The sequence below is a fragment of the Psychrobacillus syltrankelensis genome (assembly GCF_055454035.1).
Window position 1 is genome coordinate 3,441,661 of the sequence record NZ_CM144227.1, and the last position, 57,671, is coordinate 3,499,331.

Annotated in this window: 56 protein-coding genes; 40 read left to right on the forward strand and 16 right to left on the reverse strand. The window is 35.6% G+C overall.

Annotation, left to right across the window (positions count from 1 at the left end; translation table 11 throughout):
- Positions 1 to 77 precede the first annotated feature (77 nt).
- Together ACTSKG_RS16845 and ACTSKG_RS16850 are read left to right on the forward strand one after the other, a co-directional pair.
- A complete protein-coding gene (locus ACTSKG_RS16845) occupies positions 78 to 1,880 on the forward strand; it encodes a M3 family oligoendopeptidase (RefSeq protein ID WP_464755701.1) in 1,803 nt (600 codons plus the stop codon).
- Positions 1,881 to 1,886: 6 nt separating this feature from the next.
- Entirely contained in the window at positions 1,887 to 2,435 is a 549-nt protein-coding gene (locus ACTSKG_RS16850) for a GNAT family N-acetyltransferase (protein WP_464755702.1), read from the forward strand.
- A gap of 89 nt (positions 2,436 to 2,524) precedes the next feature.
- Here the strand turns inward: ACTSKG_RS16850 and ACTSKG_RS16855 are convergent, their stop codons facing one another.
- The 4 genes from ACTSKG_RS16855 to ACTSKG_RS16870 form a co-directional block, all read right to left on the reverse strand.
- Entirely contained in the window at positions 2,525 to 3,097 is a 573-nt protein-coding gene (locus ACTSKG_RS16855; protein WP_464755703.1) for a beta-class carbonic anhydrase, read from the reverse strand.
- A gap of 72 nt (positions 3,098 to 3,169) precedes the next feature.
- Entirely contained in the window at positions 3,170 to 4,177 is a 1,008-nt protein-coding gene (gene mreBH / locus ACTSKG_RS16860) for a rod-share determining protein MreBH (protein ID WP_464755704.1), read from the reverse strand.
- 446 nt (positions 4,178 to 4,623) lie between these two features.
- A complete protein-coding gene (locus ACTSKG_RS16865; RefSeq protein ID WP_464755705.1) occupies positions 4,624 to 4,758 on the reverse strand; it encodes a hypothetical protein in 135 nt (44 codons plus the stop codon).
- A gap of 92 nt (positions 4,759 to 4,850) precedes the next feature.
- Positions 4,851 to 6,083 carry an aminopeptidase gene (locus ACTSKG_RS16870; protein ID WP_464755706.1) on the reverse strand — a complete coding sequence of 411 codons (1,233 nt, stop codon included), beginning with the start codon at positions 6,081 to 6,083 and terminating at the stop codon, positions 4,851 to 4,853.
- 190 nt (positions 6,084 to 6,273) lie between these two features.
- Here ACTSKG_RS16870 and motA point away from each other — a divergent pair, with 190 nt between their 5' ends.
- The 5 genes from motA (at position 6,274) to ACTSKG_RS16895 (ending at position 10,628) form a co-directional block, all read left to right on the forward strand.
- Positions 6,274 to 7,077, forward strand: a complete 804-nt coding sequence (gene motA, locus ACTSKG_RS16875; RefSeq protein ID WP_464755707.1) for a flagellar motor stator protein MotA — start codon at positions 6,274 to 6,276, stop codon at positions 7,075 to 7,077.
- Positions 7,061 to 7,831 carry a flagellar motor protein MotB gene (motB, locus tag ACTSKG_RS16880; RefSeq protein WP_464755708.1) on the forward strand — a complete coding sequence of 257 codons (771 nt, stop codon included), beginning with the start codon at positions 7,061 to 7,063 and terminating at the stop codon, positions 7,829 to 7,831. The genes motA and motB overlap by 17 nt, the downstream gene beginning before the upstream one ends.
- A 106-nt stretch (positions 7,832 to 7,937) precedes the next feature.
- The gene (locus tag ACTSKG_RS16885; protein ID WP_464755709.1) at positions 7,938 to 9,038 is read left to right on the forward strand and encodes a carbohydrate kinase; all 1,101 of its coding nucleotides are present in this window, start codon (positions 7,938 to 7,940) and stop codon (positions 9,036 to 9,038) included.
- Positions 9,035 to 9,946, forward strand: a complete 912-nt coding sequence (locus ACTSKG_RS16890) for a pseudouridine-5'-phosphate glycosidase (RefSeq protein WP_464755710.1) — start codon at positions 9,035 to 9,037, stop codon at positions 9,944 to 9,946. The genes ACTSKG_RS16885 and ACTSKG_RS16890 overlap by 4 nt, the downstream gene beginning before the upstream one ends.
- A 277-nt stretch (positions 9,947 to 10,223) precedes the next feature.
- Positions 10,224 to 10,628, forward strand: coding sequence for a hypothetical protein (locus ACTSKG_RS16895; RefSeq protein WP_464755711.1), 405 nt, complete (start codon positions 10,224 to 10,226; stop codon positions 10,626 to 10,628).
- A 47-nt stretch (positions 10,629 to 10,675) separates the two neighbouring features.
- Here ACTSKG_RS16895 and ACTSKG_RS16900 read toward each other — a convergent pair whose 3' ends face one another.
- Positions 10,676 to 10,897, reverse strand: coding sequence for a DUF1128 domain-containing protein (locus ACTSKG_RS16900; RefSeq protein WP_387584965.1), 222 nt, complete (start codon positions 10,895 to 10,897; stop codon positions 10,676 to 10,678).
- A gap of 205 nt (positions 10,898 to 11,102) precedes the next feature.
- The gene (locus ACTSKG_RS16905) at positions 11,103 to 12,458 is read right to left on the reverse strand and encodes an alanine/glycine:cation symporter family protein (protein WP_464755712.1); all 1,356 of its coding nucleotides are present in this window, start codon (positions 12,456 to 12,458) and stop codon (positions 11,103 to 11,105) included.
- Positions 12,459 to 12,661: 203 nt separating this feature from the next.
- Between ACTSKG_RS16905 and ACTSKG_RS16910 the strand changes: the two genes are divergently transcribed.
- Both ACTSKG_RS16910 and ACTSKG_RS16915 read left to right on the forward strand, forming a co-directional pair.
- A complete protein-coding gene (locus ACTSKG_RS16910) occupies positions 12,662 to 13,036 on the forward strand; it encodes a YtxH domain-containing protein (RefSeq protein WP_464755713.1) in 375 nt (124 codons plus the stop codon).
- 21 nt (positions 13,037 to 13,057) lie between these two features.
- Positions 13,058 to 14,029, forward strand: a complete 972-nt coding sequence (locus tag ACTSKG_RS16915) for a YihY/virulence factor BrkB family protein (RefSeq protein ID WP_464755714.1) — start codon at positions 13,058 to 13,060, stop codon at positions 14,027 to 14,029.
- Between the two features lie 12 nt (positions 14,030 to 14,041).
- Here ACTSKG_RS16915 and ACTSKG_RS16920 read toward each other — a convergent pair whose 3' ends face one another.
- From ACTSKG_RS16920 to ACTSKG_RS16930, 3 genes are all read right to left on the reverse strand, one after another.
- Entirely contained in the window at positions 14,042 to 15,955 is a 1,914-nt protein-coding gene (locus ACTSKG_RS16920; protein WP_464755715.1) for a heavy metal translocating P-type ATPase, read from the reverse strand.
- Positions 15,956 to 16,100: 145 nt separating this feature from the next.
- Positions 16,101 to 17,630, reverse strand: a complete 1,530-nt coding sequence (locus tag ACTSKG_RS16925) for a fumarate hydratase (protein ID WP_464755716.1) — start codon at positions 17,628 to 17,630, stop codon at positions 16,101 to 16,103.
- A gap of 714 nt (positions 17,631 to 18,344) precedes the next feature.
- Positions 18,345 to 18,530, reverse strand: a complete 186-nt coding sequence (locus ACTSKG_RS16930) for an SE1561 family protein (protein WP_151701083.1) — start codon at positions 18,528 to 18,530, stop codon at positions 18,345 to 18,347.
- A gap of 396 nt (positions 18,531 to 18,926) precedes the next feature.
- On the opposite strand from ACTSKG_RS16930, the gene ACTSKG_RS16935 reads away from it, so the two are divergent.
- The 8 genes from ACTSKG_RS16935 (at position 18,927) to ACTSKG_RS16970 (ending at position 24,969) form a co-directional block, all read left to right on the forward strand.
- Positions 18,927 to 20,111 (forward strand): MFS transporter, encoded by a 1,185-nt coding sequence (locus ACTSKG_RS16935; protein WP_464755717.1) that lies wholly within the window; start codon positions 18,927 to 18,929, stop codon positions 20,109 to 20,111.
- 166 nt (positions 20,112 to 20,277) lie between these two features.
- Positions 20,278 to 20,715: a hypothetical protein gene (locus ACTSKG_RS16940; RefSeq protein WP_464755718.1), complete on the forward strand. Its 438-nt coding sequence runs from the start codon at positions 20,278 to 20,280 to the stop codon at positions 20,713 to 20,715.
- 273 nt (positions 20,716 to 20,988) lie between these two features.
- Positions 20,989 to 22,329, forward strand: a complete 1,341-nt coding sequence (locus ACTSKG_RS16945) for an amidohydrolase family protein (protein WP_464755719.1) — start codon at positions 20,989 to 20,991, stop codon at positions 22,327 to 22,329.
- A gap of 21 nt (positions 22,330 to 22,350) precedes the next feature.
- Entirely contained in the window at positions 22,351 to 22,881 is a 531-nt protein-coding gene (locus ACTSKG_RS16950; RefSeq protein ID WP_464755720.1) for a D-glycero-alpha-D-manno-heptose-1,7-bisphosphate 7-phosphatase, read from the forward strand.
- 30 nt (positions 22,882 to 22,911) lie between these two features.
- Positions 22,912 to 23,343 carry a GNAT family N-acetyltransferase gene (locus ACTSKG_RS16955; RefSeq protein WP_464755721.1) on the forward strand — a complete coding sequence of 144 codons (432 nt, stop codon included), beginning with the start codon at positions 22,912 to 22,914 and terminating at the stop codon, positions 23,341 to 23,343.
- A 115-nt stretch (positions 23,344 to 23,458) separates the two neighbouring features.
- Positions 23,459 to 23,917, forward strand: coding sequence for a GNAT family N-acetyltransferase (locus ACTSKG_RS16960; protein WP_464755722.1), 459 nt, complete (start codon positions 23,459 to 23,461; stop codon positions 23,915 to 23,917).
- A gap of 181 nt (positions 23,918 to 24,098) precedes the next feature.
- On the forward strand, positions 24,099 to 24,575 hold the full coding sequence (locus tag ACTSKG_RS16965) for a hypothetical protein (RefSeq protein WP_464755723.1): 477 nt from the start codon (positions 24,099 to 24,101) through the stop codon (positions 24,573 to 24,575).
- A 160-nt stretch (positions 24,576 to 24,735) separates the two neighbouring features.
- Positions 24,736 to 24,969 (forward strand): hypothetical protein, encoded by a 234-nt coding sequence (locus ACTSKG_RS16970; protein ID WP_464755724.1) that lies wholly within the window; start codon positions 24,736 to 24,738, stop codon positions 24,967 to 24,969.
- 177 nt (positions 24,970 to 25,146) lie between these two features.
- On the opposite strand, the gene ACTSKG_RS16975 is transcribed toward ACTSKG_RS16970, so the two are convergent.
- Complete coding sequence (locus ACTSKG_RS16975; protein ID WP_464755725.1) at positions 25,147 to 26,286, reverse strand: zinc-dependent alcohol dehydrogenase; 1,140 nt, start codon at positions 26,284 to 26,286, stop codon at positions 25,147 to 25,149.
- A 189-nt stretch (positions 26,287 to 26,475) separates the two neighbouring features.
- On the opposite strand from ACTSKG_RS16975, the gene ACTSKG_RS16980 reads away from it, so the two are divergent.
- The gene (locus tag ACTSKG_RS16980; protein WP_464755726.1) at positions 26,476 to 26,967 is read left to right on the forward strand and encodes a YflT domain-containing protein; all 492 of its coding nucleotides are present in this window, start codon (positions 26,476 to 26,478) and stop codon (positions 26,965 to 26,967) included.
- A 95-nt stretch (positions 26,968 to 27,062) separates the two neighbouring features.
- Here ACTSKG_RS16980 and rlmD read toward each other — a convergent pair whose 3' ends face one another.
- Genes rlmD through ACTSKG_RS16995 form a run of 3 tightly spaced genes read right to left on the reverse strand, consistent with a single transcriptional unit; the run spans position 27,063 to position 30,240 of the window.
- Positions 27,063 to 28,439 carry a 23S rRNA (uracil(1939)-C(5))-methyltransferase RlmD gene (gene rlmD / locus ACTSKG_RS16985; RefSeq protein WP_464755727.1) on the reverse strand — a complete coding sequence of 459 codons (1,377 nt, stop codon included), beginning with the start codon at positions 28,437 to 28,439 and terminating at the stop codon, positions 27,063 to 27,065.
- 45 nt (positions 28,440 to 28,484) lie between these two features.
- Positions 28,485 to 29,291 carry a polysaccharide deacetylase family protein gene (locus ACTSKG_RS16990; protein ID WP_464755728.1) on the reverse strand — a complete coding sequence of 269 codons (807 nt, stop codon included), beginning with the start codon at positions 29,289 to 29,291 and terminating at the stop codon, positions 28,485 to 28,487.
- A 52-nt stretch (positions 29,292 to 29,343) separates the two neighbouring features.
- Entirely contained in the window at positions 29,344 to 30,240 is an 897-nt protein-coding gene (locus ACTSKG_RS16995) for a TIGR01777 family oxidoreductase (protein WP_464755729.1), read from the reverse strand.
- A 97-nt stretch (positions 30,241 to 30,337) separates the two neighbouring features.
- Here ACTSKG_RS16995 and recX point away from each other — a divergent pair, with 97 nt between their 5' ends.
- The 3 genes from recX to ACTSKG_RS17010 are packed head-to-tail and all read left to right on the forward strand — an operon-like array spanning position 30,338 to position 31,740.
- Complete coding sequence (recX, locus tag ACTSKG_RS17000; RefSeq protein WP_464755730.1) at positions 30,338 to 31,150, forward strand: recombination regulator RecX; 813 nt, start codon at positions 30,338 to 30,340, stop codon at positions 31,148 to 31,150.
- Positions 31,143 to 31,472, forward strand: a complete 330-nt coding sequence (locus tag ACTSKG_RS17005; protein ID WP_464755731.1) for a YfhH family protein — start codon at positions 31,143 to 31,145, stop codon at positions 31,470 to 31,472. The genes recX and ACTSKG_RS17005 overlap by 8 nt, the downstream gene beginning before the upstream one ends.
- Position 31,473: 1 nt before the next feature.
- Positions 31,474 to 31,740, forward strand: a complete 267-nt coding sequence (locus ACTSKG_RS17010) for a YfhJ family protein (RefSeq protein WP_464755732.1) — start codon at positions 31,474 to 31,476, stop codon at positions 31,738 to 31,740.
- A gap of 514 nt (positions 31,741 to 32,254) precedes the next feature.
- Here ACTSKG_RS17010 and ACTSKG_RS17015 read toward each other — a convergent pair.
- Positions 32,255 to 33,235: a metal-dependent hydrolase gene (locus tag ACTSKG_RS17015; RefSeq protein WP_464755733.1), complete on the reverse strand. Its 981-nt coding sequence runs from the start codon at positions 33,233 to 33,235 to the stop codon at positions 32,255 to 32,257.
- 125 nt (positions 33,236 to 33,360) lie between these two features.
- Here ACTSKG_RS17015 and mutY point away from each other — a divergent pair, with 125 nt between their 5' ends.
- The 16 genes from mutY (at position 33,361) to ACTSKG_RS17095 (ending at position 52,677) form a co-directional block, all read left to right on the forward strand.
- Positions 33,361 to 34,422 carry an A/G-specific adenine glycosylase gene (gene mutY, locus ACTSKG_RS17020; protein ID WP_464755734.1) on the forward strand — a complete coding sequence of 354 codons (1,062 nt, stop codon included), beginning with the start codon at positions 33,361 to 33,363 and terminating at the stop codon, positions 34,420 to 34,422.
- A 6-nt stretch (positions 34,423 to 34,428) separates the two neighbouring features.
- Positions 34,429 to 35,175, forward strand: a complete 747-nt coding sequence (gene fabL, locus ACTSKG_RS17025; RefSeq protein ID WP_464755735.1) for an enoyl-[acyl-carrier-protein] reductase FabL — start codon at positions 34,429 to 34,431, stop codon at positions 35,173 to 35,175.
- A 39-nt stretch (positions 35,176 to 35,214) separates the two neighbouring features.
- On the forward strand, positions 35,215 to 35,493 hold the full coding sequence (locus ACTSKG_RS17030; protein WP_464755736.1) for a gamma-type small acid-soluble spore protein: 279 nt from the start codon (positions 35,215 to 35,217) through the stop codon (positions 35,491 to 35,493).
- Between the two features lie 348 nt (positions 35,494 to 35,841).
- Positions 35,842 to 36,381, forward strand: a complete 540-nt coding sequence (ntdP, locus tag ACTSKG_RS17035; protein ID WP_387584931.1) for a nucleoside tri-diphosphate phosphatase — start codon at positions 35,842 to 35,844, stop codon at positions 36,379 to 36,381.
- Positions 36,382 to 37,183: 802 nt separating this feature from the next.
- Positions 37,184 to 38,932, forward strand: coding sequence for an ABC transporter ATP-binding protein (locus ACTSKG_RS17040; protein WP_464755737.1), 1,749 nt, complete (start codon positions 37,184 to 37,186; stop codon positions 38,930 to 38,932).
- 236 nt (positions 38,933 to 39,168) lie between these two features.
- A complete protein-coding gene (locus ACTSKG_RS17045; RefSeq protein WP_464755738.1) occupies positions 39,169 to 40,188 on the forward strand; it encodes an ABC transporter ATP-binding protein in 1,020 nt (339 codons plus the stop codon).
- Positions 40,163 to 41,131, forward strand: a complete 969-nt coding sequence (locus tag ACTSKG_RS17050) for an ABC transporter ATP-binding protein (RefSeq protein ID WP_464755739.1) — start codon at positions 40,163 to 40,165, stop codon at positions 41,129 to 41,131. The genes ACTSKG_RS17045 and ACTSKG_RS17050 overlap by 26 nt, the downstream gene beginning before the upstream one ends.
- Positions 41,132 to 41,171: 40 nt before the next feature.
- On the forward strand, positions 41,172 to 42,803 hold the full coding sequence (locus ACTSKG_RS17055) for an ABC transporter substrate-binding protein (RefSeq protein ID WP_464755740.1): 1,632 nt from the start codon (positions 41,172 to 41,174) through the stop codon (positions 42,801 to 42,803).
- Between the two features lie 185 nt (positions 42,804 to 42,988).
- Positions 42,989 to 43,993 carry an ABC transporter permease gene (locus ACTSKG_RS17060; RefSeq protein WP_464755741.1) on the forward strand — a complete coding sequence of 335 codons (1,005 nt, stop codon included), beginning with the start codon at positions 42,989 to 42,991 and terminating at the stop codon, positions 43,991 to 43,993.
- Positions 43,994 to 44,007: 14 nt separating this feature from the next.
- Positions 44,008 to 44,907, forward strand: a complete 900-nt coding sequence (locus tag ACTSKG_RS17065) for an ABC transporter permease (protein WP_464755742.1) — start codon at positions 44,008 to 44,010, stop codon at positions 44,905 to 44,907.
- A gap of 735 nt (positions 44,908 to 45,642) precedes the next feature.
- Positions 45,643 to 46,383, forward strand: a complete 741-nt coding sequence (locus ACTSKG_RS17070; RefSeq protein WP_464755743.1) for an SDR family NAD(P)-dependent oxidoreductase — start codon at positions 45,643 to 45,645, stop codon at positions 46,381 to 46,383.
- A gap of 968 nt (positions 46,384 to 47,351) precedes the next feature.
- Positions 47,352 to 48,584 carry a M20 family metallo-hydrolase gene (locus ACTSKG_RS17075; RefSeq protein ID WP_464755744.1) on the forward strand — a complete coding sequence of 411 codons (1,233 nt, stop codon included), beginning with the start codon at positions 47,352 to 47,354 and terminating at the stop codon, positions 48,582 to 48,584.
- 225 nt (positions 48,585 to 48,809) lie between these two features.
- Complete coding sequence (locus tag ACTSKG_RS17080; protein WP_464755745.1) at positions 48,810 to 49,541, forward strand: IclR family transcriptional regulator; 732 nt, start codon at positions 48,810 to 48,812, stop codon at positions 49,539 to 49,541.
- Positions 49,542 to 49,557: 16 nt separating this feature from the next.
- A complete protein-coding gene (locus ACTSKG_RS17085) occupies positions 49,558 to 50,919 on the forward strand; it encodes a dihydroorotase (protein WP_464755746.1) in 1,362 nt (453 codons plus the stop codon).
- 112 nt (positions 50,920 to 51,031) lie between these two features.
- The gene (locus ACTSKG_RS17090) at positions 51,032 to 51,229 is read left to right on the forward strand and encodes a DUF3311 domain-containing protein (protein WP_464755747.1); all 198 of its coding nucleotides are present in this window, start codon (positions 51,032 to 51,034) and stop codon (positions 51,227 to 51,229) included.
- A complete protein-coding gene (locus tag ACTSKG_RS17095; protein WP_464755748.1) occupies positions 51,229 to 52,677 on the forward strand; it encodes a sodium:solute symporter family protein in 1,449 nt (482 codons plus the stop codon). The genes ACTSKG_RS17090 and ACTSKG_RS17095 overlap by 1 nt, the downstream gene beginning before the upstream one ends.
- Before the next feature lie 324 nt (positions 52,678 to 53,001).
- On the opposite strand, the gene ACTSKG_RS17100 is transcribed toward ACTSKG_RS17095, so the two are convergent.
- Together ACTSKG_RS17100 and ACTSKG_RS17105 are read right to left on the reverse strand one after the other, a co-directional pair.
- Entirely contained in the window at positions 53,002 to 54,084 is a 1,083-nt protein-coding gene (locus ACTSKG_RS17100) for an FUSC family protein (protein WP_464755749.1), read from the reverse strand.
- 37 nt (positions 54,085 to 54,121) lie between these two features.
- Positions 54,122 to 55,414 carry a glutamate-1-semialdehyde 2,1-aminomutase gene (locus ACTSKG_RS17105; protein WP_464755750.1) on the reverse strand — a complete coding sequence of 431 codons (1,293 nt, stop codon included), beginning with the start codon at positions 55,412 to 55,414 and terminating at the stop codon, positions 54,122 to 54,124.
- Between the two features lie 222 nt (positions 55,415 to 55,636).
- On the opposite strand from ACTSKG_RS17105, the gene bcp reads away from it, so the two are divergent.
- The 3 genes from bcp (at position 55,637) to perR (ending at position 57,622) form a co-directional block, all read left to right on the forward strand.
- Entirely contained in the window at positions 55,637 to 56,104 is a 468-nt protein-coding gene (gene bcp, locus ACTSKG_RS17110) for a thioredoxin-dependent thiol peroxidase (protein WP_464755751.1), read from the forward strand.
- Positions 56,105 to 56,121: 17 nt separating this feature from the next.
- Positions 56,122 to 57,066: a D-2-hydroxyacid dehydrogenase gene (locus tag ACTSKG_RS17115; RefSeq protein ID WP_464755752.1), complete on the forward strand. Its 945-nt coding sequence runs from the start codon at positions 56,122 to 56,124 to the stop codon at positions 57,064 to 57,066.
- A gap of 112 nt (positions 57,067 to 57,178) precedes the next feature.
- On the forward strand, positions 57,179 to 57,622 hold the full coding sequence (gene perR / locus ACTSKG_RS17120; RefSeq protein WP_464755753.1) for a peroxide-responsive transcriptional repressor PerR: 444 nt from the start codon (positions 57,179 to 57,181) through the stop codon (positions 57,620 to 57,622).
- Positions 57,623 to 57,671: the final 49 nt, after the last annotated feature.

Sequence of the window (57,671 nt, forward strand, 5' to 3'; positions counted from 1 at the left end):
AAAGCGGAATAATCCAATTATGGAAAACATGGTATAATATAATTCGAACTAGTATGAATTTTTAAGGGGGAAAAAGAATGACAGAAAAATTGTATCCAATTACTTGGGATCTTGATTCGTTTTTTGAAGGTGGAAGTGTATCAAAAGATTTAAGGATTCATTTAGACGAAGTTAAAGAAAAACAGAAGTTATTTGAAGAGAAATTGAAAGGTTTTTCAACTCCTACTTCAAGTAAAGATGCACAAGAATTAGAAAAAATTATAAACGAACTAAAAGATATTGCAGTTAATTTATCGGAAGCAGGAGCAGTAATTGGTTGCTTCCTAGCACAAGACACAACTGATAAAAATGCAGCACTTTTAGAAGGAGAAATTGGAAGTATATATGCTAAGTTTTCTTCTTTAATGCTAGTTATCCAGCAAGGATTAAGTAAAACAGATGAATCTGTTTGGAAGGAACTATTGCAATCACCGGAACTATCTGACTTTTCTTTTGTTCTAAATGAGTGGAGAGATGAAGCAAAGAAAATGCTCACTGAAAAAGAAGAAGACATGATTACAATTCTTGGGGTGGATGGTTATCATGCTTGGGGTCAACTTTATGATTTATTAGTAGGAGACATTCGAGTAAAAGTAAAAGTAGATGGCGAGGAAAAAGAACTTTCCGTTGGACAAGCAAATAATTTAAGTTCACACGAAAATGCTTCCACTCGAAAAGAAGCTTTTGAAGCACTCGAAACTGCTTGGACTGAAAAAGAAGAGTTTTTTGCAAAAACATTAAATCACATAGCTGGTTTCCGACTTGCTGTATATGAAAAAAGAGGCTGGGAGTCTGTATTAGAAGAACCCCTTAATATTAATCGAATGAAACAAGAAACACTTGATGCTATGTGGGGAGCAATTTCTAAAAATAAAGCTCCTTTTGTAGAATATTTAAACGTAAAGTCGACGATGCTAAAGGAAAAAGGAATGCATTGGTATGATTTAGATGCACCTGTAAGTGCTTCTACAGAAAAAATGGATTACCAACAAGGTGCCGAGTTTATTCTGAAACATTTTAAAGAATTTGGACCTAAATTAGAAGCTTTCACAAGAAACGCTTTTGAAAAAGGCTGGATTGAAGCAGAAGATCGCCCGAACAAGCGTCCAGGAGGATTTTGTACAGGAATGCCAGTTTCAGAGGAATCTCGAATTTTCATGACTTATAGCGGAACAATGTCGAATGTCTCGACTTTAGCGCATGAATTAGGACATGCATTTCATTCATATGCTTTAAGACCAGTACATTGGATAAATCGTCAATACGCAATGGGAGTTGCGGAAACAGCTTCTACATTTGCGGAAATGATTGTTGCGGATGCAGCTGTTAAAGAAGCAAAGACAGATGATGAAAAAATCGCACTGCTAGAAGATAAAATTCAACGAAGTGTTGCGTTCTTTATGAACATTCATGCTCGTTTCTTATTTGAAACAAGATTTTATGAGGAACGCAAAAAAGGAATCGTTTCTGCAACAAAATTGAATGAGTTAATGGAAACAGCTCAAAAAGAAGCATATGGAGATGCACTTGAAACGACACATCCACATTTCTGGGCATCAAAGCTTCATTTTTATATTACAGAAGTACCATTTTATAACTTCCCATACACGTTTGGTTATTTGTTCTCGCTAAGCATATATGCAAAAGCAATTAATGAGGGGGCAAATTTCGAGGAGAAATACATTGCTTTACTTCAAGATACTGCAGTGATGTCGGTAGAAGATTTAGCAATGAAGCATCTCGGGGAAGATATTACAAAGGAGGCATTTTGGATAAAAGGCATTAACCTTTGCATTCAAGATGTAAACGAGTTTATACAATTAACTAATGCAAAAGGATGACGATGCTTGATTTATTTAGAAGGAGATACATGTTATATACGGACATTAAGTGTTAAAGACGCACCAAGTCTAGCAGATTTAGTTTATAAAAACAAAAGATATTGGTCCATTTTTGAACCATTACATCGAGACGATTATTATACCACTTCTGTGCAAAGAGAAAAAATTCGTGAGTCTCTATTATTGATGAATGAAAAGAGAGAATTTAGTTTCGGTGTGTTTACGCATGGTACTGATCAAATGATTGGTAGTATTTCTCTGTATAGTTTAAAAAGGATGCCTTTTTCAAGTGGTCTCATCGGTTATTCTATAGATGAACAATTTATAGGAAAAGGTATTGCTTCGGAAGCAGTCCATCTTGTAAAGCTATTCGGATTTGAACACGTCCAGTTAAATCGAATTGAGGCGTTTGTATCTCCAAAAAATCTTGGATCTATAAAAGTATTAGAGAACAATGCATTCCAACGGGAGGGCTTACTTCAAAGCCTTCTATATATAAATGGTAAGTGGGAAGATCATTATATTTATGCTTCTATTAATGACGAACACAGTTGACGGGGAGTTTAATGAAATATGTGTAAATAAAAAATTGGTTATTCATTAAGGTGAATAACCAATTTTTTTGTCGATTTCCTGGGAAATAATTATTTATTTGAATGAAGTGCACCGTCTACAACCAAATCTAATCTTCCTGTTTTTGGATCAATAATGAGGCCATGGACAGGAACATCTTTAATCATTAATGGATGATTTCTAATCATTTCGACGCTATGTAGAACACTTTCTTGCACATCTGAAAAGCCTTCTAACCATTTTTCAACTTCTACTCCGGAGTTTTCTAATATATCAAAAATGCGTGGATCGATACCTCTAGAAGTCATTTTCTCAATAATTTTGTCGGTATGGATAGAACTCATACCGCAATCATGATGACCTATCACATATATTTCATCCGCTTGTAGTTCATAAACTGCTACGATTAAACTACGCATAATTCCACCGAAAGGATGATTAATAACCGCTCCTGCACTCTTTACTATTTTGACATCCCCATTTTTAAAGTTCATAGACTTAGGTAACAATTCAATAAGTCGAGTATCCATGCATGTTAAAATAACCACTCGCTTATCAGGAAACTTCGTTGTTAAAAATGGTTCATATAGTTTATTCTCTACAAAATATTCATTGTACTTTAACACTTCACGTAAATTAGGCATATTTTTCCCCCTCTATAATCTTTATATATATTTTATATGAAAAAAGGGTAAATTTCCTCTAATTTGTTTTAATCATTTAGCCACTTTTTGTTTCCTTTCAGAAACAAAGAAGGATTTACCTGTACCAATAGCCACTGATTGAAGAGGTTCAGGAGCAATATGAACTGGTACTTCAATGACGCTTGAAAGCCATTCTTTAATATCTTTTAGAAGTGCCCCTCCACCAGTTAACACAACTCCATGGTCTACGATATCACCAGCAAGTTCAGGTGGACATATTTCAAGAGTTGCACGGATTGCTTCTAAGATGATTTCAAGAGACTCAGCCAATACACCCTGTATTTGAGTAGATGACAGATGAATTATTTTAGGTAATCCTGTAACAACATCTCTTCCTCGTACATCCATTTGTTCTACTGTATGGGGTATTAAGGCATGACCAATAGTTTTCTTAATCTCTTCTGCTGTAGGTTCTCCAATTAAAACATTATATTCTTTTCGGATAAAGTGAATAATTGATTCATCCATTTTATCTCCTGCAGCCTTAACAGTGTTAGAAGCAACAACGCCTCCGAATGAGATAATTCCAACTTCTGTAGTACCTCCACCAATATCAACGATCATACTTGCAACTGGTTCATTTACAGGTAGACCAGAGCCAATCGCTGCTGCAACCGGTTCTTCCATAAGTTGAACTTCTTTAGCACCACTTTGTCTAACTGCATCTTGAATTGCTCTTCGTTCGACGGAAGTAGCACCTGATGGAGTACAAACTATAACTGATGGCTTTCTCAATGAAGTTCCCAGTTTCTTGCTTGCATTCTGCATAATAAGTTTTAATAATTGGGTAGTAATATCAAAATCAGCAATGACACCGTCTTTTAACGGACGAATAACTTCTATAGAAACCGGTGTCTTTCCAATCATTTCTTTTGCTTTATGTCCAAATGCAATTATATCTCTCGTTTTTGTGTCGACTGCCACTACAGTAGGTTCATCTATAATTACGCCTTTACTTTTCGTATATACTAATGTATTTGCTGTTCCTAAATCTATTCCAATATGGGCATTTGAAAACATATATATTCCTCCTTCAATCATACTTAATAAGTATAAATGATAAAAAGAGGTTTGCCATGTGTAACATTATGGAAGTTTACAAATGTTTCAATGTTTAATAGGTCAATGTATTTAGGGTATTGTAGCAATATAATCTAATAGTCTGTATTGGTCATTATATTGACATAGAACTGTCTTTAAAATGAAAAGAAAAAGATAAATAAAAAATATCAAATTAGAGAAAAATTAGTAGTCACACTAATAAGAAGCGCTGAGCAAACGAAATTGTATCTTCCTCGCTAAAGATTTCATTAGTCGAACCTTAAAAACTATGACACAACACAATTCAATTGGCGATGGACAAATATTTGCCACAAGTCGACCAAATTCCTCCAGTAGATAGATTAAGTTGTCTAATCAATCTCTAAAAATAAAAAAACAACCGCAATTTCTGCGGTTGTTTTGAATTATTTGGAAGGTTTTGAATCTACTAAAATTGAATCATGTGAGTTCATAGCTTTTGCGAAGTAGTGCATAATTGTATAACCTACAATACCTGTAACTGCTGCAAAACCAAGAACTGTAACTGTGAATAAGCCCATTATTAAACACCTCACTAGTCATGTTACTATTATTATAGCTTAAAACTATTTAAAAGGTAAGTAGTATTTTATAGAAATCTACATAATAATAGTTAGAATGCCCAGTTACCTTTGCGGAAGATAGGCTCGATAGTTCCATCTTCTCTTACTCCATCAATATCCATTTTATCAGACCCAATCATAAAATCCACATGAGTAATACTCTCATTAAGTCCATTCTCAGCAAGTTCTTCACGACTCATCTTTTTGCCGCCTTTTAGACAAAATGCATATGCGCTACCAATTGCTAAGTGATTCGAAGCATTTTCATCGAATAGAGTATTGTAGAATAATAAATTAGAATTAGAGATTGGTGAATCATGTGGAACAAGAGCAACTTCACCTAAATAGTGAGAACCTTCATCTGTTGCGACAAGATCTTCAAGCACTTTCTGACCTTGTTCAGCTTCTACTTTTACTATACGACCTTTTTCAAAAGAAACAGTGAAATTATCGATAATATTACCACCGTAACTTAATGGTTTTGAACTAGCAACGTAACCGTCTACACCAGTTTTCAAAGGGACTGTGAAAACTTCCTCGGTTGGCATATTCGCCATGAAGTCTTCTCCTTTTTCGTTTACACTGCTCGCACCACACCATAAATGTCCTTCTGGTAGTTCAATTGTTAAATCAGTTCCTGGAGCTGTATAGTGCAATTTTTTATAGTTTTTATCATTTAAATAATCTACTTTATCGTGAAGTACTTTATCGTGTTCTTTCCAAGCTGAAACTGGATCTTCTAAATCGGCGCGTACCGCTTTGAAGATAGCATCCCAAAGTGCAGAAACTTGTTCTTCTTCCGCAATATTCGGAAATACCTTTTTAGCCCATTCTTTAGAAGGAGAAGCAATTACTGTCCAGCTAATTTTGTCAGATTGCACAAATTGGCGATATTTACTTAATGCAGTCCCAGCTGCTTTTTGGAATGCTGCAATTTTACTAGTATCCACACCTTTTAAAAGATCAGGACTTTGACTCATAATGCTCATAAATGCAGCACCTTGTTCAGCTAGTAATTCCTTTTCTTGGACTTTCCAAGATGGGAAGAATTCAAATGATTCTTTTGGAGCCAAATCATAACGTAAGCGTGTAATTTCATCATCTGAAAAGTCTACAAAAACTTGATTGGCACCTACCTCATAGGCTCTTTTTGTTATTAATCGAACAAGTTCAACACTATCAATAGAAGAAGCGATAAATAAATTTTGTCCAGGCTGAATATTAACCCCAACTTCTACAGCGAGTGCAGCGTACTTTTTAAGTGTTTCATTAAATAATGACATATTCATACTCCCTTTCTATGCTTATCTTAATAATATCAGTTTTCAGTCTAATGTAACAATACATATTAGAGGTAAAAAGTCGTATATTGTTCATAAATGATGAAATTATATTACAGGAAAATAAGTTTATTATTAAAAAAAGTACAAAATAGCCGAAATAATGAGAGAAATAGAATTTGGGGGTTAATGAATGGATATATCTACAGTTGTTGGTCTTATCATTGGTTTTGTTGCATTGTTAGTTGGAATGTATTTAAAAGGAGTTAGTCCAGATAGTTTATTAGTTCCAGCAGCTATCTTAATTATTATCTTTGGAACAATTGCAGCTGTAGTAATTGCTTTTCCGATGAATGAATTGAAAAGAGTACCCAAGTTATTTGGAGTAATATTCAAAGATAAAAAACTTGCAGATGATAGAGAAGTTATAAAAATGTTTTCTAGTTGGGCAGATTTAGCGCGTAGAGAGGGATTATTAGCATTAGAAAGTAAGATTTCTGATGTAGAGGATCCATTTTTGAAAAATGGACTAACACTAGCAATAGATGGACAAAATGCGGATTATATTCGTGATGTATTGTCTGAAGAAATCGATTCTTTAGAAGAAAGACATATTGGTGGAGCTTTAATATTTACACAAGCAGGTACATATGCTCCTACACTTGGAGTACTTGGAGCAGTAGTTGGACTGATTGCAGCTTTGAAAAACTTAAATGACATAGATGTATTAGGACATGCTATTTCAGCAGCCTTTGTCGCAACATTATTAGGGATTTTCACTGGATACATTATTTGGCACCCGTTTGCAAATAAACTAAAGCGAAAGTCTAAGCAAGAGGTTCGCCAAAAAATGATGATGTTGGAAGGGATTCTTTCCGTATTAGAAGGAGATGCCCCTCGTGTTATTGAACAAAAACTAGCTTCATACCTGTCTATGTCCGACCGCAAAAAAATAATGAACGAAAGCGGGGACGGAGACCTTGGCAAAGAAGCGTAAAAAGCATAGGGAAGAAGAACATATTGATGAATCATGGCTTATTCCATACGCAGATATATTGACATTATTGTTAGCTCTTTTTATCGTATTGTTTTCAATGAGTACTGTGGATCAACAGAAGCTCGAACAAATGGCTCAAGTTTTTAATCAAATCTTTGATGGTGGAACAAATTTTATGGATAATCCCTCTCCAATTGATGTACCGATAACACCAAATAATACAAATGAAACAGAAGAGCAAAGTTCTGCTTATATTGAAGACCAGAAAGCACTATCTGAGATAAAAGCTAGTGTCGATGAATATATTGCAGTTAATGCATTAGAAAAACAGTTCGTAACCAAATTAACGGATGAAGGATTGCTTGTTACAATCCGTGAAAATATTTTGTTTGATATGGGAAAAGCAGAAGTAAAATCAGAATATCGTCAAATTGCGGAAGACATATCCGATCTTTTAGTATTTGATCCTCCAAGAAATGTTGTAATAACTGGCCATACTGATAATATTCCGATTTCAAGCAGTGTGTTTTCTTCTAACTGGGAACTAAGTGTAATGCGTTCAGTGAACTTTCTTAAGATTTTAGTTAGTAAAGGAACAATTGACCCTCTTTATTTTAGTGCAAAAGGTTATGGTGAATTTAAACCAGTTGCTTCTAATGATACTGTAGAGGGGCGTTCTAAGAATCGACGTGTGGAAGTGTTAATACAACCACGTGTATTACAAGATGGTACTCTAAACGACGCTCCAAAATAAGAAAAACTGATAACAATTTTTAAATTGTTATCAGTTTTTCTTTTGACTTTTTCGAACAAAAGTTTATAATGAAAACAAAAGTTTATTTGAGAGGAGGTTCATTATTGTGCAACCAAAAGAAATACAAATATTACAGTACCTTCGAAAAAATCCATATGCATCTCAATTAGAGATAGCAAATAACCTTGAGATGTCAAGACCAGCAGTTGCAAATATTATTTCCCAATTAATTAGGATTGGTAAAATTACAGGTAGAGCATATATTCTCCCTGAAGCCAATGAGGTTATTTGTATCGGTGGTGCAAATTTAGATCGCAAATATTTAGTGAAAAATCAGTTACAAATGGGAACATCTAATCCAACTACGAGCATGCAAAGTGTTGGCGGAGTAGCTAGAAATATTGCCGAAAATTTAGGGCGACTTGGTCATAGTGTACGATTATTATCCGTAGTTGGGAATGATATTGAATATCAAATAATCGAAAAAGCATCCAGTCATTGGATGAACTTATTTTCTGTAGAAAAACTCGCTAATTATGCAACTGGAACGTATTCTGCCATTTTAGATAAGCAAGGTGAGATGCTTTTCGCACTAGCTAATATGGAAATATACGATCAACTTTCTGTTGAGTACATGAAAAAACAAGAATCTTATCTTACCAATGCTCAACTATTAATAGTGGACATGAACTGTCCTAAGGATGTAATTGAATATTTACAAACACTTGCTATTGGAAAAAATATCTCTCTAGCAATCATCCCTGTGTCCTCTCCTAAAATGGAAAGAATGCCGGATAACTTAAATGGTATTGAATGGATCATATTAAATCGTGACGAAGCAGAAACATATTTAAAAATGGAAATTAATGATGAAGGCACTTGGAGAGCAGCTTCAGAAGCACTTGTTCAAAAAGGCGTTAAACATGTTGTCGTTACAAATGGTAGTAAGGGAGTAATGTACTCAAGTGAAGAAGGTGAGTCTACACTAGTACCTGCTATTAATGTAGATCACGTAGTCGATGTGACTGGTGCTGGAGATGCTTTCGTCTCTGGAACACTTCATGCATGGTTGGAAGGAACAGATATGAATTTAGCAGTAAATGCAGGTATGATTAATGCAAATAAAACATTACAATCTGCAGAAACTGTTCGTAAAGAGCTTTCAAAAGTTACTTTAAATAATGAATTGGAGGAATATTTATCATGAGAGAATTTTTAACATTTTCAAAAGAAGTAGAAGAAGGAATGGCAGCAGGAAAAGCAATAGTAGCATTGGAATCAACAATAATTTCACATGGTATGCCTTATCCACAAAACGTTGAAATGGCAAGAAAAGTGGAACAGATTATTCGTGAAAATGGAGCAGTTCCAGCAACAATTGCCATCATGGATGGAAAGATTAAAATTGGTCTTTCAGAAGAAGAGCTTGAAACATTAGGTACAAGTAAAAATGCAAGAAAAACTTCTAGAAGAGATCTTCCTTATGTAGTTGCCTCTAAAGAAATCGGTGCAACTACAGTTGCCACAACGATGATTTGTGCAGAGCTAGCAGGTATTAAAATGTTCGTAACTGGTGGTATCGGTGGAGTGCATAGAGGTGCTGAAACGACAATGGATATTTCAGCGGACTTGGAAGAATTAGCTTCTACTAATGTAGCTGTAGTATGCGCTGGGGCAAAATCAATTTTGGATATTGGTCTAACACTTGAATATTTAGAAACAAAAGGTGTTCCAGTAGTAGGATACCAAACGGAAAAATTCCCAGCATTCTATACGGCAACTAGTGCATTTAATGCAAACTTCCGTCTGGATGAGCCACAAGAGGTTGCAGAAATGCTAAAAGTGAAATGGGATCTAGGTCTAAACGGTGGCGCAATTATTGCAAATCCAATTCCTGCAGAACATTCAATGGAAGAAGCATATATTAACGGAATTATTGAGAAAGCTTTAAATGAAGCAGAAGAAAACGGCATTAAAGGGAAAGATGTTACACCATTTTTACTTGGAAAAGTAAAAGAATTAACAGAAGGAAAAAGTTTAGAATCAAATATTGCATTAGTTTACAACAATGCAAAAGTTGGAGCTAAAATAGCTGTTGAACTAAATAAACTATAATAAAAAACTTCCCGAGAATTTTTCTCGGGAAGTTTTTTTAAAAGATGGCTATGTTAATTATCTTTGTTGATAATAGAATAAACCAATAAATTTGTAAGACGACATAGGTTAGTTAGAAGAACGAACATTTTATACGGCTCTTTTTTTCTTGTTTAATTAACGAAGGTTAGTTCAATAAGTGAAAATGGAAATTTAAACAAAAGTTGAAACTTATAATTAGTATTAAACGTATTAAGGTAAACAGGCAGTGTGTTGAAAAGATAGAGGAGGAATCACGTTGAAAAAGATGGGTCCATTGTTTATAAGTATTGCGTTCATTTTTTTATTGGCAGCGTGTTCGGAAGATGTTACTCAATACGAAGCAAAACCAAGTGATTTTGAAGATGGTGGCTTTAAGAATAAATATGAACAGATTATTGCAATTAATGGTGAAGAACTAATGATTTTTACTAATTATGACCATCCTGAAAAGAAAACAAGTATAGATAAAATTTTTGAATTAGAGGATTCTACTGAACAACCTCTTCAAAAAATCTATAAGAATGTAAAAATTAAAACAAAAAAGGATAAGTATTATATTACTGCGGATGAGGGTTTATCATTAGAATTTCAAAAAATCGGAGAACGAATTATAGTTGATCAAGAGGGTATAGAGTATTTTACTTCAAAATATCCTGAATAAGAACACAATAAAAAGGACCATATAAGGTCCTTTTTATTTATGTTATTCTACTTCCGTAAGTTACCAAGCTCTGCTGCAATTGCTTGCATCTCGCTTGGACTAAACGAATCTCTTTTTTTTACCATTTCATATAAGTAAATAAGATCTTCGTATTCTGTTGCATTAAAGTTTTCTGGTTTCATTGCATCTACGTTAACCATACGGAGCTTTTCTTTTATGGTTTCAATCATATAAGTAACATTTTCAACAGAAGGTTCTGATAAATTCATCTTTTTGTTCCTGCCTTTCATACATTCGAAATTGTTATACCACATTAACGGTGAGATTTCTAATGTAAACTAAGAATGAATCGGGTACTGTAAACGGTAGATTAACTCCCCTTAAAAGCCCGAATGGTTAAACTACAAATCCGAAAGAACCGGATAGAAGTTTCCCTTTATCATTTCACGCTCTGCCTTGATTGTCAATTAAAAACTATACTTTAGCAGCCTGCTTTTCTTCTTTCAGTTTATCTTGAATGCGTTTAGTTTCATAAACTACTATTCCGGATAGACCAAGTAACCCAATTAAGTTCGGAATAGCCATTAATGCGTTAGTAATATCAGAGAATGTCCAGATTAAGTCTAGAGAAACAACTGAACCGATAAATACCATGATTACAAATGCAATACGATAAATTATTAATAAGGACGGATTTTTAAATAAGTATTGGAAACACTTTTCTCCATAATATGCCCAACCAAAAATAGTAGAAGTGGCAAAGAAAATTAATCCAATAGCAACAACGTATGGACCAAAGTTACCAAGGAAATGTCCAAAAGATGCTGATGTCAACTCGTTAGCCTTAAGGGAAGTATCTTTGTACATTCCAGACATAACGATTGTAACACCAGTAATAGAACAAATAAGAAATGTATCTAAAAATACTTGTGTCATAGAAACAAGAGCTTGACGACCAGGTAGATCTGTTTTTGCAGCAGCTGCGGCAATTGGAGCGGATCCAAGACCAGCCTCATTGGAGAATACCCCACGTGCGATACCGTAGCGAATAGCAGCACCAATAGCACCACCAGTTGCAGCTTCAGCAGAAAATGCCATTTTAAAAATAGTAGCAAATGCTTCTGGGATCACCGTAATATTCATAACCATAACGATTAATCCAGCTATTAAATAGAATAAGGCCATAACTGGTACAAATACAGCAGTTACATTACCAATAGATTTAATTCCTCCAAGAATAACAAGAGCAGTAAATATTGTAAGAACAAGTCCAGTAATCCAAGTATCTAAACCAAAAGTAGATTTTACAACTCCAGCAACTGAGTTAGATTGAGTACCATTTCCAATACCAAATGCCGCGATAGCACCAAAAATCGCAAAAAGCACCGCTAACCATTTTTGTTTTAAACCATGCTCTAGGTAATACATTGGACCACCGGCCATTTGACCTTTAGCATCTTTTACACGGAATCTTACAGCTAAAATTGCTTCACTATATTTCGTAGCCATACCGAAAAGCGCAGAGAACCACATCCAAAATATTGCACCTGGTCCACCTAATACAACTGCGGTAGCAACTCCTACGATATTTCCTGTTCCGACTGTTGCAGCAAGCGCAGTAGTAAGTGCTTGGAATTGAGAAATGTCCCCCTCCGCAGTTTTATCGTGCTTTTTAGAAAATACCAATCTTAAAGCAGTAGGTAAAAGTCGTATTTGTAAAAAACCAACACGAACCGTCAAATAAATACCTGTTCCAACAATTAGTATGAGTAGTGGTATACCCCATAAAAAAGATGATACGTTTCCTAAAAAATTATTTAATGCTTCCATTCTACTAACCCCCTAAAATTCTAGTTGTACTTGTCTACTCTATGAGACTATGTTCCTTTCTATGTAATTTGTTCTTATTATAATATTCATAAAATTCCGTCTGATAGTCAAGACTATTTTTTAATATATATAAATTGTTTGTTTTATTACGCTTAGTCACGGGTATAATTAAATACATATACATCTAATATGGAGGTTATCACATGAGTGAAAATAAATTAGTTAAAGGTATAGTTTTTGGTGCATTAGTAGGCGGAGCTTTGACAATGTTTGATAGGTCAACAAGAGATGCTGTTGCTAAGAAATCTAGGTATGTTGGAAAACAGATTCGATTTTACGCTAAAAATAGAGATGAACTAATAACGACAATTGAGGATCAATTTACTAAATGGAAATCGTTTTACGAGCAGTTTGCTTCCGATGCGACGTACATATCACAAAAAGTAAATGAAGTGAAAGAAATTACACCACAGGTTAAAACACTTGTAACGGATACGAAAGAAGCATTTACTCAATCTAAAGAAGAATACAAATCAATTGTAATTCCTGAATCTGAGGAGAATATAGTTAAGCAATAAGTGAAGAGAGGAGAGGATGAAGTGAAACATAATCGAATAAAAGAGGAATTACATGAAGAAACATCTTCATCCTCTACTAATTGGCATGAAAATCTTAAGTTTTTATCTATTAAAAAGAAAGAAAATCGTCGAGCGGAAAATCAAGATTTGACCACATGGTCGGGTTTTTTTAAACATTTAATCTCACATATTCAAAATGCAGATATCACTGGGTTAGGTGCACAATTAGCATATTTTTTCTTATTATCATTGTTTCCGATGCTTATTTTCCTCGTGACGTTATTACCTTATTTAAATTTGGACGAAGCACAAGTTTTTCGCTTTCTAGAAAACTATGCCCCAAAAGAGGTATATATGCTTGTAGAGGGTACAGTTTCAGAGATATTACGAAGTCGTAACGGAGGATTATTATCTATCGGAATTATTGGTACTATTTGGTCTGCATCTAAAGGTATGAATGCTATTGAGAAGTCTTTAAATAGATCGTATGAGTTGGAAGAAACGAGACCCTTTTTTATTGTGAGAGGTTTATCTGTTATTTTTACTTTACTTATGATCTTATTAATAATTGTCGCACTTGTTCTACCTGTATTTGGTCAACAAATTGGAACGATTTTATTTTCTTATTTCGGATTTGAAAAAGGATTTCTTGAATTGTGGAATAATGTCAGATGGATTATAAGTCCTCTCGTTATTTTCATTGTTTTCACTGCTCTATATTGGATTGTTCCAAACAAAAAGTTAGCATTAAAAAGTGTATTTCCAGGAGCAATCTTTGCTACATTAGGTTGGATTATTGTCTCGTTAGGATTCTCTTACTATGTAAGTAGTTTTGGTAACTATTCTTCTACTTATGGTAGTATAGGAGGAATTATTGTATTAATGTTATGGTTATATTTGTCGGGAATTATCTTATTAGTAGGTGGGCAAATAAATGCGGTAACGCAAGAAAGAAAGAATGCATTAAAACAGAAAAAAGCAGAGGGTCACTAAGACCATCTGCTTTTAAATATTTCTATTTAGCATTCTTAGACCATTAAGAATGACTAGAATCGTACTTCCTTCATGACCTATAACACCTAATGGTAGATCAACTACTTGAAGAAAGTTTGATATGATTAACACAGCAATCACAGAAATGGAAAATACAATATTTTGTTTAACAATTCGTTGCATCTTTCGTGACATTTTCACAGCATATGCGATTTTTGATAAATCGTTTTTCATAAGGATCACATCCGCAGTTTCTAATGCTACATCCGTTCCTTCTCCCATTGCAAATCCAGTAGTTGCTGTTGCTAGAGCAGGGGCATCATTTATACCATCCCCAACCATTCCAACAAATTTATGTTCTTCTAAGAGTTCTTTTAAATGTTGTACTTTCGTTTCCGGTAAACATTCTGCAAAGTATTGGTCTATACCTGCTTCTCTTGCAATTACTTTAGCCGTTTTTTCATTGTCTCCCGTAAGCATAACAGTTTTAATTCCTACTGATTGCAAAAGTTTTATGGCTTCTTTAGCTTCTTCACGAACAGTATCTTTTAGAGCTGCAGCGGCAGCAATTCCCTCTTCATCTCGCATAAAAATAACTGTTTTTCCTTCTTCAGCTAGAGCAGCCGCGATACCATTTTGGAAAGCAAAGGCATCTATTTCATTTACAAATTCTGGTTTTCCAACTAATATTGTTTGTTCTCCTATGATTGCTTGTAATCCAAACCCAGGTTTATCTTCAATGTGAATTAGCGGCAATTGCCCAATTCCCTCAGCCTTCGCATAAGAAGTTATTGCTTGTGCTAGCGGATGGTTCGATTGCCCTTCTATTGTAGCAAGCATTGTCAATGTTGATATTCTATCTAAATCTTCCCGAACAAAGAAGTCCGTTACTATTGGTTTACCTTTTGTAAGTGTTCCTGTTTTATCAAGTGCAATTGCTTTCATTTCGCTAACATTCTCTAAATGCATGCCGCCTTTAAACAAAATACCGCTTTTTGCTCCGTTCGAGATTGCGGCTAGTGTTGCTGGCATAATCGCTGCTACAAGTGCACAAGGAGAAGCGACAACCAATAATACCATGGCACGGTAGAACGTTGTTTTCCATTCCCAATCAAGTATAAAGTGTGGGAGAAACATCATGAAACCAACTGATATCAGAACTATTTTTACGTAACTGCCTTCAAACTTTTCGATAAATTGTTGTGCTGGAGATTTTTCATCTTGAGCTGTTTGAACAAGTTGAATGATCTTATGAAAAAGCGAGTCTTCATTTGCTTTTGTCATTTCCATTGTAATAGCACCACTAATATTTACGGTGCCAGCAAATAGTTCATCGTTTACTTGTTTGGAAACAGGGATGGACTCTCCGCTTATTGCAGCTTCGTCAATTGCTGTTGACCCACTTTTAACCAATCCGTCTGCAGGTATTCTTTCCCCTGGTTTTACTACTAATTGATCCCCTATAACGAGTTCATTTACTGAAACGCGAGTAGTGGAACCATCACTATTTAAGCGCCAAGCTTCTTCAGGTTGGAGTTCCATTAGTGAAGAAATTTCTTTTTTACTTTTGTTCATCGTATATGTTTCTAGTGCACCACTAACAGCGAAAATGAAGATTAATATAGAGCCCTCTGTCCAATAACCTATAATTGCAGAACCAATTGCTGCTAAAATCATAAGCATTTCCACATTTAACTCTCTGTCTTCAATCGTGGCTTCAATACCTTCTTTTGCCTTTGCAAATCCTCCGATGATGAATGCAAGTATATAAAAAATAATAGAAGCAGTGTCCTGGTCTGCTCTTCCAAACGACCAAGCCACGAGAATTAATACTCCTGAGAAAAAGGCAGCAATCAACTCAATATGAGGTAACAGCAGGGATTTATAACCAGATTGTTTCGCATCGTTTTCGAGAATAGTTGACATATAATTACCTCCTTGATAATGAATTTCACTATTAATAAGCTTCTAAAATGACGAAAATGGATTCCCAAGAGGAAATCCATTTTTATATTCATTACTACTTTATAATAATTTTAATTTAAAGATAGGTATAAGTCAAACATTTACTTTAGTTAAAAACTCTCTCTTTATAAGCAGATAATTTCTCCAATGAAGATTTATCAACATCTGCATGCAAGCTATTGCCATGAGAGTCCATAGTTACAACAGCTGTGAACTTTTCTACACGTAAATGCCACATTGCTTCAGGAATACCAAACTCCATTAAATCGACGCCTTCCACACCTTTAATGCAGTCGGCATAGTATTGAGCAGCTCCACCGATTGCATTCAAGTACACTCCACCATGCTCTGAAAGTGCAGCAAGTGTTTTTGGACCCATCCCACCTTTACCAATTACCGCGCGAATACCAAACTTTTTCATAATATCCCCTTGGTAAGGTTCTTCACGAATAGAGGTAGTTGGTCCAGCTGCGCGAACATGCCAATTTCCTTCATCGTCTTTTTGCATAACTGGACCACAGTGATAAATAATTTGTCCATCTAGGTCAACAGGTGCATCATGGCTCATTAAGTGATGGTGAATTGCGTCACGACCAGTGTACATACGACCAGTGATGGAGACAACGTCGCCAACTTGTAGTGCACGAATTTGATCTTCTGTAATAGGAGCTTGAAGTTCTACTACTTTTTTAGGAGCCTCCTCTGAAGCTTCTTCTTTAAATTCAATTTTTTCTCCTTCTTGGTAATGCCATTCGATAATTTCACCGTTAGTTGGGTTAATATTAATTGCCATACGACGGTATGCCCAACAGTTATACGCAACAGATACATAGAAGCTTGCAGGGATTCGGTGCATTACGCCGATTTTGCAACCAAGTAAAGTTGCTTCCCCGCCAAATCCCATTGTACCGATACCTAATGTGTTTGCTTTTTCTACAATATACTCTTCTAATTTTGCAAGGTCTGGGTTTGGATTTGTATCTTCTACATGACGGAATAATTGTTCTTTTGCAAGGTCATACCCTGAAGAACGATCTCCACCAATACCAACCCCGATAAATCCTGCAGAACATCCTTGTCCTTGTGCTTGGTAAACAGAATGTAAAATACATTTGCGAATACCATCTAAGTCACGACCAGCACGACCAAGACCTTCTAGTTCAGTTGGTAAGCTATATTGAATATTTTTATTTTCACAGCCGCCACCTTTTAAGATAAGCTTCATTTCGATATAATCTTTTTCCCACTGTTCAAATTTCACGACAGGAACACCTTCGCCTAGATTATCCCCGCTATTTGCTCCCGTTAATGAATCAACTGAATTGGGGCGAAGCTTTGCATCTTTTGTAGCAGTAACGATTGCACGTTTAATCGCAGCTTTAATTTCTAATTGGTTTACGCCAATAGGTGTTTTAATCTTGAATGTTGGTAAACCAGTATCTTGGCAAATAGGTGATACATTGTCATCAGCCATTTGAATATTGTTCGTAATTGTATCTAAGCTCATAGCCGCCCGTGTACCGGCATTTTCAGATGCTTTCGCTTTTTTAATAGCACGACGAACATCTTTTGGTAAGTTCGTAGATGTTTCCGTAATTAAGTCATAAATACTTTTTTCTAATTGTTCCATTTGCATGGTGAAACGCTCCTTTAGGTATGTAAGTAATAAACATTTACAAGTATACTATTTTATTAGCTTGAAAAAAAGAGTATGGTATCGTTATCTACTGACCTGGGGTACTAAAAGCAGGTCATAAGCACCTAGAAAGAGTATAAGCGCCTAAAGTCCGCGCATGCACCTAAAATGCTTTTATAAGCACCTAAAGCCAAGTCATAAGCACCTAGAAAGTGTATAAGCGCCTAAAGTCCGCGCATGAGCACCTAAAATGCCAGTATAAGCACCTAAATCCAAGTCATAAGCACCTAGAAAGTGTATAAGCGCCTAAAGTTCGCGCATGAGCACCTAAAATGCCGGTATAAGCACCTAAAGCAAGGTCATAAGCACCTAGAAAGTGTTTAAGCGCCTAGAATCCGCGCATGAGCACCTCAAATGCTATTATAAGCACCTAAATCCAGAACATAAGCACCTAAAGCCAAGTCATAAGCACCTAGAAAGTGTATAAGCGCCTAAAGTACGCGCATGAGCACCTAAAATGCTTTTATAAGCACCTAAAACCAAGTCAAAAGCACCTAGAAAGTATATAAGCGCCTAAAGTCGCCGCATAAGCACCTAAATCCGAGCCAAAAGCACCTAAATCTGGGTAAGCCCCTAAAGGAAAGTAGTTCAGAACATAAAAATGAAAAAGAAGTCTGGAATTATCTAATTCCAGACTTCTTTTTTAGCTTATGGCTACTCTTTATTATTTTTAAACTGCTCCATTTTTAACTCTAGGTCATCCATCATTTGAATAAGACGGTCAATATCTTCAAGTTCAGTTGTTTCAGGTTCGATTGAATCTAAGACTTCTAAAAACATTTGCAGTCGATCTTTTAAATAAGATACTTGTTGTTCTGGATTTGAGATTTGTTTGCCCACAGAATAACACCACCTTTTCGTAAATATAGAATAAAGGAAAATGAAAAGAAAAGATAGGTCTAAAGCGTTATTTTAATAAATTGTTTGTTTAGAATATTTACACTAATCTGTTTATATGTTAAAGTGTTTTTAACCCATACATAGAAGGGAGGCCGTAGTGAATAGTCGAAAACCATTCAACTAATAGAAGGAGGGGGTTCAGACATTTCACCGGCAACAAAGCCGCAAATGCAATTATGAGTACTCAAGAGGATAATAGTTATATGTAAAAGGCTCAGTCTATCTATTGTAGATACCGACTGGGTCTTTTCTTGATGATTTTTTATATAAAAAGAAGGTATTGTCTGTTACACTACTGTTTAGAAAAAACTTTGAAAAATTTTAAAGAGGTAAAATATGCAGCAATTTACAGCAGTTGAAAGAAAAAGGTTTTGGATACTCGTTACCATTGTATCGATTTCAGGATTTTCGCAAGGAATGTTATTACCACTTATATCCGTTATATTTGAGCAAGATGGAGTAAGTGCTACGTTAAATGGTTTAAGTGCTACAGGATTATATATTGGTACGTTGCTAATCTCACCCTTTATTGAACCGCCACTTCGAAAGTTCGGTTATAAGCCAATTATTATTACTGGTGGGCTAATTGTAATAATTTCGTTAATGTTATTTCCTATTTGGAAAAGTGTAGCATTTTGGTTTGTTTTAAGATTATTAATTGGGATAGGGGATCATGGGCTTCATTTTTCCACCCAAACATGGATTACGAGCTTTTCTCCTCACCATCGTTTAGGAAGGAATATTGCGATATATGGCCTTTCTTTTGGAGTTGGCTTTGCAGTAGGACCTTTGTTTGTCCAACTCGTCAATGTTTTTCAAGGATTGCCATTTATTATTTCAAGCCTTCTATGTTTAGGAGCATGGTTACTCATTTTCTTCGTTAAAAATGAAAAACCAGAGATATTGAAAGGTTCATCCGCTAACGAAGGTACTTGGAAACGATTTGGAGCAACTTTCGCGATTGCATGGGTAGCATTTATACCTCCATTTTGCTATGGATTCCTGGAATCATCGTTAAATGCCATTTACCCTGTTTATGCACTTCGTAATGCAATTGAAGTGACTAGTTTATCCTACATATTAGCAGCCTTTTCAATGGGAGGCGTCGTCTCGCAATTGCCTCTAGGTGTGTTGAGCGACAAAATAGGAAGAAGAAAAGTACTAATACTAATGCTTGGGTTAGGAGCTATTACCTTTGGAACTGCAAGCTTTTTTGAAACGTCTGCTTTAACTATAGGAATATTATTTTTCATAGCAGGAATGTTTGTTGGATCAACTTTTTCACTTGGGATTTCTTATATGGCTGACTTAACACCAAAATTCCTTCTGCCAATTGGAAACTTAATATGTGGAATATTTTTTAGTATTGGAAGTCTCACGGGACCATTTTTAGGAGGTTTATTTATCCAACTTTTTGAAGGGGTTAGTTTTTTAGTATTAGTTGCATTACTCCTAGGGACGCTAACCTGTATTATCTTCTTTGCGAATCCGCAAAAGAAACGAAAAACGTCCTATCTTTAATTTTAAAAAGCACTACAAGTTACTATGCAGCTTACGAAGAGCGAGCATGTTAAACTGTAGTGCTTTTTATGTTAAGTTCTGAATACTTTGATTATGTAAGTATACAAATCTATCCAATTATGTATATGATAATCATAAGAGTTTTATAGAAGAAGGAGGAAATTGAATGCGTATAAACTGGTCACCGTATGTTTGGAAAATATTATGGGGTGTAGGATTAATTGCTTTACTATTTATCAGTTATCATCTAGAGAATAAGGTAAGAAATCATGTTGCAATTACGTTTCAACCGCTTCCTATTTTTTGGTTCATACCAACTGCTTATTTTGTTTTTGGTATTTATATTTCTTTAGTTCTCGATAGGGATTGGACAATTAAATGGAATTGGCCTTTACAAGTTTGTGTGACTTTTCCATTTCTAGTCCTTGCTTTTTATATGCCAGTTATATATACAATTGTTCAAAGTACTACATCAGACCCGAATAGTTTTTCAGTACCTATACCATTCTGGATGATGAAAATAAACGCTCTTGGAATTCCCTCAATTGTGGCAGGAATAACTCTGATGGTTGGTATGTTGAAAAAAGAGAAAGAAATAAGTTAATGAGATTATGGCAAATGAAAGCTAGAAGAATGTAGTGGAAATAATCAAATTAAACGATTGTTTAATTAGCACTGTAATACTATTTTTACTGCTTTCATTTGCAATAGGGAAATTAAACTATCCCTATTAACAGTTTCCTTAATAGCACTCTGTACAATTTTTTCATTCCAAATGCCAAAAAATAAAACCGAGTACTAATTATAAATTTCAGAATAATGAAACCTTTCTTTACATTAAGTAGTAGATGAACTATCAAATTTGTGAAGAAGGAAAGTGATTATAATTAAGAATACATGCACTTACTTGAAAAATGCTCAGTTAATAGACGTTGTGACTGGAGATGTATCCCTTTCCAATGTTTTGATAGAAAATGGAATTATCTCAAAGGTTCATTCTGTTGAAAGTGATTTACCTAATAACGCAGAAATATTTGATTTAAAAGGAAAATGGATATTACCTGGTTTAATAGATATGCATGTACATATTAAGGAAGGATACGCTCCTCTTTTTACAGCATCAGGCGTAACAACTGTTCGAAATACAGGTGGTAATGTCATAGAATTGAAAACATTAATGCGTGCACCTTCTGATGCACCGACACCTCGCGTTATTTCCGCAGATAGAATAATTGATGGTCCGCCTGGGTTATGGGGAGAGACAAGTCCGTGGAATATAAATGTAGCTAATTCTGAAACTGCTCGAAAAGAAGTAAAAAGACAAGTTGATGCAGGAGCAGATTTTATAAAAGTGTATGGTTGGTTACCGAAAGATATAATGGAAGCCGTTGTTGAGGCAGCCAAACTGCACAATAAAGAAGTGAGCTGTGATTTGATTCATTCAAAGGATGTAACTGCCATAGAGGCGGCAAAAATGGGCATTAAATGGAATGAACATGCATCGGGAATTTTACAAGATATGTATCCAGCATGGACTATGCAAGCTGATGAGAATGTTTGGAATTCGATTGACTGGAACAACCCAAATCGAGGAGAAATTGAACTAGTTTGTAAAGTGCTATTAGAAAACAATGTTATCATCTGCCCAACGATGGTTTTATTGGATCAGGCGCATTTACTTGAAAATTATTGGTATCCAGAAAATAAAGTGACGGAAAAGATGAAGGAGAATGAAGATTTATTAAAGCAATGGGCATACTTTCTAAGTCAACCAAATGCTTTGAAGCCATTAGGTATTCAACAAGCTATGAATAAATGCATTGCAAAAACCTATTTCGATTTAGGGGGCATAGTCGTCGCAGGTACAGACACCCCCGCTGGCATATTCACTTTGCCTGGGATGGCATTACACCGGGAATTGGAATTGTTTGTTCAAGCTGGTTTTGAGGAAATTGACGCAATTCGAGCAGCGACTTTAAAAGCAGCCGAAGCTTTAGATCGTAATGACCTAGGAGTTATTAAAGAAGGTGCAATTGCGGATCTTGTTATATTAAATAAGAATCCGCTGGAAGACATTCGCAATACAAAAGAAATAGAATTAGTTATTAAAGGAGGAACTATTTATACACAAGAAAAGTTATTTGAAAACGTTCCTACACAAGAATCTGTCATGAAAAACGTTCAAGCATTCATGGACAGTTTTGAGGAAATAATGTGAACATTGAGGAGTGTCATTTAAATGAAAAAAGCTGTATTTTTGGATCGTGATGGTGTAATAAATGAAGTGTTAACGGATAGAGTAAAATTTGTAAATAAGCCACATGAGCTTTACTTCTTACCGGGTGTACCGGATGCGATTAAAAAACTAAACACTTTTTTTGATTTCATATTTGTAGTGACCAATCAAGGCGGAGTTGGATTGGGATTTATGAAGGAATCTCAACTCCAAAAAATTCACGACCATATGATTGCCGAATTACAGAAAGAAGGGGCAACTATTCATGAAGTGGTCTATTGTCCGCATAAACCAAAAGCAGGCTGTGCATGCCGTAAGCCAAACAGCAAATTAATTGTTGACCTCAGTAAAAAATATGATATCGATTTGTCCCAATCCTACATGGTAGGAGATACAGATACAGACATTATTGCTGGGAAGAAGGCAGGAACAAAAACAGTTTTCTTAGGGAAGAGCGATCCGCTTGCTGATGCCATTTTCCCTGACTTAATATGTGCTGCTGATTGGATTATAGAGGATGCAATTGGGAATTAGAGCGAATGTATGAAGAAAGGGTAGTATTATATGAAAAGAATAACCACTTTCCCAATTCATCCAGAGATAAGAGATCTTCTGTCTTTTGCTACTTCTAAAGATAGAATTGATCTTGAATATGAAAAATATATACGCTCCCCCGAAAGGGAACTATATGGACTTGAGTTAAAAGGAGAAATGGTTGGTTGTATTGGATTAGAATTATGTAGCTCACACAGTTGTGAAATAAAGCATATAGCAGTCACACCTAAGGTTAGAGGGAAAAATATAGGAAGACAAATGATTAATTTTGTTTGTGATAAATATTCTTTAAGTTCTATAAAAGCTGAAACAGATAATGAAGCAGTGAAGTTTTATGAAAAGAATGGATTTAACATTACTAGTTTGGGTGAAAAATATCCAGGTGTTGAACGATTTTTATGTGAATTTTCAATTCAAACTACTTGGAAACCTAAAAGGTGAATAGATAAATGAATAAATAAATATAATTGGATCTTATCTTTGATAGTAATTAACCATTGTGATTCTACTTTCGTTTTTGCTGTTAAAAGGTAAATTATGAAGGGTATGAATTAAAATGGAGAAATTTAAAGTAAAAAGAATCCAAAACTTAATAACTTCTGAGTTATTTCATATACTTGAAGAAAGCAAGAAAGATGGGTTTCGTTTTCTAGAGAGGCTTGTAAATGAATATGAAAGCGGGAAAAATACTTTCAATAACCAAGGGGAATCTTTACTCGGAGTTTATACAGACCAAGGAGTACTAATAGCGGTTGGTGGACTAAATATAGATCCCTTTTCAGATAATCAAAAAGCAGGTAGACTGAGAAGATTTTATGTTGCGAAAGAATACCGTAGAAGTGGTGTTGGAACAGTATTGTTAAAGGAAATAATTTCTGATGCAAAGAACTATTTTGAAATTTTAGTACTACATACTGATACAGAGCAAGCCGCAAAGTTTTACAGTGCATTTGGTTTTAAAGACAATTGTACTTTTCCGGGGTCCACTCATTACTTAAACTTGCGGATAGTGTAGGGGAAATAGAATCAGTGTTCATGGTTTTTAACAGGTAAGCATTACATGATGAAGGGGCTCTTCGAATGACCGAGCACATTGATCTGTAGTGCTTTTTATTTAAATTCTGAATCTTTAAATAATATTCAGTATGCAATGCATCTTTCTATGTATATGATAATCAATAAAAGGAGGATGTTTTATGCGTAAGAACTGGTCACCTTATGCTTGGAAATTATTATTTGTTGTTGGGTTAGTTACTCTCCTAATTATTAATTACCATCTGGAATTTAAGGTAAAAAATCATGTGCAAACTACATTTCATTTTCTCCCCATGTACTGGTTCCAACCTATTGCTGGTTTAGTGACAGGCATTTATATCTCTTTGTTTAGTATAAAAGTGTGGTCAGTGAAATGGAACTGGTCTTTTATATCTTGTGTGGCCGCCCCTTGCTTCATCATTGCGTTTTATTTTCCAGTAATATATACAATTATTCAATACACTACATCCGACCCAAATAATTTATCAGTGCCTTTTCCGTATTGGTTGATGAAAATAAACGCTCACGGGATTCCATCTATAGTCGCTGGACTGACCTTAATCCTTGGAATGTTTGGACATACTGACAAATCAAAATCAAAATCGAATAGAGATGGAGTAATAGAAAAAAATAATTAAGGGGGAGTCTAGTATAAAACGATACTATGTATTAATCAGCTGTTTAACAGTATTTTTAATATCCGGATGCAGTGAAAAAACATTGACTTACGAAGGTGAGTCAACCAATTGGAAGGTCATTTATAAAATTATTCAAGATGAGAGGGAAGTTAAGGAACAATTGGTTAAAGTTGAATCCAAAGGAGAAATCCAAAAGAGTAATATAACATTTAAAGTAAAATTTCCTAATCAAGAATGTGAATATAATTTTGATTATGATATTAAAGTTAATAAAGAACATATTCCAGGATGCCTAAAGGAACCGCGCCCTGACAATAAAGATGATTCTTTCAATGTCTCCATAGCATGGGAGGACAAAGAAGAGAACATTGATTTAGAGAAAAATAAAAAATAGCCAGACAATTGATAACTGTATTCCGCTCTATTTGAAGTACAACATAATAGAATTTAATCGGGGATACAACTTCTATATCAAGACTTTAGTCGGCTTGGCAAATTGCCTAGCTGTTGTACAGTTAGGGGAAAAGAAATTACAAGTTGGAAAATAAACTTGTAATTTCTTAGTTGGGAGTTATGGCTTTAAGACAAATTTAATACTTTCGTCTTCATGGTCATGAAATATTTTATAAGCCTCACTTGCTTTTTCTAAAGGCACGCTATGTGTAATAATTTCTTTTGGATCAAACTCTCCATTCATAATCATTTTATATAGCTTGGGCATGTAGTGAATAACAGGTGCTTGTCCCATCTTTAGTGTAATATTCCGCTCGAAAATATTGCCTAGAGGGAACATGTTATAAAGAGCTCCATAAACACCAGTTAACTGAATCGTTCCAAACTTTCTAACAGAATTTAAGGCAATATCAACTGCGCTTAATGTACCACCTTGTAATTTTAACTTTTGCTCCACTTTTTCAAAAGTAGACAATTTACCGTCCATCCCAACACAGTCGATAACAATATCAGCCCCACCATTGGTAAGTTCTTTTAGATGTGCACCCATATCATCGAAATCCTCAAAGTTAAATGCTTCTACTTTATTCATTTTTACGGCATGTTGTAGTCGATAAGGAAGGTGGTCAACAGCAATAACACGTTTGGCGCCTTTCATCCATGCAAACTTTTGAACCATTAACCCAACTGGACCCGAGCCTAATACAGCAACAGTATCACCAGATTTCATTCCAGAGTTTTCAACACTCCAATATGCAGTAGGAAGTACATCTGATAAGAATAATAATGATTCATCTTCTAGTTCACATGATTCCGGAATAACAAAAGGCATGAAGTTTCCATAAGGCACTCTTAAAAATTCTGCTTGTCCACCGGGATAATTGCCGTATCTTTCTGTATAACCAAGATATCCACCAGAATCTACTGCTGGATTATCGTTTGAGTTATCACATTGGCTTTCTAAATCGTTTTGACAATAAAAGCATTCACCGCAAGAAACGTTAAAAGGAATAACTACGCGATCACCTTTTTTTACTTTGGTCACGCTTGGTCCGACTTCTTCTACAATTCCCATAGGTTCATGCCCAATAACAAAATCTTTTTGAGTAGGCATGGAACCTCTATAAATATGGAGATCAGATCCACAAATTGCTGTAGTAGTAATTCGAACGATTATATCGTCTTTTTTTTCTAGTTTTGCATCTGGCACATCTTTCACTTTTATATCCTTTGCTCCTTGGAATGTGACTGCTTTCAAGAATGTTTCCTCCTTCAACTAATATTTTATTAGTATTCCTAGTTTTATAAATAAAACACGTAAAAAAATCGAAAGAATTGGAAGCTCTTGATTGTTACTTGGTGATTACTGTGAAATCTATGTTTTTTGTCCATATTATCGGGTATGTATATAGTAGATTTATAAATTTTCGTAAGGAGGATGATTAGTATGGATAAACGTGTAATTGGTGTTTATGACAATGTAGATGATGCAATCCGAGCGGTTGAGGAATTAAAGGCACAAGGTTATGACCGAGATGATATATCACTTGTTGCAAAAGACCGGGATGAAGTAAAAGCTGTCAATGACGAAACAGGTACCAAAACGGAAGAAGGACTTGCAGCAGGTGCTGCAGCAGGAGGGATTCTTGGTGGGGCAACGGGATTACTAGCGGGTATAGGAGCGCTTGCAATTCCAGGAATTGGGCCAATTTTGGCGGCAGGTCCTATCGCGGCTACATTAACTGGTGTGGCAGTTGGTGCAGGTACAGGCGGACTTGCTGGAGCGCTGATTGGTATGGGAATTCCGGAAGATGAGGCACACCAATACGAGCGGGATATAAAAGAAGGAAAGCTGCTTGTTTTGTTAGATCCGAATGCAAGAAAAAATGGGTCATTCATTAACAATGATTTAAACCAAACTTCAAGATATGATGTATAATAATTTCCAAAAAAACAAGGCTAATCCTTTCTGAGGATTGGCCTTGTTTTTGTGAATATGGGCGCTATTAAGTAGGACACAAATTAACGGATGTTTTAGTTCTTTAATTCCAACAAAGTTACAGCTTCTACATGTGCCGTTTGAGGAAACATGTCCAATGGTTGGATATAATTTACATGATAAACTTTCGTTAATGCTTCTAAATCTTTTGCAAGGGTGGATGGGTTACATGACGTATAAACAAAGCGTTTCGGCTTTATATCTAAAATAGTTTTTAGCAATTCATCATCTAGACCAGCACGTGGCGGATCTACTGTTAAAACATCTGGAACAAAGCCTTCGTTTTTCCACTTTTGTAGCCATTGTTTTGCGGTGCCTTGAACATATGTCGCATTTTTAAATCCATTCCGTTTTGCATTTCGTTTTGCATCTTTAATAGATTCTTCAATAATGTCCATACCTCGGATTTCTTTTGCATTTTTTGCAAGCCAAAGCCCAATTGTACCAACACCACAATAAGCATCCACTACTGTTTCATTACCTGTAAGTCCTGCGGCTTTTTCAATTTCATTATATAAATGTTCGGTTTGTTCCGGGTTTAACTGGAAGAACGCACGAGCAGATAAATCGAATGCTAATTCTCCTAGTTTTTCATGAATCGTTTCTTTACCATGAAGGTTAAATGTAGTTTCACCGAAAATAAGCGATGTATCTTCTGCATTTATATTCTGACTGATGGAAACAATATTTGGATCTATTGCGCGTATTTTTTGTACAAGTTCTTCCTTATGAGGCATTTTCTTCTGTGTAGTAACTAGCGTTACTTGTATTTGACCCGTTTTCATACCCGTTCGAACGACTATTGTGCGGACAATACCTTTAGAGTTTCTTCCATCATAAATAGGAATATTTAGTTCTTGTAATTGTTTTTTTATTTCATTTGTAATATGTGTTGTGACTGGATGTTGGACCGCACATTCGTTAATGTCGATTAACATATTTGATTCTTCCGCATACAATCCTGCAATTACTTTATCTCCTAATGGTCTTACTTGAAACTGGCTTTTGTTTCGGTAATGCCATGGATTGTCCATTCCAATTGTTTTTCTAACTTCTATCGTTGGAGCTAAATCTTTGACATAGCGTTCCAATGCTTGAACGACTAAGTCTCTTTTTTCTATAAGCTGTCTATCGTATGTCATATGCTGTAACTGACATCCTCCGCATGAATCATATACTCCACATGAAGGAGTAACCCGGTCAGGAGATGCTTGTCTAATTTTTTTAATAATTGCTTCCGCATATTTGGGTTTAGCGACTGTTACTTCTGCAGTAATCACTTCGCCGGGTAAAGCCCCTTTTACAAATACAGCACTGCGTTTGTAAAAGCCAACACCTTCTCCATTAATTCCCAATCTTTTTATCGTTAACGGAAATTGTTGACCTACTTGAATTGTTTCTTGTTCTTTCATACCTTCACGTCCTTTATAATCTTCCCTCTATTATAAAGGACAAATTCACTGTTGGGAAGAAAGCGGAATATCTAGATTATTCATATTCAGTTCATCAAGTGTTCCAAATGTATAGCCCATCTTTCTTGCTTCCGTTATAAACATAGGTAGACCTTCTGCATTATCAGGTGAAACGGTATGCATTAATATGATTGCTCCTGGATGAATTTGGGACATTAATTGGTCATAAGCGTATTTTCCGCCTTTTTTCTGATCTCTGTGCCAATCGATAAATGCAACAGACCAAAAGATATGCTGATAGCCAATTTCGTTTGCCGCTTCTAGTACCTGTTCATTAAAAATACCTTCAGGCGGTCGAGTAACAGTCGTTCTTTTTAGAGGGGTTAATTCACTTAAGCGTTGGTCAAACTTTTGTAATTCTTTTTTTACACCATCTTTCGAAAGTCTAGCTAGGTTCGGGTGACCATATGAATGATTTCCTATTTGATGGCCGTCCTTAATCATTCGTTCTACTAGATCTGTCGCGCTTTCTAAATAATGCCCAGTTAGAAAAAACGTTGCTTTAATATCTTCTTTTTTAAGCGTATCTAAAATGCTCTCTGTATAACCGTTTTCATAGCCGTTATCAAAGGTGAAATAAATAATTTTTTTATTAGGGGAGCCTTTATAAATTGCGCCATTTCGTTCTAGTATTGCATCCAACTCAGCCCCAGCTTCTGCTGGTACTTCTTTTGTTGCTCTTTTCAGTCCCCAGTGTATTTCTTTAGATTGTGCAGAGAACGATTGATAGAAGAATCCCATACTTAAGACAAAAGCCGCTAATACTATTCCGAGTACATGATATTTCCACATAGAAAACGCAACCTTTCTTTTTCGATAGGTTGCGCTAGAGAATTTTATTTATTCATCTATAAATATCGTTTAAAGCTTTTGTCAAATTTGGAAATTCAAAAATAAAATCATTTTCCAACAATACAATTGGTTGTACATGCTGTCCTTCCACTACAAGTTGACTCTTTTCACCGAGTGCTAATTTTAAAACGATGGATGAAACAGGTAAGTAATATGGTCTGTTTAACACGGTTGCTAATGTTTTTCCGAATTCATTCATTCTTTTTGCATGTGGAGCAGCCACATTAAAAGCACCATGTATTTCATGTTCGATTGCAAAAAGTAACGCTTTTACAACATCAATAACATGAACCCAAGACATCCAGTTTTGACCAGATCCAATTGGGCCACCGACAAACATTTTATATGGTAATGCCATAAGAGGAAGTGCACCTTCATTTTTTCCAAGAATAATACCGAATCTTCCATAAGCTACTCGAATACCTAATTGCTCTGCCATATTTGCTTTTTGTTCCCAATCATGAACGGTTTTTGCGAGAAAGTCAGTTCCGATAGTAGTTGATTGCTCTGTATATATATTTTCCTCTGAGGCCGGATAAATTCCTATTGCACTAGCATTTATGAGAACTTTGGGCTTGTTTTTTAATGCTTTAAGTATTCGAAGTACCTCATCGATTGCTGTCATACGACTGTCATAAATTTTCTTTTTTTGTTTTTCAGTCCATCTACCATTATTAATGGATTCACCAGCCAGATTAATAATTGCATCGATTCCTTCTAATTCTTTTTCAGGTTGAGAATTCTCCGTTAGCCATCTAATAAAAGTTGCGTCATTTGTTATTTTATTTATTGAACGAGATAAAATAAATACATGATGTCCTTTTTGCACAAGAAGCTTCGTCAGTTCTCTTCCTACAAACCCTGTACCGCCAGTAATTGCGATTTTCATTATCCAAACCTCCCTGATAGTTATCTTAGCATGCCTTGCAGTTATCACCTATGAATTTATACGCTATAATGATAGGAGAGGAATGGAGAGGTTAGTAATGCCGATTATTACAAAAATAGGTCGTCAAAAAAACAATAAAGAACGATATAACTTATATTTGGATGAAAAATATGCTTTTAGTGTCGATGAAGCAGTTTTAATAAAATATCAGCTTTCAAAAGGGAAAGTGATGGAAGCTTTTACGATAGATGAAATCGTTTTTGATGATGAAGTAAGAAAGGCTTATAATAAAGCGATCAACTTTTTAAGTTATCGTATGAGAAGTGAACATGAAGTAAAGCAGAAGTTAAAAATGAGTGAATTTGGCGAAGCTGTTATTTTAGAAGCAGTTCGAAAATTATATGAGCATGGATTTTTAAATGACGAGAGCTTTACAAAAGCATTAGTAAATACACAAAAGAAAAATAGTAAAAAAGGTCCAACTGCTATAAGACAAGAGTTAAAGAAAAAAGGGATTGAAAAAGATCTTCAAGAAGAAGTGTTAGCCACTTACACAGAGGATGAACAACTCAACATTGCACGGACACTGACAGAAAAAATAATAAACCAGAACTCAGATAAAACCCCAAGGCAAATAAAACAAAAAGTGCAAGATTCTTTGCAAAGAAAAGGATATAACTTTTCGATTATTTCCCAAGCAATAGACACTTTTGAACTGGAAAAAGAACAAGACGAATGGGAAGATATTATTGCGGAGCAAGGAGATAAGGTTTGGAGGAAATATGCTTCCAAATATTCCGGGTATGATTTGAAAAAGCGAGTAAAAACAGCACTGTATCAAAAAGGATTTCCTGGAGAACAAATCGATCTCTATATAGAAAAGAAGGAGCTGGAACAACAAGATGAGTGAAAAAAAATATAGCGATATGAATGAACACGAATTACGCACGGAGATCGCGAATTTAAAAGAGAAAGCACGTAAAGCAGAACAATTAGGGATAGTTAATGAGTATGCTGTATATGAAAGAAAAGCAACGATGGCTCAAGCATTTCTAACTGACCCAACTTCTATTAAACCAGGTGAAATGTACAGAATTTCTAGTGATCCAGGAATGTTTTTTCAAGTGGAATACCTGAAAGGAAGATTTGCTTGGGGATATAGATTAGGCGGAGAAAAGTACGAGGAAGCGTTACCGATTTCTTTACTTATGCCTTTAAAGGAAGGGAAATAAGATGCAAGATAGAATAGACGCCTTAACAACTCAATTAATAGAAAAAAACGATCAATTATCTGCTTCCAAAGCAAGAATTTGGATTGAACTACTTTGGTCAGATTTTGAATCTTCTTATGCTCGAGCTGGTTATGATTATAAAGGAGCAGCGGTAACCGAAATGGTTATTAAAAAATGGATTGAGGGATATGGAAATCAGCTTCATGAATTTGCAAGCTCCAATGAAAAGTACAAGCATCTTCTTGAAGGTGAAGATTTTCTAAATTAATAAAACGCTAGGACTTGTAAAAATCCTAGCGTTTCCCTTTTACTTCGAAATTGCGACGAGTAACCTCAGGAATAGATGTTCCATTCAAAGTACTCAGGTATTTGCGCCATCTCACACAAAGTTAACTCTTTATATGGAGAAATGGTTGCTTATACGATAAAATTGGTTGCTTTCGTCTCGAGATTGGTTGCTGTCACTGGGGAATCTGTTGCTTTCTCCTTACAATTAGTTGCTCTATGACAGTTTTTAACTTTTGTTTCTCATAAAAATAGACAGTATCTATTGATTAAGAAATCCAGAGCGGATGAAATTGTATCTTCGTCCGCTTTTAAAAGACTAGGTAAGATATATTTTGGACAAACATCCGCCACAAGATTACCCAAAAAAATGGCTCGTGAAGTGACGTAGTCACTTAATGAGCCATTACTCTAACGGTAATGATGTAGCTTATGTTTTGTCCAAAGCACTCTGGAAACGGTGAGGACAAGATGCTCTTAAAGTACGTTCCCCTTTTTTAATTAGGCATAAAGTCAAGTTTTTTACGTAGTTTATCTTCACTAAATATCCAGCCTGTATACGAGTTAACAATTTCTAACTCTTCATTTAAATGAGCTACTGCCACAAAAGGATAATAGTCATTACTTCTATACCTTAAATCGATTAAACGGACTTCGTATAAATGGTCAAGTTTCTTAACCTCCCATCGATAGATAGGGGAAAAAGAAATAAAAGCGCTTAAGTTTCTATCTTTCAAAGCTGCTTTTACTAATTTGGAATCAGGTAGTGGAATACGTTCAAACTTATCGTATATTGTTATGGATCGACCATAAGCTCTTCCAACATAATGATGGGTTTCTGAATTAGCGGCTACTCGCCACTGGAAAAACTTCATTGTTGGTGCAACTATTATTTGTTTTGCGTTTGGAATCGTACGCTTCACGGAATTTTTTACGGCAGCTTGCACAGCAAATCGTAATATATAATAACAAACGATGATTCCGTACATAATAAGAAAGGTTGGTACAGGTTTTGCACCGAACATCCAAAATAGTAAACCAACTACATGCAATCCGAAAATAATTGGATCAAAGGTATTTATAACACCGAGGGCTACCCATTTTCTTGAAAAGGGTCGTATCGCCTGAGTTCCATAGGAATTAAAAATATCTACAAAAACATGGAGAAAAACAGCTAAAAATGTCCATAGCCAAAGATGTAGAAAGTTGGCATCTTGTACAAATAACCATAATACGGACGAAATAAGCAAAGGCCATAAAATAACGGCGGGAATGGAATGTGTGATTCCACGATGATGTCTAATATATACCGCATTATTGCGTAATTTTAATATTGTATCTATATCAGGCGCTTGAGAACCTATAATTGTGCCAGCAATAACTGCTGCAGTAGTAATTGAGCTACCTGCAACAACAGGGTCAGCAAGTGCTAATCCTCCAAGGGCAATGCCCATTACGATATGTGTACCTGTATCCATTCGAAACCAGCTCCTTTTTGGACAACAAGTTACTTTCATCATAAAATAAACTCAGAAAAATAACAAAGTCCACTCTATTATATACCCGATTATTCTGTACAATAATCGTAAGGAAGGAATTTACATTGAACGATTTATATAAAAAACAAGTAAGTAATGCTTTAGTATCGTGGTTCAACGAAGAAAAAAGGGATTTACCTTGGCGAAAAACGAAGAATCCGTATAAAATTTGGGTTTCGGAAGTAATGCTTCAGCAAACAAAGGTAGATACTGTTATCCCTTATTATGAAAGATTTATCACAAAATATCCTTCACTTGAATCACTTGCAAATGCAGATGAAGAGGAACTACTTAAAGAGTGGGAAGGTTTAGGGTATTATTCAAGAGCACGGAACTTACAAGCCGGAGTTAAAGAAGTGATGGAAGATTATAATGGTGTCGTTCCATCAACTAGAAAAGAAATATCTAAACTAAAAGGTGTTGGGCCATATACTGCAGGAGCAGTTCTCAGTATTGCATATGGTGTGCCTGAGCATGCAGTCGATGGAAATGTAATGCGAGTGCTATCCCGTTTGTTATTAATAAAAGAAGATATTGCCAAACCAAAAACGAAGAAAATTTTTGAAGATGCGGTGATGGAATTAATCGATGAAGAAAATCCTTCTGCATTCAATCAAGGATTAATGGAGCTTGGGGCAATAATATGTACGCCTACAAAACCAAAATGTCTATTATGTCCTGTTAGAGAATATTGCACAGCATTTTTTGAGGGAATGCAAGAGGAATTACCGATTAAAACGATTATCAAGAAAACGAAAATACATAAAATGAAGTCTATTGTTATTGAATCGGCAGATGGAAGGATTCTTCTTGAAAAACGTCCTTCCAAAGGTTTACTAGCGAATATGTGGCAATTTCCTATGGTAGAGCTTCCAACACCGAATCATACTGTTGAAGAAATAATCGAACATGATTATCAAATGAACATTGTAAAAGGTAAAGAAATACTCACCTTTAAACATATTTTTTCCCATCTAACATGGGAAATGGAAAGCTATGAAGCAAAGTTAATAAATATAATTGACTTACCAGCAAATTGTAAGTGGTACACAAGAGAAGAAATTGAAAATCAACCGATGCCTGTTCCAGTATTGAAAATTTGGAACGCATGGAAAGAAAGGAATTAGCAAATAATGACGACTAATAAAGTAGCACTAGTAACAGGGAGTAGTAGAGGATTAGGAAAAGCAATTGCTATAGAACTTGCAAAACATGGATACGATATAGTTGTAAACTATGCAAGAAGTAAAACAGCTGCTCTTGAAACTGTACAAGAGATAGAAGCACTTGGAAGAAAAGCTCTTCTTGTTCGTGCGAATGTTGGAGATGTAGAAAAATTACGAGCAATGTTTGAAAAAATTAAAGAAGAGTTTGGTCGATTAGATGTCTTTGTGAGTAATGCAGCTTCTGGCGTTTTACGACCTATTATGGAACTAGAAGAGTCTCATTGGGATTGGACGATGAATATTAACGCAAAAGGGATGCTTTTTGGTGCACAAGAGGCAGCTAAGCTAATGAATCAAGGTGGGAAAATACTTGGAATTAGCTCTCTTGGTTCTATTCGCTACTTGGAAAATTATACAACTGTCGGAGTATCGAAAGCTGCTATAGAATCGATTACAAGATATTTAGCAGTAGAATTAGCACCAAAAGGAATTGTAGTTAATACCGTTTCTGGTGGCGCATTAGATACAGAGGCATTAACACATTTTCCTAATCGAGAAGAATTATTAGAAGATGCTCGTATTAATACTCCTGCAGGAAGAATGGTTGAAATAGAGGATATGGTGAAGACTGCAATGTTCTTATTATCAGATGACTCATCAATGATTTGTGGACAAACGATTATAGTCGATGGAGGAAGATCATTAAAATTATAAAAGTTACATGAATATATTCATCAATAGTGCACATGATAAATGTGTACGGAGGTGAAATCCATGAAAAAGAATAACAGTAAACAACCAAACGCAAACCAATTCAATACCCCTGAGTTTGCTTCTGAAACTGATGTTCAAGAGGTAAGAGAACAAAACCGTCAATCTTCAATCGGTCAATCTCAAAATCAATCCAATGCCTCTGAGTTTGCTTCAGAAACTGATATTCAACACGTAAAAGAACAAAACCGTCAAGCGGAAATGAAAAAACAACAAGCAACCGCTCAAAAATCAAGTAGTTCTTTTAACCAAACTAAATAATTGCATGGATTCACCGAAATCAGCGAGGGCTTTTTGCCCTCGCTGATTTTTTTACTACAGTTTTTTGGAATGGATTGCTATAATAAGAAAATAAGTTTAACTATTTAGCAAATGTTTTCTGCGATGAGCATTCGCAGTATTCTCCCATTTTTTAAAACCGTACAATGGAAATAATACTAAAGACAATTCACAAGGAACTGCCCTAATTGAACAAAGTTAATATCTAAGGCGTATGTCACAGATTTTGGTGGGAGTTCATCGAGGTAAACTCGATGCAATATCTGGACCAATTACGCCAAGGAGAATTTGATAATATAATCTTGCGTATGTCGAAAAGGTGGCTAAATCATGGCGATTCCAACAGAAGGAGAAATTATTCAAATTCACAGCTACAAGCATAATGGCCGTATCCACCGTGTCTGGCAGGAAACGATGGTTTTAAAAGGTACCAAAAATATTGTCATTGGTGCAAATGAACGTACACTTGTAATAGAGGCAGACGGTAGAACCTGGATTACAAGAGAACCTTCCATTTGTTACTTTCATGCAGAACATTGGTTCAACATTATTTGTATGCTTCGAGAAGATGGCGTCTATTATTACATCAATATGAGTTCGCCGTTTGTCTATAGTAATCAACGATTAAAGTATATCGATTATGATTTAGATGTAAAGGTTTTTCCAGACATGACCTATACAATTTTAGATGAAGATGAATATGAACAGCATAAAAAGGAAATGAATTATCCAAATGAGATAGATGGGATTCTAGATCGAAATATTGAAAAACTTATTTCATGGATAAAGCAAAGAAGAGGTCCCTTTGCACCTGACTTTATCGAAGCGTGGACAAGCCGCTATCAATTTTATAAACAGCTAAATGAGTAGACGGAAAACCTGTTGAATTTATGCAACAGGTTTTTCAAATTTTGAGTAAAATGAAAAGCTTTTCTATGGGCTTTGGAACTTCCTCCTCGCTATACTTAAAGAAATTATATAAAATTATATGTTAGGTATTCAATATACATAGCGCTTCATAGTCCTTGTAATTTTTAGTATATAAATTTTTTATGCTATGAACAGGTTGATTTCCGCTGCAGGCTGACGCTTTTCAGGGGGCAAGCATCAAGCCGCTTCGGGCCAACACGACGTTGGTCACAAAGGCGTTGCCACACGAGGTGGCGCTCTTAGCCTTTGAACAATTGAACGCTCCGTCCAGGGTCTTGATTTGCTTGCTAATCCCCTAGGAGTCGCCGCCTTCCTCTCCAATCAACAGTGCGATTAAGAAAGACAATATGCTACGTAGAAATAAAAAATTATAACTTATCATGGTTTATCAATGGGGTAAGAGGAACTAGGGGAAAAAAATAGATAGTATCTAAAGATAAAGAAGTGAAGAGCTTCCGAAATTGTATCTTCGGAAGCTTTTAAATGAGTAGGGGAGTATTTTTTCTCTAATTAGCCAAAGCAAACGCATTATGTCCATACATATTCCGAGAGGGCGACGGACAAACATCCGCCACAAGATTACCGAAAAAAGTGTCTCTGGAAGTGACGCAGTCACTTCCAGAGACACAATTCCAACGATAATAGTGTAGTGAATGTTTCGTCCAAAGCACTCTGGAAACGGTGAGCACAGTATGCTATTAAAGGATGCTTGCGCATTTCTTAACTGAAAGGAAGTAATATTATGAGTTCGATGAAACGCTACATGCAATTTGTAAAACCATATAACGTCCAAATATTTATCACAATTGTCATTGGTATTATTAAATTTGCCATACCTTTATTTATTCCAATCCTCATTAAGATCGTAATTGACGATATTATAGGTGCAAAAGGGTTGACTCCAGATGAAAAAATGCATCAATTAGTTTATTGGCTAGGAGGAACTTCCTTAATCTTTTTAATCGTTCGTCCACCAATCGAGTATTATCGACAATATTTGGCACAATTAGTGAGTAATAAAATCCTATATGATATTCGTAAAAAGTTATATATTCATCTTCAAAAGCTAAGCTTAAAATATTATTCGAATACACGTGCTGGTGAGGTTATTTCAAGAGTAATAAATGACGTAGAACAAACGAAAAACTTTGTTATGATCGGTTTAATGAATGTCTGGTTGGATTTAGCGACTATTCTCATTGCCATTGGAATTATGTTAACCATGAATGTGAAGTTAACGCTTGTGACATTGCTGGCCTTTCCATTTTACGCATTTAGTGTGAAGTACTTTTTTGGTAGATTACGTGATCTTACAAGAAAACGTTCGCAAGCACTTGCAGGAGTTCAAAGTTATTTACATGAGCGAGTTCAAGGTATGAGCATTATTAAAACATTTACACTAGAGAAACATGAACAAAAGTTATTTGATAAAGCAAATGGTGAATTTCTAGATAAAGCGGTTGATCAAACAATTTGGAATGCGAAAGCATTTGCAGTCGTAAATACAATAACGGATATTGCACCGCTTCTCGTAATAGCATTTGCTGGGTATGAAGCTATTAATGGAAGATTGTCGGTCGGAACGATGGCCGCTTTTGTAGCATATATTGAACGATTATATAGTCCACTAAGACGGTTAGTTAATTCATCAACAACGTTAACCCAATCTTTTGCATCGATGGATCGGGTTTTTGAGTTAATGGATGAAGGATACGATATAGTTGATAAAAAAGGTGCGTCCACACTTAATTATTCGACTGGTGACGTTACTTTTTCTAATGTTTCTTTTCAGTATGAAAAAGATGGAAATACGATATTAAATAATGTAAATTTCCATGTAAATGCCGGTGAAACCGTAGCATTTGTTGGGATGAGTGGTGGCGGGAAATCGACGATAATCAGTCTTATCCCAAGGTTTTTCGATGTAACAAGTGGCAGTGTACAAATTGATGGAAAAGATATACGCGACGTAACGATTGAATCCTTACGTAAACATATTGGAATAGTATTACAAGATAACATATTATTTAGTGATTCGGTTAAAACGAATATATTAATGGGAAATCCAAATGCTTCTGATGAGGAAGTAATTGAAGCTGCAAAAGCAGCTAATGCACATGATTTCATTATGGAATTACCAGAAGGTTATGAAACAAAAGTCGGAGAAAGAGGAGTGAAATTGTCAGGTGGACAAAAGCAACGTGTTGCAATTGCCCGCGTTTTCTTAAAAAATCCTACAATTTTAGTTCTAGATGAAGCAACCTCCGCATTAGATTTAGAGAGTGAATCATTAATCCAAGACTCATTAGAACGATTGGCAAAAAATCGGACGACAATAATAGTAGCCCACAGACTTTCAACAATTACCCATGCAGATAATATTTTTGTTATCGAAAATGGGGAAGTTGTTGAAAATGGAAAACACAATGTTTTAATGGGACAAAAAGGAGTATATTTTAACCTCTTTCAAATACAACAATTAGATAAATAAAAATTAAAAGCACTCTATAAGTAATCTTATACTTATAGGGTGCTTTTTGGTATAAATATTAATGGAATGGATAACTAATAAAATGTATGAAAATACAGTTAGATTTGGATAATGTCTATGTCAAAAGACGTATTACTTTTGATAAAGGTATTGCATAAGTCAATATTTTGTGTAGAATATCTATTAAGTACTTCAAAAGATAGAAAGTTTAGATTATTTTGAAATGAGGGAGCGACTTGAGGGAACGTGAAATAATTTTAGAAGTGAAAAATCTTCAAACTTCCTTTTTCACAGACGATGGGGTTATTCCATCCGTAGATTTTGTTGATTTTCATGTAAGAGAAGGAGAAGTCCTTGGAATTGTGGGAGAGTCTGGATGTGGGAAAAGTGTTACATCTCTTTCTATAATGGGTTTAGTTCCAAGTCCTCCTGGCAAAATTACGAATGGACAAATTTTATTTAAAGGAAAAGATTTGACAAAGCTTTCCGAAAAAGAAATGCGAAATGTTCGGGGAAATGAAGTAGCAATGATATTTCAAGAACCTATGACATCTTTAAACCCTTTATTTACAATTGGAAATCAACTCATGGAAGCAATTACACTACATAAAAAAGACTGGAACAAAAAGCAAGTTAAAGCAAGAGCAGTTGAAATGTTAAAGCTAGTTGGGTTACCTAGAGCAGAAGAGTTAATGAGAGATTATCCACACCAACTTTCTGGTGGGATGAGGCAACGAGTCATGATTGCCATGGCATTAGTATGCGATCCAAAAGTTCTCATTGCAGATGAACCAACGACTGCTTTAGATGTAACTATACAAGCACAAATATTAAAGCTAATGAGAGAATTGAATGAACGTTTAAATACAGCGGTTATATTAATTACACATGATTTAGGAGTTGTCGCAGAAACTTGTGAGCGGGTAGTCGTTATGTACGCAGGGAAAGTTGTAGAAGAGGGATTGGTTGAAACGATTTTCAATAATCCTCAACACCCATATACGAAGGGGTTAATAGCCTCTGTTCCAGATATGCGTCATAAAAAACAACGACTTTATTCAATTCCAGGAAACGTTCCAAAACCAGGTACGATTAAGAACGGTTGCCGATTTGCGGCACGTTGTGAATTTGTGTTCGGACGTTGTACAGAGGAAAGCCCTTCTTTGTATGAAACATCTTCAGGACATAAGACGAGATGTTTCCTATACGATGAGAAGGAGGTAGGAGTAAATGACAAAACCGCTGCTACAAGTTGAAGGATTAAAAAAGTACTTTCCTACTCATTCGGGAATTTTAGGAAAACAATCGGGTTATGTAAAAGCAGTAGATGATGTGTCTTTTTATGTAAATGAAGGAGAGACATTAGGAATTGTGGGAGAGTCCGGTTGCGGTAAATCTACTACTGGACGCATGCTTATGAGATTACTAGAACCGACAGAAGGGAAAGTAACTTTTGACGGAAAAGAAATAACGAATATTTCTAGTTCGGAAATGAGAAAAGCCCGAAGAGAAATTCAAATGGTTTTTCAAGATCCATATGCTTCTTTAAACCCGAGACATACCGTAGAAAAGATATTAATGGAGCCACTCATAGTTCATAATATTGGGAACGCTAAGAGTCGGAAAAAGAAAGTATATGACTTTTTAGAGATTGTAGGGCTGAGCAGTTATCATGCGAAACGATATCCACATCAATTTAGTGGTGGGCAACGACAGCGTATTGGCATTGCAAGAGCATTAATGACAAACCCAAAGCTAATTATTGCGGATGAGCCAGTTTCAGCACTAGATGTATCTATTCAAGCACAAGTTCTTAATCTTATGCAAGATTTACAGAAAGAACTTAAGCTAACGTATATTTTTATAGCGCACGATTTAGGGGTAGTTCGACATATAAGTGATCGTGTTGGCGTTATGTATTTAGGTAGAATGGCTGAACTTGCTACAAGTGAGTCTTTGTATGCCGAGCCTCTACATCCATATACAAAAGCATTGCTTTCAGCAGTTCCTGTTCCTGACCCAGCATTTAAAAGGGAACAGATTATATTAGAAGGAGATATTCCTAGTCCTTCTAACCCACCAACAGGTTGTACATTCCATACTCGTTGTCCTTTTAAAATGGACGTTTGTACAACCGTTGTACCGAAACTTGAAGAAGTGAAGCCAGGTCATTTTGTTGCATGCCATTTATACAAATAGGTAGCGCAATATTGATAATATAATTTACGGAGGGGTAAATTTGAGAAAACAGAAAATATGGCCATTGTTGCTACTGATGATGTTAGCGATTACTGTAGTGCTTGCTGCATGTTCTTCAGATAACAATTCAGATGGCAAAGAAAACACAAGTAAAGATAAGGGTGAATCTACTGCATCAACTGGAAACAAAGTACTTATTTTTGGACGTGGGGGAGATTCGGTATCATTAGATCCTATTGCTGTAACTGACGGTGAATCGTACAAAGTAACTCAAAACTTATTTGAAACACTATTAAACTTTGGGGAACAAGATACAACGATTCACGAAGGATTAGCGACAAAATGGGAACCTTCAGATGACGGTCTAACTTATACTTTTACACTTCGTGAAGGTGTTAAGTTCCATGATGGAACAGATTTTAATGCGGAAGCGGTAGTAAAAAACTTTGAGCGTTGGGCAAATGGAACCGAAGATCAATTCCCGTACTATGGATCTATGTTTGGTGGATTTAAAGGGGATGAAGGCCATGTAATTGCCTCTGTAACTGCAGATGGTAATAACAAAGTAATTTTTAAACTTACACGCGCACAAGCACCTTTCTTAAAAAATATTGCAATGAGCCCATTTGGTATTGCGAGTCCTACTGCATTTGAAAAAGATGGAGATAAATTCGGAGACAATCCAGTGGGTACTGGTCCATTCAAGTTTGTTGAATGGAAACGTAATGATTCAATTACGATTGAAAAATTCGATGGTTATTGGCAAAAAGGCTTACCAAAGCTAGATAAAATTGTGTTCCGTTCTATTCCTGAAAACTCCGCTCGTTTAAATGCGCTACTCAATAATGAAATCGACTTAGCTGATGGAATAAACCCAGCAGATGGAAAAACTGTAGAGGGAGATTCTAATTTACAATTATTCGAACGTCCATCTATGAACGTAGGATACCTTGGATTAACGAATACTCGTCCTCCGTTTGACAATGTTAAAGTACGCCAAGCAATGAACTATGCAATTGACAAACAATCTATTATTGATGCATTTTTCGAAGGGCGTGCAGAAATTGCAAAAAACCCAATGCCATCTTCTATTAGTGGATACAATGAAGATATACCTGGTTATGAATACAATCCAGAAAAAGCAAAACAACTTTTAGCAGAAGCAGGACTTGCTGATGGATTTGAAATGGAACTATGGGCAATGCCTGTTCCAAGACCATATATGCCTGACGGTGCAAAAGTTGCAGAAGTTATTCAAAAGAACTTAGCAGATATTGGTGTGAAAGCAAAAATTGTTTCTTACGAGTGGGCAACTTATTTAGAAAAAGCTCGTAACGGTGAAGCAGATGCATTCATGTTAGGTTGGACTGGTGATAACGGTGATGCTGACAACTTTATCTACGTATTACTTGACGGAGATAATATCGGAAGCAATAACTATTCTTATTATGACAACAAAGACTTACACAAGATCCTAATTGAGGCACAAACAGAAGTAGACGAGAACAAACGTATTGAATTGTATAAGCAAGCCCAAGAAATTATTTTTGAAGATGCACCTTGGGTACCACTTGCTCATTCAACTCCATTACTTGCAGGTAAAGCGGATTTGATAAATTTCTTACCACATCCTACTGGATCTGATAAATTAACGAACGTCGACTTTAAGTAATAAGCTTGAAGGGGAGAGGTCTTCGTGATTTCTCCCTTTTCATTTTTAATTTAGGAATATGATCTTTTTTCATCTCCTGACTGTCAATACTCAAGCTCATGGCGATCTTATAATCGCTTTTAGAAAGTGAAGCTGAAGCAGACATAGACGCTTGCGCTTTTATTTAAAAGAGAGAGGTGAAGACAATGCTTCACTATATCGGAAAAAGGCTATTACAATTAATACCAGTTTTGCTCGGTATGACCTTTCTTGTCTTTATGATTATTCGGGCCATACCTGGAAATCCAGCTCAAGTTATTTTAGGACAGTTAGCATCGAAGGAAGCGATAGAAGCTTTAGAGATAAAACTTGGATTAAACAATCCTTGGTATACTCAATACTTTGAGTACTTAGTTGGTATTTTTAAAGGCGATTTAGGGGAATCGATGCGAACGGTTCAACCTGTTACGAAGGAAGTATGGCCTTATTTAGCAGCTACTTTTGAATTAGCTTTCTTTGCAATTATTATTGCTGTAGTTATTGGAGTTAATGCAGGAATTATTTCTGCGTGGTTCCAAAATTCTTGGTTTGATTATTTAGCTATGGTAATAGCGTTAATAGGAGTCTCCATGCCTATCTTTTGGTTGGGATTAATGGAGCAATGGTTTTTTGGAATTGAACTTCATTGGTTACCTACTTCGGGTAGAGAAGAAGTGAGGAATCCAGTTTCTGCTATTACAAACTTATATGTACTTGATACGATATTAAATGGACGATTTGACCAGCTAGGTCAAGTGTTGAAGCATTTGGTGTTACCAGGGATTGCACTTGCTACTATTCCAATGGCTATTATTGCACGTATGACAAGATCTAGTATGCTTGAAGTAATGCGTGCAGATTATGTTCGTACCGCAAGAGCAAAAGGACAAAAAATGTTTTGGGTTGTTTATAAACATGCATTAAAAAATGCAATTATTCCTGTATTAACGGTTATAGGTCTTCAAATGGGTCTATTACTGGGAGGAGCTATTTTAACTGAAACAATATTTAGTTGGCCAGGTATAGGTAGATATATTTATGAAGCTATACAGTTCCGGGATTATCCTGTCATTCAGTCAGGAATATTAATTGTAGCTTTTATTTTTGTCATGATTAATCTTTTCGTGGATATTTTATATGGCCTTATTGATCCGAGGATTAAATACGACTAAAAGGAGGAATAGATATGTCTGAAATGGTTCCCAACCCAACAATGAATACCGTTGTCGCGGTACCAGAGAAATCGACCGGTCCTTGGCTAGATGCTTGGCGGAGCTTTAGCAAAAATAAAGTTGCCCTTGTAGGTACAGTGATTGTTCTTTTCTTTGTATTACTAGCTATTGTTGGTCCATTATTTGCACCTCAAGGAATAAACGAACAGCTATTAAAAGATCGTCTTTTACCGCCTTCTAGTAAGTATTGGTTCGGGACGGATGATTTTGGTCGAGATATTTTTTCACGAGTGATTCATGGAGCAAGAATCTCGCTTGGGGTAGGGTTCTTCTCTGTAATTGGGTCAGTTGTAGTAGGTAGTATTTTAGGAATTATTGCTGGTTATTATGGAAAATGGGTTGATATGATAATATCTCGAGTTTTTGATATATTGCTAGCATTTCCAAGTATTTTATTGGCAATTGCAGTCGTTTCTGTTTTAGGGCCTTCATTACGAAACGCATTAATCGCAATTGCTATCATTAATATTCCTAACTTTGGTCGACTCATTCGTTCAAAAGTATTGAGTATTAAAGAAGAGGAATACATAACATCCGCAAAAGCAATTGGAATGAGAGATATAAGGATTTTGTTTTCTCACATACTTCCAAATTCTATGGCTCCAGTAATTGTTGCAGGGACGTTAGCAATTGCTTCCGCTATTATTGAAGCAGCTGCTTTAGGATTTCTTGGTCTAGGAGCACAAGCACCGGCACCAGAGTGGGGAAAAATGCTAGCGGATGCTCGAGTTGTTTTACGTAATGCGCCTTGGACAATGATTTTTCCCGGAATTTCAATCATGCTTACCGTTTTAGGATTTAACTTAATGGGCGATGGTCTACGGGATGCACTTGATCCTCGCATGAAAAATTAAAAAAGATGTCGACTAGATATAGTGACACATTTAAGACTGTAGACAAACTCGATATAAATTGAGTTGCCTACAGTCTTATTTTTTTTAAGGCGTTCCCTTATAAAAAGAGGTATTTTCTTCACGTTGGTTTTTATCGTAATAATTGTTCTGACATTAGTTTAATATTGTTCTGACATTAGTTTAATAAAATTGGAGTATTTCCACTACAAGTTCAGTATTAGATTTTTTTATTAACTAGGTGCTTTTGTAAACAAGACCATCATTTCGAACTGCCCCTCTAATTGTTAGATGGTGACTAACAATAGGGGGGCAGTTCATTTTGAGGGTCTATTTTTTTCCTAAAATATCAAGTGGGCATCAGAAAACTATTGTGAAATGTTACATTGAACTACATAGCAGGTTGTTCAATTAGAGGATTAAAAAATTATCAACTAAGGTGTTGAGCCCAATGAAAAAAAAGTTGAAAAAATTTATGTTTATTTCCGTTTTGCAAAAACAATAAAGTTAGCTTGACGTATATTATTAAGCTTATTCGTGGTTAGAACAATACTTTTAGTGGAATAATGGAAGTGAGAGTCTATTTTTAATAACTACCGAAACAAAGTTCCAGTGTTTTTTTATTGGCTGTACAAATGCATTTTAGAACCTATTATTTGACTTGAAATATAAATGGTACTAGAATAAAAAGCATAAAATCTCGAATTCGAGATTTATTAACAAAGGAGGAGTTTAAGCATGAAATTACAAAACAAAGTCGCAATCATTACTGGTGCTGCTCAAGGTATGGGTGCTATGCATGTACGCAAGTTCGTTGAGGAAGGCGCAAAAGTTGTTGTCACAGATATAAATTTAGAGGCTGCTCAAAAATTGGCGGATGAAGTAGGGGAAAATGCAATTGCATTAAAACTTAATGTTTCAAGTGCTGAAAACTGGAAAGAAGTTGTAGAAAAAACAGAAGAAAAATTCGGGCCTGTTACCGTATTAGTGAATAATGCAGGAATTGGTATTTTCAAGCTTTTAGAAGATTTAACTGAAGAGGATTTTAGAAAAACATTTGAGATTGACGAATTAGGCGTATTCTTAGGAATGAAAACAGTAGTACCATCTATGAAAAAAGCAAAAGGCGGTTCGATTGTAAATATTTCATCCGTTGACGGTTTAGTTAGTGCACCAACTGCAATTGCATATAGTGCATCAAAACATGCAGTGACTGGTATGACAAAAGGTGCTGCTACAGAACTTGGTCAATACAACATTCGAGTAAACTCAGTACACCCTGGCGTTATTGAATCTCCAATGGCGGAACAAGGCGATGTTGCTGACTTCATTAAAAAACTTGAACAAGACATTCCTTTAAGAAGAAGAGCAAAAACAGAAGAAGTATCAAACTTAGTCATATATCTAGCTTCAGACGATTCTAGCTATTCAACAGGAGCACAATTTGTTGTAGATGGCGGTATGATTTCTGATTTGTAATAATACAATTTTAAGAACAAAATTTATACAATGTAGTCCAGTTTATTAAACTGGGCTATTTTTTTTGCCGGAAGAAATATATCAAGTGAGAGAAAGGATATACTTCTTTCACCTACTCAATAGAAAATGGGAGAAGAAAGAATTAAAATGAAATCGAAGTAGAGAAAGATAAAAAAAGCCATCCGTGAAGTAAGAAATTTAATGAGTCGTCTCAACGATAAATATAATTACTAGAAAACATTCTTCAACTACCATGAAAATTAATTTCTACAAGAAAAGAAAAATCACAATCCCAGCTAATCGAAAAAAGAGGGGAACGTACATGACTCCATTCACAATTATCAAACAATTCAATAACCGTTTCGAAAAATATTTGTATTGCTACTTAAAGTCTATTTAGTTAAATGAAAAATGTGTAAAGACGTTTCAAGAATTCCTTTTGATTCAAAGAAGGCCACATCTCCCCAAAAAAGCGTGTCGTTTAAATACTGTCACCATCTAATCACTAGTTGTAGATAATTTTTCTTATCAGACTCCCATAATCATTTATTCGTTTTACATAAATTGGATACAAGAGAGGTGTTTTGTCTTTATACCAATTTGAATGACAAAGTGAACGTTCGGGGATGATTTTGCCAGAATGTATATGTGTTTGTTGCCCTTCAGAATATCCTACTACTCATTACCGTGAATTGACAATCTAAATTTCGTTAGGTAATATTTCTACCATGCTTCAGTAGGGAGACAAACTCCTGTAGTAAAACGAGAGAAAAATAGGGGGCGAATCTTTAAAACATGTTTGGACTGGTTATATCGCTAGCAATTAGTTTTTAAAAGTATCATACAGCTGTGTAAAATTGAAATGGCATTTTATTTTACTAAGGATGAATCATAATAAGGCATTTGATTCTGAAGAAACTTACGACTATATGGTGGGATTTTATAATATTAAACGATGAGGTGATGAAATGGATTTAATAAATAAAGAACGTCTATGGGGAACAATTAATGATTTAGCAACGATTACGATTGAGGACCAACCATGGACAAGAAGGTCGTTTACTGAAAAGTATAACGAAGGACGAGAATGGTTAATGAAACAAATGAGAGATAGTGGTCTTGAAGTAGAAATAGATGAAGGCTCAAATGTCATTGGCCGATTAATCGGAACAGAGCCTAATTTGCCACCCATCGTGATTGGTTCTCATACGGATACTGTTCCAAATGGTGGAAGATTTGATGGTATTGCAGGGGTTCTAGCAGGATTAGAAATTGTTAGAGCATTAAAAGAAAATGATATACCTGTTAAACATACAATTGAAGTCGTTGATTTTACATCTGAAGAACCATCGGAATACGGTTTGTCTACAGTAGGAAGCAGGGCATGGTCTGGGAACTTAACCGAAGAGATGTTGTCTTATACAAATCCGGAAGGACAAACCTTGTCAGAAGCAATTTCGTTTGCAGGGGGAAAACCAAAGCTCATCAAAAATTGTAAAAAAGAGAAAGGTTCTATCGCTTTATACCTTGAATTGCATATTGAACAAGGACCTGTTTTACTAAGAAATAATGCTAACTTAGGCGTTGTGACTGGAATTGTAGGAATTCAGCGTTATAAAGTGAGCGTAGATGGATTACCAAACCATTCGGGAACAACCCCAATGAATATGAGAAACGATGCGCTAACAGCAGCTTCTGAGATGACGCTTGCTTTAGAAAATGTGGCAAATGGAAAGTTTGATCAGCCTGTTGTAGGGACAGTAGGCGTGTTTAATAATTTTCCCAATGCTTCGAATGTAGTGCCTGGCAGAGTAGAATTTGCAGTTGAAATTCGTAGTATTTCTGAAGAAGCAATTGATGCAGTGGCCAATGAATTTTTGTCAAAAGTTAAAGAAATTGCATCAAAACGAGATGTGAAAATAAAAACAGAAGATGTCTCTCGTTCAGGAGCCATTGTTATTAGCGATGAAATTAAGCAGTTATTAAAAGAGTCATGTAGTTCTATTACAGATAAAGTGATTGAATTACCAAGTGGCGCAGGTCACGATGCGAACCAAATGTCGTTACTTGCTCCAGTAGGAATGATATTTATTCCATGCAAAGATGGTAGAAGTCATTGTCCGGAAGAATGGGCAGAGAAGGAAGATTTATATTTGGGCGCGAAGTCATTACTACATGCTGTATTGGCATTTTCGAAGTAAAATAAAAGCATAACTTTTGCAATTCTATAATTTCATAAAGTGTTAAAAATCCGTTCATCATTTAATCATGATGAATGGATTTTTTTACGTTTTGAAAATTTTCTGACTGAAAGCGCTTGCGCAATACGCTGTTCCAATGTATATTATCATTTATAGATAACACATTATCAAAAATTGATAATTTATAAGTGTCTATTGAAATTTAGGTAGTTGGGGGATAGGTGAATGAGCGCAGAAAAAACCTTGGATATTTTAGATCAGTTTGATTTTGAAACAAGAGCACTCTCTGTACCTGAGCTTGCAGCAAGATTACAACAACCTCAAAGTTCTGTGTATAGACATATGAGGGTACTAAAAGAAAGAGGATACATTATCGAATATTCCCCAGGATTGTATAGTTTAGGTTACAACTTTTTGAAGCTTGCTAGAATTGTGAAAATGGATATTGACCTACCCGTCATATCTCAAGCAGCCATGAGAGAATTGACAAGATCGACAGGGGAAACATCCATTTTACTTGTCCCTTCCAATTTGCAAGCTGTCTGTTTAGCAGCTGTTCCGTCAGGTCACCCAATAAAGGTCTCTTCAGAACAAGGAAATATTGTTCCACTATACGGCGGTGCCTCCTCTAAAGCATTATTGGCGCATATGGGTGACAAAATTGTTGAAGATTTGTTTAAGAATGGAACTGTAATGAAACATACAGATAATACTATTCAGGATTTGGATGAGATGTTAAATCATTTAGAAAATATCCGTGAAAAAGGCTATTCATTTTCAGATAGTGAAATTGACGAAGGTGTTATTTCCTACGGCATGCCGATATTTGACAGTGATCGGAAGCTAGTTGCCTCTTTGAGCGTAGCAGGACCTAAAGAAAGAATGGAAAAAAGTAATGGTCAAGAAATTATAAATGAGATACAACGAGCTGTTGAAAAAATTGAAAAACAATTATAAAAGGAGAGTCCTTGATATGAGCCAAGTCGATAGCATTATTAAAGGGAAAATTGTTTTAAAAGATAGAGTAATCAAAGGTGAAGTGGGAATTAAAGAAGGAAAAATAGTTAGCATTTTTGAAGGAACAGGTAATCTAGAATCTGAGGATTGTAAAGATTATGGTGATTCCTTCGTGTTTCCAGGAGTGATAGATGTACATGTTCATTGTTTTAGTAATCCGGATGAGGGATTTGTGACAACGAGTTCTTCTGCAGCAGCAGGTGGTATTACCACTTTCCTAGACATGCCGTATGATTTACCGAACCCAGTTAACAATGGGGATCAATTTAAAAAGAAAGTTAAAAAGTTAGAGGAAGAGGCAATTGTCGATATTTGTTTGTGGGGAACCATTTCGAAAACAGATGGAACAGATCAAATCAAACCTTTAGCCGAAGCTGGAGCAATTGCTTTTAAAATGTCCACCTTTGAAACGGATGCATATCGTTTTCCAAGAATTCCAGATCCAGAAATATTGAAAGCAATGAAGCTAATTGAGGAAACAGGCCTTCGAGCTGCTTTCCATTCTGAAAATGATGAAATTATTGTCGATATGATTGACCAATATCAGAAAGAAGGAAAGGTTTATCCTAAAGCCCATAACGAAACGCGTCCACCTGTTACGGAAACAAGTGCTGTATTAAAGTTATTGGAATTTGCATACTGGACAAATGTAAAACTCCATATAGTACATGTTAGTCATCCAAGAACAATTGACATGATTAAATTGTTCCAAGCTCAAGGGGTTAAAGTGACTTGTGAGACATGTTATCCATATTTACTAATGAATGTGGATGATTTAGATAAATACGGACCGATTGCTAAAAATAATCCTCCATTAAGAGAAAAAGAGGAAGTTCAAGGGCTATGGAAACATATTGAAGAAGGAAACATCGACTTGATTTCCTCCGATCATGCTCCGTGGAGTGCAGAGCAAAAAGAAAGAGGTAACGAGAATATTTTCCTTGCTTCTTCCGGGCTTCCTGGAGTTGAAATTATGACACCGTTAATGTTTAATAGCACAGTTTCAAATGGAAAATTATCACCAAATGACTTTGCGAATTTAATGTCTACTCATCCAGCAGAAGTATTCTCAATACCTGGAAAAGGACAAATCAGTGTGGGATATGATGCTGACTTCACAGTAATCGACCCAACTCAAAAAACCGTTATCGACCAAAACTCATTTAAATCCTATTCAAAATTAACTCCTTATAATGGACAAGAATTAAATTGTAAAGTTATCTCTACCATTTTACGCGGAGAAGAAGTATTTGATGGAGAAAAAGTAACGAAAACTCCTGGATACGGTAAATTTGTCCCTGGATCAGCAGCAAAATAAATTTCTTTGAAAAAATGGGGGGCCAATTTCGGAGTCTTCAATTAGATGGAAAGACTCCATTTTAACGCCCCTTTACTTAAACTAACACACATTTGAAAGGCAAGGTGAAAATATGAAGTATTACTACTTACTAGCTGTATTACCTTTTATCGCAATACTAGGCGGTGCTGCTTTTGTTAATAAAGTTGAACCTTATGTTTTGGGTATCCCTTTTTTCTTATTTTGGATTATTCTTTGGTCTGTTCTTTGTTCAGTCATCATGTTTATTATTTATCGTCTGGATCCCTTGAATAAGGAGGGGGAAGAATAATGAATATAGCACTGGCAATTATCACACTATTTTTAATCATTAGTATTGTATTGGGCCTTTTGGCAAAGCGCGGAAAAGATATGAGTATGGAACAATGGGCAATCGGAGGTCGCGGCTTTGGCGGAATATTCGTATTTATTTTATTAGCCGGAGAAACGTATTCGGTTTTCACATTGCTCGGAACGAGCGGTTTGGCCTTTAACAATGGAGCTGCAGCATTTTATATATTAGCTTTCACTGCTTTAGGTACCATTACATCGTATTGGATAATACCTCCAATTTGGAAATATGCAAAAGAAAATAATATCGTATCGCAATCTCAGTTCTTTTCAACAAAATATAACAGTAAAGGCCTTGGAGTATTCGTTGCTATTGTTGGTGTTTTAGCTCTAATTCCGTATATAACTATCTTGTTTAAATCGATGGGTATATTAGTGTCAGCTACATCTTACGGTGCCATTTCTTCTCATGCAGCCATTTGGATTGGAATGATTGCATTATTAGTTTACGTAATGGTTTCAGGAATTCATGGGTCAGCTTGGACATCTACGGTCAAAGACGTCTTAATACTCGTCGTGATCTTATTCTTAGGAATTTATTTACCGATTCATTATCACGGAAGTTTAGGAGGGCTATTCCAAGCAGTTAATGAAATCAAGCCCCATGCATTAACCTTACCCGAGAAAGGATTAAGTGTTCCTTGGTTTGTATCTACTGTTGCTATTAGTGCATTTGCATACTTTATGTGGCCTCACAATGCACCAACAATCTATGCATCAAAAAATGCAAAAGCCTTTCGAATGAATGCAGTACTGCTTCCAATGTATGCCTTAATGGTATTGTTCGTTTACTTTGTTGGATTTACAGCAATGGTTGAGCTCCCTGGTTTGAAAAATGGAGACTTTGCATTGTTAGAACTTTCAATGAAAACATTCGATCCATGGTTTGTTGGTATTATTGGAGCAGCAGGATTATTAGCTACACTTGTTCCTGGTTCAATGATGTTAATGTCAGCGGCAACAATGATTACTACGAATGTGATAGAACCATTAAATCCGAAAATATCTGATAAAAGAAAAGCTCTCTCTGCAAAAGGAATTGTTGTTATATTATCAATAGCATGTGCGTTCTTTTCAATGAGTGAAAGTAATACGCTAGCTACTTTGTATTTGACTTCATTCAGTTTGATAACACAAATGGCACCTTCACTATATTTAAGTTTGAGAAAGAAGAATGGGATTACAAAATACGGTTCTGGATTTGGAATGTTTGTAGGTGTGGCAATCGTTATTTATGTCACATTTACTAAAACAACAATTGCAAACTTGTTTCCATCCCTGCCTAGTGTCATTCAAGATTTAAATATCGGTGTCATAGCGCTCTTCACAAATATTATTGTAATGCTTATTGTGAGTTTCTTCACTAAAAAATCTAATCGTGTTGCGTAATTACAATAAAAGCAGCGCTACCAAATCAATCAAAGTTTCATTAATTCAAAGAAGAGGCTGCCTAATTTGGCGGCCTCTTCTTTGATTTCAGGTTTTTCGATAAAGAGAATGAAATTAAAGTGTATTGTATGATGTAAGGATTTTAGATTCCAATACTAATAGCAAAATCTCGTAGGGGTTATAGAAGGAAAAGGGAGTAGGCACAGGCAACAAATATGTGACCACATATTTCAAGAGGGAGACGGATAAACTTCACCCACAAAGTTACCGAAAAAAGAGGAGCGTGAAGTGACTATTTCACTTCACGCTCCTCTTGCGCTTTACTTAATATGGAGTTTCTTCTATCTGAACAGTTAGCTCTGAGTGATGAAAGTTTTGATAGGATGTTATTAATGTATCAATATGTTCTAATTGTTCTTCGTATTTTAAAATAGATGATAATAAATGAAGTAAATGGTAAGTTGAAAACTCTTCTTCAATACGAGTCAATGCTATTTGTTGTACAAAGATATCCATCACTTCTTGCCTCTGTAGAAATGCCTCAGAACCATTCCAATCCATATGTTCTGGTTTTAACTTTCCAATAAATTTCAAATGCAATTGTTCATGGTAGGTTAAGAGTGAATCCAGCCGTTCCTTTATCATCATTCTAAAATGCTCTGGAAGTCGTAATAGTTCATTTTCATGGAGATGGAGTCTTTTTAAAACATCCAAGCTCCTATAGGAAGCTGTGATTAACTCTCGATATACGACTAACTTTCTACCTTTTGTTTGAATTGCTTTTTTTGTATAACCACGTTCTTCTTTAAAAAATAAATAGATTTGATCAATTCTACTAAGACGATCTACTAGTTGATTGATGGACTGTTTTGTAGAATTATGATCGGATGCCTGTCTAACAGCAATTCGAATCCAACGAATAATTTCATCTTGTGTAAAGTGAATAGAGTTGAATAGCTTCGTTTCAAACTTTGGTGGTAAAAATATTAAATTAACAATAAACGCTGATATAACTCCTACAAGAATGGTAGAAAACCTTATTAAAGCGAATGTAATAAAATCAGCGCTTTGCACTTCCATAATTGCAATAACAGTTACAAGTGCTAAAGAAATTGTTTTTTCGAGTTTGAATTTTAACATAATCATAATTGCAATAATTGCTGCTAATCCAACGGCTATAAAGTGATTGCCAAAAACTAAAGCAAAAATCACGGCAATGGCAGCTCCAATTAGATTAGATTGTATTTGCTCTATAACGGTCAAATAGGATCTATAAATAGAAGGCTGAATCGCAAAAATCGCAGCTATTCCTGCAAAAACAGGGCTAGGAAGATGGAGTAAGTCTGCTATAAACAGTGAAAAAACAATCGCTACTCCAGTTTTAAATACTCGAGCTCCTAATTTCATTTAATCCTATCCTTTCCATACCAAGGGCTTTATTTAATTATTCCTTTAATTGAGCAAAAGTTCGGTTAACGGCCGTAATTGTTTCTTTAATATCTTCTTCTGTATGAGCAGTAGTAATAAACCATGCTTCATATTTAGAAGGTGCGAGATTAATTCCTTGTTCCAGCATTAGTTTAAAGAACTTTGCAAACATTTCTCCGTCTGTAGCTTCTGCTTGCTCATAGTTTACTACTTTTACGTCAGTAAAATAAACAGAAAGTGCACCTTTTATACGATTAATGGTAATTGTTATCTTATTTTTTTCAGCAGCATCTATGATGCCAGCTTCTAAAATTGCGCCAAGTCTATCAAGTTCTTCATAAACGCCTGGTTGCTGCAAGACTTCTAGACAAGCGATACCTGCTTGCATAGAAGCAGGGTTTCCTGCCATAGTTCCTGCTTGATAAGCAGGTCCAAGTGGTGCTACTTGTTCCATAATTTCTTTTTTCCCACCATAAGCCCCAATCGGAAGACCTCCGCCAATAATTTTACCAAGTGCAGTTAAGTCTGGTGTTTCATTTAACATACTAGAAGCGGCACCATAATGGAATCGGAATGCTGTAATTACTTCATCATATATGACTAAAACACCTTTATCTTTTGCAATCTTGTGAACAAGTGGAAGGAATCCTTCATTTGGCTCAACCATGCCGAAATTACCTACAATTGGTTCAACTAAAATACAAGAAAGTTCTTCTCCCCATTTTTCCATTGCTTCTTCATAAGCTTTTGGATCATTAAATGGAATTGTGATCACTTCTTCTGCAATAGTTTTAGGAACACCTGCAGAGTCAGGAGTACCAAGTGTAGCAGGACCGGAGCCGGCAGCAACTAACACTAAGTCGGAGTGTCCATGATAACAACCTGCAAATTTCATTACTTTCGTTCTACCTGTATAGGCTCTGGCTACTCGAATAGTAGTCATAACAGCTTCTGTACCTGAGTTTACAAAACGCACTTTGTCCATAGAAGGGATAGCATCTTTTAACATTTTAGCAAACGTCACTTCATGTTTTGTCGGTGTGCCATAAAGTAATCCAGATTGAGCAGCTTTTGTAATTGCTTCTGTAATATGTGGATGTGCGTGACCCGTTATGATCGGACCGTATGCAGCTAAATAATCAATATATTTATTTCCATCGACGTCATAAAAATAAGCACCTTCAGCTCTATCCATAACAGTTGGAGCCCCTCCACCAACAGCTTTATATGATCTAGATGGGCTATTCACTCCGCCTACTATATGTTCAAGTGCTTCCTCGTGAATTTGATTTGATAATTTTCTTTCCAATTGTAAAACCTCCGCTTAATTTGCTTCGTCTAGACTCCCACTTCAAGCTTATGCGCTCATTAGTAGTCGCAGTTTACATGATTGTTTATTGGGGAAGACATAGGCACTTGCTCTTTTGTACTTATCTATTGTAGTCAATTTTAATGAAAAATGCGAAAGAAAAATTGAACAAAATGGAAAACTTCGATACGATAGAGTGAGTATAGAGGGAGGAATAACTATATGCAAACACTTGAAGGTATGATTGCACCGAAATTTTCATTAAAAAATGAAGTTGGGGAAATAATCTCGTTAGATAATTTTGCTGGGAAGAAGTATGTTGTACTTTATTTCTACCCTAAAGACTCGACTCCCGGTTGCACGACAGAAGCATGTGATTTTAGAGATTCTCATGAAGCATTTACTGAATTGAATGCTGTTATTTTAGGTGTAAGTGCCGACGATGAAAAAGCACATTCAAAGTTTATAAAAAAATACGGGCTACCTTTCTCATTGTTAATAGATGATACCCATGAAGTATCCGAAGCTTACGGTGTATGGCGTTTGAAAAAGATGTTCGGTAAAGAATTTATGGGAATTGAACGATCAACATTTTTAATAGATCCTACAGGCACAGTTATAAAAGAATGGCGCAATGTAAAGGTTGATGGCCATGTAGAGGAAGCACTAGATATACTAAAAAAAATGTAAAAAATGGAGAATGAAAAATGAAGATATTATTTTCTTTTTTACCTAAACCAGATCAACAAGCAAATTTAATAGCTGGATTTCCAAATGCAGAATTTATCTTTCAAAAGCCTTTTGATGAAGAAACTTTAAAATCCGCAGATATATTTGTCACTTATGGCGAGGATTTGAGTCCATATCATATTGAATCGGCGCATCAGTTAAAATGGATAATGGTTGCTTCTGCTGGATTAGAAAAAATGCCACTAAAGGAGATAGCTAACCGTAATATTATTGTGACAAATGTAAAAGGAATTCACAAAACACCAATGGCTGAATCCATTCTTGCACATATCTTATCTATTAAAAAGTCTCTCTCGATAATTGCTGAAAATCAAAGAAATGGAGAATGGTCTAAAAAGGTAAATTCTTCAGAACTATTTGGAGCAACTGCATTAATATTAGGTCCCGGTGCAATTGGTGGCGAAGTAGGGAGAATCCTACAAGCTTTTGGTGTACATACAATTGGATGTAATCGTAGTGGAGATCCCGCGGATCATATGAATGAAATGATTTCATTTTCTCAACTGAAAGAAGTACTTCCAACAGCGGATATTGTACTTTCAATTCTACCTAGTACTACCGAAACAAGGCATTTATTTACCTACGAGCATTTTCATTGTATGAAGCGAACGTCTATATTTATGAATTTCGGTCGAGGTGATGTGTTGAAAGAGGAAGAACTTCTGAGAGCTTTACAAGAAGGTTGTATTGCACATGCAGTCTTAGATGTATTTGAAAATGAACCTCTACCAAAAGGGCATCCTTTTTGGGAGATGAAAAATGTGATAGTTTCTCCTCATGTTTCTAGTCACTCTTCCCAATATGTAGTTCGAGCATTAGATATATTTATGAAAAATTTGACGATGTGGTTAAATGAGAATAATCAGATGGAGAACTTAATTGATTTGAAAAAGGGATACTGAGTGTGGTTATTTTTCCCTTTTAGTTTAAAAGTTTGACAGCCTATGCTTTTCTTCATTATACTTATTATAACGATTACAAACTAATAATAAATATGAAGAGAGGTGCATTGCGATGACGGAAGTACATTTAAAAGATGCTTTAGATACATTAAAGTCAACTGGTGTACGAATAACACCTCAGCGCCATGCGATATTGGAATTTATTATTCAATCCATGTCACATCCCACTGCGGACGATATATATAAAGCACTTGAAAGTAAGTTTCCTAGTATGAGTGTTGCAACAGTATATAATAACTTACGTGTTTTTAGAGAAGCAGGACTAGTTAAAGAGCTAACATACGGTGACTCTTCTAGTAGATTTGATTTCGCTACAAACGATCATTATCATATGATTTGTAATTCTTGCGGTAAAATTGTTGATTTTCATTATCCAGGTTTAGATGAAGTAGAGCACTTAGCTTCCCACTTAACTGGCTTCGACGTTAGTTCTCATAGAATGGAAATATACGGTGTATGTCCTACTTGTAAAGAGCAGGCAACAACTGTTCAATAGAAAAACCGAGCGTTTTGCCTACGCTCGGTTTTTATGTTTACTCAGGGAT

Coding starts and splice junctions, on each gene's coding strand:
- ACTSKG_RS16845 (WP_464755701.1), top strand. CDS start 78: ATGACAGAAAAATTGTATCCAATTACTTGGGATCTTGATTCGTTTTTT.
- ACTSKG_RS16855 (WP_464755703.1), bottom strand. CDS start 3,097: ATGCCTAATTTACGTGAAGTGTTAAAGTACAATGAATATTTTGTAGAG.
- mreBH (WP_464755704.1), bottom strand. CDS start 4,177: ATGTTTTCAAATGCCCATATTGGAATAGATTTAGGAACAGCAAATACA.
- ACTSKG_RS16865 (WP_464755705.1), bottom strand. CDS start 4,758: ATGGGCTTATTCACAGTTACAGTTCTTGGTTTTGCAGCAGTTACAGGT.
- ACTSKG_RS16870 (WP_464755706.1), bottom strand. CDS start 6,083: ATGTCATTATTTAATGAAACACTTAAAAAGTACGCTGCACTCGCTGTA.
- motA (WP_464755707.1), top strand. CDS start 6,274: ATGGATATATCTACAGTTGTTGGTCTTATCATTGGTTTTGTTGCATTG.
- ACTSKG_RS16890 (WP_464755710.1), top strand. CDS start 9,035: ATGAGAGAATTTTTAACATTTTCAAAAGAAGTAGAAGAAGGAATGGCA.
- ACTSKG_RS16900 (WP_387584965.1), bottom strand. CDS start 10,897: ATGAATTTATCAGAACCTTCTGTTGAAAATGTTACTTATATGATTGAA.
- ACTSKG_RS16905 (WP_464755712.1), bottom strand. CDS start 12,458: ATGGAAGCATTAAATAATTTTTTAGGAAACGTATCATCTTTTTTATGG.
- ACTSKG_RS16910 (WP_464755713.1), top strand. CDS start 12,662: ATGAGTGAAAATAAATTAGTTAAAGGTATAGTTTTTGGTGCATTAGTA.
- ACTSKG_RS16920 (WP_464755715.1), bottom strand. CDS start 15,955: ATGTCAACTATTCTCGAAAACGATGCGAAACAATCTGGTTATAAATCC.
- ACTSKG_RS16925 (WP_464755716.1), bottom strand. CDS start 17,630: ATGCAAATGGAACAATTAGAAAAAAGTATTTATGACTTAATTACGGAA.
- ACTSKG_RS16935 (WP_464755717.1), top strand. CDS start 18,927: ATGCAGCAATTTACAGCAGTTGAAAGAAAAAGGTTTTGGATACTCGTT.
- ACTSKG_RS16940 (WP_464755718.1), top strand. CDS start 20,278: ATGCGTATAAACTGGTCACCGTATGTTTGGAAAATATTATGGGGTGTA.
- ACTSKG_RS16950 (WP_464755720.1), top strand. CDS start 22,351: ATGAAAAAAGCTGTATTTTTGGATCGTGATGGTGTAATAAATGAAGTG.
- ACTSKG_RS16955 (WP_464755721.1), top strand. CDS start 22,912: ATGAAAAGAATAACCACTTTCCCAATTCATCCAGAGATAAGAGATCTT.
- ACTSKG_RS16960 (WP_464755722.1), top strand. CDS start 23,459: ATGGAGAAATTTAAAGTAAAAAGAATCCAAAACTTAATAACTTCTGAG.
- ACTSKG_RS16965 (WP_464755723.1), top strand. CDS start 24,099: ATGCGTAAGAACTGGTCACCTTATGCTTGGAAATTATTATTTGTTGTT.
- ACTSKG_RS16980 (WP_464755726.1), top strand. CDS start 26,476: ATGGATAAACGTGTAATTGGTGTTTATGACAATGTAGATGATGCAATC.
- rlmD (WP_464755727.1), bottom strand. CDS start 28,439: ATGAAAGAACAAGAAACAATTCAAGTAGGTCAACAATTTCCGTTAACG.
- ACTSKG_RS16990 (WP_464755728.1), bottom strand. CDS start 29,291: ATGTGGAAATATCATGTACTCGGAATAGTATTAGCGGCTTTTGTCTTA.
- ACTSKG_RS16995 (WP_464755729.1), bottom strand. CDS start 30,240: ATGAAAATCGCAATTACTGGCGGTACAGGGTTTGTAGGAAGAGAACTG.
- recX (WP_464755730.1), top strand. CDS start 30,338: ATGCCGATTATTACAAAAATAGGTCGTCAAAAAAACAATAAAGAACGA.
- ACTSKG_RS17005 (WP_464755731.1), top strand. CDS start 31,143: ATGAGTGAAAAAAAATATAGCGATATGAATGAACACGAATTACGCACG.
- ACTSKG_RS17010 (WP_464755732.1), top strand. CDS start 31,474: ATGCAAGATAGAATAGACGCCTTAACAACTCAATTAATAGAAAAAAAC.
- ACTSKG_RS17015 (WP_464755733.1), bottom strand. CDS start 33,235: ATGGATACAGGTACACATATCGTAATGGGCATTGCCCTTGGAGGATTA.
- fabL (WP_464755735.1), top strand. CDS start 34,429: ATGACGACTAATAAAGTAGCACTAGTAACAGGGAGTAGTAGAGGATTA.
- ACTSKG_RS17030 (WP_464755736.1), top strand. CDS start 35,215: ATGTGTACGGAGGTGAAATCCATGAAAAAGAATAACAGTAAACAACCA.
- ntdP (WP_387584931.1), top strand. CDS start 35,842: ATGGCGATTCCAACAGAAGGAGAAATTATTCAAATTCACAGCTACAAG.
- ACTSKG_RS17040 (WP_464755737.1), top strand. CDS start 37,184: ATGAGTTCGATGAAACGCTACATGCAATTTGTAAAACCATATAACGTC.
- ACTSKG_RS17050 (WP_464755739.1), top strand. CDS start 40,163: ATGACAAAACCGCTGCTACAAGTTGAAGGATTAAAAAAGTACTTTCCT.
- ACTSKG_RS17060 (WP_464755741.1), top strand. CDS start 42,989: ATGCTTCACTATATCGGAAAAAGGCTATTACAATTAATACCAGTTTTG.
- ACTSKG_RS17065 (WP_464755742.1), top strand. CDS start 44,008: ATGTCTGAAATGGTTCCCAACCCAACAATGAATACCGTTGTCGCGGTA.
- ACTSKG_RS17070 (WP_464755743.1), top strand. CDS start 45,643: ATGAAATTACAAAACAAAGTCGCAATCATTACTGGTGCTGCTCAAGGT.
- ACTSKG_RS17075 (WP_464755744.1), top strand. CDS start 47,352: ATGGATTTAATAAATAAAGAACGTCTATGGGGAACAATTAATGATTTA.
- ACTSKG_RS17080 (WP_464755745.1), top strand. CDS start 48,810: ATGAGCGCAGAAAAAACCTTGGATATTTTAGATCAGTTTGATTTTGAA.
- ACTSKG_RS17085 (WP_464755746.1), top strand. CDS start 49,558: ATGAGCCAAGTCGATAGCATTATTAAAGGGAAAATTGTTTTAAAAGAT.
- ACTSKG_RS17090 (WP_464755747.1), top strand. CDS start 51,032: ATGAAGTATTACTACTTACTAGCTGTATTACCTTTTATCGCAATACTA.
- ACTSKG_RS17095 (WP_464755748.1), top strand. CDS start 51,229: ATGAATATAGCACTGGCAATTATCACACTATTTTTAATCATTAGTATT.
- ACTSKG_RS17100 (WP_464755749.1), bottom strand. CDS start 54,084: ATGAAATTAGGAGCTCGAGTATTTAAAACTGGAGTAGCGATTGTTTTT.
- bcp (WP_464755751.1), top strand. CDS start 55,637: ATGCAAACACTTGAAGGTATGATTGCACCGAAATTTTCATTAAAAAAT.
- ACTSKG_RS17115 (WP_464755752.1), top strand. CDS start 56,122: ATGAAGATATTATTTTCTTTTTTACCTAAACCAGATCAACAAGCAAAT.
- perR (WP_464755753.1), top strand. CDS start 57,179: ATGACGGAAGTACATTTAAAAGATGCTTTAGATACATTAAAGTCAACT.